Here is a 53,887-nt window from a genome sequence, read left to right on the forward strand (position 1 = left end):
AACTCGAGCTCAAGGGCATCCCCGATGCGCCGCTGCGCGCGTTTCTCGAGCATCACGGCTTCAAGTCGCTGCTCGCGCGGCTGAGCTCGGCGGCGACCGTCGCCGACGCGCCGGTCGAGAGCCCCGAGCCGGTGCCGCTGCCCGAGGATCCGCCCTGCGACCACGACAATTACGAGACGGTGGTGGACGAGACCGCGCTCGATCGCTGGATCACCGTGGCGAAGCACCAGGGCTGGGTGGCGATCGACACCGAGACCACCGGCGTCGACGCGACCCGCGCCGAGCTGGTCGGGGTGAGCATGGCGCTTCATCCCAACCTCGCCTGCTACATCCCGATGGCGCATGGCGGCACCGACATGTTCGCCGAGAAGCCAGTCCAACTCGACCGCGACCTGGTGATCGCCAAGCTCAAGCCGTTGCTCGAAGATCCGGCGGTGCTCAAGATCGGGCACAACATCAAATACGACCTGATCGTATTGTCCCGGGTCGGGATCGACGTCGCGCCCTATGACGACACGATCGTGATGAGCTTCGACCTCGATGCGGGCCTGCATGGCCATGGCATGGACGAGCTGGCCGCGACTCACCTGTCGCACTCGTGCATCGCCTACAAGGACGTGGTCGGCGCGGGGAAGAAGCAGCTCAGCTTCAACGAGGTCGATCTCAAGGCCGCGACGCGCTATGCCGCCGAGGATGCCGACGTCACGCTGCGGCTGTGGCGCCGCTTCAAGCCGCGGCTGCCGTTCGAGGGCTCGACGCGCGTCTACGAGATGGTCGACCGGCCGCTCGCCCGGGTGATCGCCAGCATGGAGCTGGCCGGGGTCAAGGTCGATGCCGGGGTGCTGGCGAAGCTCTCCGACGACTTCTCCAAGCAGATCGCGGCGCTCGAGGAGGAGATCCACGGCCTAGCCGGATTCAAGTTCACCATCGGCAGCCCCAAGCAGCTCGGCGACGTGCTGTTCGATAAGATGGGCATCAAGGGCGGGCGCAAGGGCAAGTCGGGGGTCTATTCGACCGACGTCAACGAGCTCGAGCGGATCGCCGCGGACAAGGACTCCCCGGGTCGCGAAATGGTGGTCAAGGTGCTCGACTGGCGCCAGCTCACCAAGCTCAAATCCACCTATACCGACGCGCTGCAGGCGCAGATCAACCCCGCGACCGGGCGCGTGCACACCAGCTACTCGCTCACCGGCGCGCAGACCGGGCGGCTTTCATCGACCGACCCCAACCTCCAGAACATCCCGGTGCGGACCGAGGTCGGGCGGCAGATCCGCGACGCGTTCGTCGCCGAGCCGGGCAACGTCATCCTCTCGGCCGACTATTCGCAGATCGAGCTGCGGCTTGCGGCGCACATCGCTGACGTGCCGCAGCTGCGCGAGGCATTCGAGCGCGGCGACGACATCCACAATTTGACCGCGACCGAGCTGTTCGGCGAGGTGAACCGGGATACCCGTGGCCGGGCGAAGACGATCAACTTCGCGATCCTCTACGGCATCTCGCGCTGGGGCCTCGCCGGCCGGCTCGATGTGACGCCCGACGAGGCGCAGGCGATGATCGACCGCTATTTCGAGCGCTTCCCCGGCATCAGCCGCTACATCGCCGACACGCTCAACGACGCCAAGGCGCGCGGCTATACCGAGACACTGTTCGGCCGGAAGACGCATTTCCCGCGCCTCAAGTCGCCCAACCCCAACGAACGCGGCGGCAGCGAGCGCGCCGCGATCAACGCGCCGATCCAGGGCACCAGCGCCGACATCATCAAGCGCGCGATGGCGCGGATGGGCCCGGCGCTGCGGGACGCGGGCCTGCATGACGTCAGGATGCTGATGCAGGTGCACGACGAACTGGTGTTCGAGCTCCCCGAGCGCGATGTGGAAGCGGCGACGCCGATCATCCGTCATGTGATGGAGACGGCGGCCGAACCAGCAGTTAAGCTCACCGTGCCGCTCGGCGTCGAGATCGGCACCGGGCCGAGCTGGGGCGCGGCGCATTGACACTGGATATTGCGTTCGTTTGGGGCGAAACCGGCTGGGACATGGGGATCGGAGAGGCTTCTCGACGCCGCCTGCAGTGCGCGGTTGAGGTCGGCGCGTGACCGCCGACGCGCGTCCGGCGCCTTCCGACGACATCGCAGCACTCGCCAAGGGCGGGCGGACCAACTTCTTCGGATTCGTCCTGCGGCTCGCCGCGCGGCTGCCCTTCCTGTTCATCGCCGGGCGCCTCTACGGGCCGGAGATCGTCGGGCGGTTCGCGCTTGCGATCGTGGTGGTCGAGCTCGCGGCGCTGCTCGCGACGCTCGGCCTCAAGCGCGGGCTCGCGCAGGCGCTGGCCTCGACCGACCGGCCGCATGCGCATGTCGTGTGGGACGGCATGGTCGTCGCCTTCGTCGTGTCGATGATCGCGAGCGCGGTGCTCTTCACCTTCCCCCAGATCATGTACGCCAACAGCCAGGTCACCGGGCTGGAGGGTCTGCTGCCCGTGATCGTCTTCGCGATCGCCTGGTCCGACGTCAGCCTCGCCGCACTCGCCTATCGCGGCAATGTGAAGGCGGCGGTGACCGCGCGCGCGATCGTCGAGCCGTGGACGATCAGCATCGGCGCTTGGGTGCTCTACTATGCCTCGTCGCGCGACGGGTTGATCATCGCCTATGTGCTGTCGATGGCCGCGGCGCTGATCGCCAGCCTGATCCCCTTCATCCGCAGCTACGGCCTGCCGCACGGCTGGTCGCCGCGAGTGACGCCATTGCTTCAGCTCGCGCGGCGCAACGTGCCGCTCGCCGGCGCCGACGCGATCGAATGGGGCACGCGCAACATCGATCGCTTCATCCTCGGCCTGCTGTTCCCGCCGGCGATCGTCGGCATCTATTACATGGCGCAGCAGGTCGCCTCGATCCCGCAGAAGCTCAAGACCAGCTTCGATCCGATCCTTGGGCCGGTGATCGCGCGCAATCTCGCCGCCGGAAACCGGGCCGCGATCGCGTATCAGGTCAAGCAGGTCGCGTTCTGGATCATCACCGCGCAGGCCGCATTGCTGCTGATGGGTGGCATCCCGGCCGAGGGCGTGATGGGCGTGGTCGGCCCGCAGTTCGTCGCGGGCGCGGGTGCCTTGTGCTTCCTGCTCGCCGCCGAGGTGCTCGCCTCGCCCGGCGCGGTCTCGGAGGCCGGCCTCGTCTATATGGCGCGGCACCGCAATCTGATGGTGTCGATGCTGCTGCTCGGCTTCCAAGCGGCGCTGAGCTTCGCACTGGTATTCCTGATGCGCGATTTCGGCTGGGACGTGAACTATCAGGCGGCCGGCCCGGCGGTGGCGTTAGCGGTGACGCTAGCGCTGGGCTCCACGATCAAATGCTGGATGCTGGCGCGGATGACCAAGGCATCGGTGTTCAGCCTGCGCCCCGGCTTCGTCGCGGCGATCATGGTGGCGGGAACCGTCGGCTGGGCGTTCACCCAGTTGCCGCATCATCTCGAATGGGTCGAGCTGTCGGTGGGCGTACCGGCGATCTTCCTCACCTATTTCGCCGTGATCGGCAAATGGGCGTTCGGCGAAGAGGACCGCAAGCTGTTCAAGAAGCTGCCCAAGGAGGGCAGCGCGGTCGCCTGAACCTCAGTGCCGGAAGTGGCGCATTCCCGTGAACACCATCGCCAGCCCTGCCTCGTCGGCCGCCGCAATGACCTCCTCGTCGCGGATCGAGCCGCCAGGCTGGATCACCGCCGTCGCCCCCGCCTCCACCGCCGCGAGCAGGCCGTCGGCGAAGGGGAAGAAGGCGTCCGAGGCGACTGCGCTGCCGATCGTGCGCGGCTCGGCCCAGCCGGCCTTGTCGGCGGCGTCCTTCGCCTTCCATGCGGCGATGCGCGCGGATTCGAGGCGGTTCATCTGCCCCGCGCCGACACCCGCGGTGCTGCCGTCCCTGGCATAGACGATCGCGTTCGACTTGACGTGCTTGGCGACGGTCCAGGCGAACAGGCAGTCGGCGAGCTCTTGGCTCGTCGGCGCGCGCTTGGTCACGACCTTGAGGTCGGCCTCAGCCACCCGGCCATTGTCGCGCGACTGGACCAGCGCGCCGCCCGCGATCGTCTTGAGCATCAGCCCCGGGCGCGCCGGATCGGGGAGCGCGTCGCACACCAGCAGGCGCAGGTTCTTCTTGGCGGCGAAGATCGCCTTCGCCTCGTCGCTCGCGCCGGGGGCGACGACGACTTCGGTGAAGATCTCGCTGATCGCCTTCGCCGTTTCCGCGTCGAGCGGACGGTTGAGCGCGATGATCCCGCCGAACGCCGACACCGAGTCGCAGGCGAGCGCGGCCTTGTAGGCGTCGACCAGCGTGTCGGCGGTGGCGACGCCGCAGGGGTTGGCGTGCTTGACGATCACCACCGTCGGCGGGCCGTCGCGGAATTCGCTGACCAGCTCGAGCGCGGCGTCGGCGTCGTTATAGTTGTTGTAGCTGAGCTCCTTGCCCTGGAGCTGCTCGGCCTGCGCGATACCCGAAGCGGCCGGCCCGGCGGGCAGATAGAGCGCCGCCGCCTGGTGGGGGTTCTCGCCATAGCGCAGTTCCTCGCCACGCTTGAACACGAGCGGCAACGTGGCCGGGAAGCGCTCGCTCTGATCGGCGAAGGCAAACCACGACGCGATCGCTGCGTCATATTGCGCGGTCAGCGCATAGGCCTTGGCGGCGAAGCGGCGGCGGTCTTCCAGATCGGTCTCGCCCTTGGCGACCACGTCATAGTCGGCGGGATCGGTGACGATCGCGACATAGGCGTGGTTCTTGGCGGCCGAGCGCACCATCGACGGGCCGCCGATATCGATATTCTCAATGATCTCGTCGCGGTCCGCGCCCTTCGCGACGGTCTGGGCGAAGGGATAGAGGTTCACCACGACCAGGTCGATCATCCCGATCGCATGCTCGCCAGCCGAAGCCACGTGCTGCGCATCGTCGCGCACCGCGAGCAGCCCGCCATGGACCACCGGGTGCAGCGTCTTGACGCGGCCGTCCATCATCTCGGGGAAACCGGTGAGGTCGGAGATGTCGCGCACTGCGAGCCCGGCATCGCGCAGCGCCTTGGCGGTGCCGCCGGTCGAGACCAGCTCGACGCCCCTGGTGGCAAGCGCCTGGCCGAGTTCGACGATGCCGGTCTTGTCGGAGACCGAGAGAAGGGCGCGCTTGATGGGGATGCTGGTCATGGGCGGCGCTTTAGTCTGCGGAGCTTGCGCTGCAAGCCCCGAGTTGCGGCACCGGCCCGCTCCCCCACCCGGCCACCCAACGATAGTACCCTATGGGTGGCCGGGTGGGGGAGCGGGCCGGTGCCGCAACCGGTTCAGCTTTGCTGAACCAGAAAACTAACGCGCGCGGTGGAACAGCCAGGAGATGCTGGCGCCGCCCGGGGGGGACTCGCCGGTCAGCACAAGCTGCTGGGTTTCGCGCGGAATGCCGCGCCCGTCGACCCACACGCTTTCCTCGATCCCGAGCGCCGCGCCGCCCGCGCGGAACTGCCACGCCGCGCCCGAGGGCGTGCGGAGCAGCGCGCCCGCGCCGTCGGCGGTCGGCGAGATCTGCACCCCCGGATGAAGGTGGAAGCGGATCACGAAGGGGATCGGACCCGGCTTGCCCCGGCGGCCGGCGGGGATCAGGCTGTCCTCGCCGCGCACGTCACGCCCGTCGGCGCCGAGCGCGATGCGGCGGCGATGGATGACGCCGTGGCGCCGGACATAGCCGTCGTGGCTCGCCTCGATCCGGCTGGCCGTGTCGGTTTCCTGACGGCTGAGCTCCATCTCCGCAACGCCACGGCCGAGCGTGCCGTCGGGATGGATCGCGGTCGAGTTGCTGTCGCGGACCACCAATGTCGAGTGCGCGGCGGTGGTGCGCAATCCCTCGGCGAGCCCGGCGGGAAGGCGCAGGTCCGCACCGCGTGCGCCGCCACAGCTCACGACGATGCGGTCGGGACCGTCGGAGAATTCAAAGGCGAGGGTAGAAGCGCAGCCGCCTTCCATCACGCGCGCGATCGGCGGCGGGGCGGCGTCGACGATCAGCACGGTGCGCTGCTGGGTGAGGCGCTGATAGCCCCATTCATGCGCCTGACGCAGCGGTCGGACGCGCACGCTGGTCGCCGCGACGATCTCGTCGATCCGGTCGCCACCAAGCGGCAAGCCACCCTGCCAGCTCGCGAGCCCGCGGTCGCCATGGCAGACGCCAAGCAATGCCGTGACCATCCTAGTAAGCGCACGGCTCTGCGTTTCAGGCGGATCGAGGCGGCGTGCCGCATAGGTCTCGCGCAGCAGCGTCAGCAGCATGATCGCGTCGAGCAATGCGAGCGGCGAGCGGCCGGTGATGCCGCCGTCCTCACTCACCGATCCCGCCAGCGCCCGGGCCAGACCCGCTTCGCCAAAGGCGCGGCGCGGATCGCCGCCGGGGATCATCAGCCCAGCCGCGAGCACGCCGCACCACGCCGCGATACGCGGTGCGCCGAGCGGGACGCGGTCGGCGGTGCGGTCAAGATGCCGCGCACCCCGCGCGAGCGTGTGCAGCACCTTCGAGCGATAGACGAGATCGGTGCTGGAGAGGATCAGCGGCGCGTGTGCGGTCCAGAACAGGATGCGGCGGCCCCACAGATCCGCACGCCAGGCGGGATCGGTGACCTTGTCGGCATGGACGCCGAGCCATTTGCGCATCAGCGCCTCGGCCACCGGCGCGGCCTGTTGCCGGGTCGCGACCGTCGAGAGATCGCGCAGCCAGGCGAAGCTGTGGAAATAGTCGCCGAACGGTTTGGACCAGCCGGGCTTGGCCGGATCGAGCGTCACGACGACGTGGTTCTCGCCGCGGAAGGAGAGCTTGCCGTCGAGCAGCGCGTTGCCGCGCGCCGGATCGCCGAGAAAGGGATCGTCGGCGACCGCGATCAGCTTGAGCGGGTAGCGGCCCTTGAGCCGCAGGCCGTGGATCGGGGTGCGCCAGGTGAGACGATGGAAATGCTCGGACAGGCGATCGGCGAGCGAGAGGCCCCGGTCGCCTCCGGTCCGGATCAGCCGCTTGCCTTGCTCGATCCCGTCGGCATTGGGCCCATCGACGGCGCGGTCGTCTTCCTGATCACTCACCCCGCGCGCAACGCCCGGATATTATCAGCATAGGCGGACGGGCCGCCCTTGAACGCCGCAGTGCCGGCGACCAGCGCGTCGGCGCCCGCGGCGATGACGCGCGCCGCATTGCCCTGATCGACTCCGCCATCGACCTCGAGATCGATGTGGCGGCCGCTGGTGTCGATCTTCGCACGCAATGCCGAAATCTTCGCAAGTTGGCTCTCGATGAATTTCTGGCCGCCGAAGCCTGGGTTGACGCTCATCACCAGGATCAGGTCGATCATGTCCATGACGTGATCGACCGCGTCGATCGGCGTCGCCGGATTGAGCACCACGCCGGCGCGCTTGCCGAGGCCCTTGATCGTCTGGATCGTGCGGTGGAGATGCGGACCGCTCTCGGGATGGACCGAGAGGCAATCGGCGCCGGCATCGGCGAACGCCTGGAGCATCGGATCGACCGGCGCGATCATCAGGTGGACGTCGAACGGCTTGGCGCTGTGCGGGCGCAGCGCCTTGATCACCGCCGGGCCGATGGTGAGGTTGGGCACGAAATGGCCGTCCATCACGTCGATATGGATCCAGTCCGCCCCCGCCTCGTCGATCGCGCGCACTTCCTCCCCCAATTTGGCGAAGTCGGCGGAGAGGATCGAGGGGGCGATGCGGACGGAAGTCATATCGGTCCTTTAACATCTCCCGAATCGCCCGCAACACGCATGAGGCGCACCATGAAAAAGCCGTCGAGGCCGCCTTGTTCCGCGAGCATGCCGGGAAGCGTGCGCAGCCAGCCGCGCGCGTGCGCGACGAGGCCCTCGGGCAGCTCGTCGGCGAGGACGCGGTCGATCGCGAATTCCGGATGCTCGGCAAGGAATCGCTCGATCTGGCGCTCGCCCTCCTCGGGCTCGAGCGAGCAGGTGGCGTAGACCAGCAGTCCGCCGGGGCGCACCCAGCGCGCGGCGCGGGGAAGCAGCTGCGCCTGAAGCTCGGCCATCTCGGCGATCACACGCGGGCGCACGCGGTGGAGCACGTCGGGATGGCGGCGGAAGATGCCGGTGGCGCTGCACGGCGCGTCGAGCAAGACCGCGTCGGCCTCGAAGCCCGGCTCCCAGGTCAGGAGATCGGCGGTGACGATGTTGGCCGAGAGACCGGTGCGGGCCAGATTCTCGGAAAGTCGCGCCAGACGACTTTCCGAGATGTCGACCGCGGTAACCTCCCAGCCGGAGGCGGCGAGCTGGAGCGTCTTGCCGCCCGGCGCGGCGCAGAGGTCGAGCACGCGGCCGGTACCGCCGCCGATCAGGCGTGCGGGCAGCGAGGCGGCGAGATCCTGCACCCACCAATGGCCCTCGGCATAGCCGGGTAGCTCGGGGACCGACGTGTCGCCAGTAATGCGGCGATGATTGGGAAGCAGGCTTTCGCCGCCGAGCTCCGTCACATCGCTTCGCAGCGTGAGATCGAGCAGCGGCGGCGCGGCGATGGCGGCGGCCGTGGCTTGCGCGACCCGCTCGCCCCAGTTGCCTGCGATGCGGGCATGGACCTGGGCGGGGAACGACGGATACTCCGGCAACGCGGCCCCGCTGCGGTTCAGCGTGCCGAACACGCCATGGACCAGCTTGCGCGGCCCCCCGTCGACCAACGGCAGCACGGTCGAGATCGCAGCATGGGGCGGGGTACCGAGGCGGAGCGACTGGGCGAGCGCGATGCGCAGGGCGAAGCGGGCCTTGGCATCGTCGGGCAGGCGTTGGCGGGTCGCGCTGTCGATCAGCGCGTCGAGATCGGCGAGCCAGCGCAGCACCTCGGCGGTAATGGCATGGGCCAAGCCACGGTCAGGTGGCGGCAGCCCCGCAGTGGACGCATCGAGCGCCTGCTCGATCGCGAGACCGCGGCGCAGCACCGCATCGAGCAGACGCAGCGCAGCCCGGCGTGCGGGGACGCCGGGCGGATCGGAAGGCGGACGCGCCAAGGCCTAGCCGCGCCGATTGGGATCGAGGGCGCTGCTGGAGCGGCGGGGCACCGGTTTGATGCCGAGCGCGGAAGGTCGGGTGGTTGACATAGCTGACAGATTCGAGGGGGTTTCCGGCGAGGTGTCAACCGCGGCCGGGGCACCCATTTCCTGCGCGAGGGCTTCCAGCGCAGCGATGCGGTTGCCGGTGTCGGGGTGAGTCGAGAACAGGCTGTCGCCGCCGCGGGCGAGGCCGGGGACGATGTAGAGCTGCGCGGCGGCGGGGACGCGTTCGGCGACCGGGTTGGGCACCGCCGCGGCGCCGCGGGCGAGCTTGGCCAGCGCCGAGGCGAGCGCGCGCGGGTTGCCCGAGATCTCCGCGCCGCCGCGATCGGCGCCGTACTCGCGCGTGCGGCTGATCGCCATCTGCACGATCATCGCGGCGAAGGGCGCGACGATCACCGCGAGGATCGTGGCGAAGATCGCGCTGCGATCATTCCCGCCGCGGAAGAACATGCCGAAATTGGCGAGCATCGAGATCGCGCCGGCGATCGTCGCGACCATCGTCATGATCAGCGTGTCGCGGTTGCGGACATGGGCGAGCTCGTGCGCCATCACGCCGGCGATCTCGTCACGATCGAGGAGATTGAGCAGCCCGGTGGTCGCCGCGACCGCCGCATTCTCGGGATTGCGGCCGGTGGCGAAGGCGTTGGGGTGGGGCGAATCGATGACGTACACTTTCGGCATCGGCAGACCCGCACGCTGCGCGAGATCCGCGACGAGCCCGTGGAATTCGGGCGCGGTGGCCGCATCGACCTGACGCGCGCCGTGCATCTTCAGCACGATCTTGTCGGCGTTCCAGTAGGTAAAGAGGTTCATCCCCACCGCGACCAGCAGCGCGATGATCATCCCGCCGCGCCCGCCGATGGTGAAACCCAATGCCATGAACAGCGCGGTCAGCGCCGCGAGCAACATGGCCGTCTTGAAACCGTTCACTTGGATATGCTCCATTTAGTAGCGGTACCAGCCCGCTCCCCCACCCGGCCACCCAACGGCAGTATCATATGGGTGGCCGGGTGGGGGAGCGGGCTGGTACCGGTCGGCGAAGCCGACTAACCACATCCCCAATGTGGGGGATCGAAGCCATCGCCGCAATCAGGACCGACTTATGGGCAAGCGCCCCGATCACGTGAAGCCGCCCGCCTATCTCTCGAAGAGCCCGCCGGTGCCCAAGCCCGAGCCGGGGAAGAAGGCGGAGACCGATCCGCTCGGCGAGGATCCAACGCGCTACGGCGATTGGGAGCGCAAGGGGATCGCGGTCGATTTTTGAGTTCGGCGATTCATATCTATCACGCCGTCATGCTGAACTTGTTTCAGCATCCATCGTGCCACCAGCGACCTGGTCGCGTGTGGAGAAATGGACCCTGAAACAAGTTCAGGGCGACGGTAGAGTATGGTGACGGAAAGGATCAGAGCGCGTCGCGGATCTTGAGCACGGTGTTCCAGTTGCGCGCGGTGTTGACCGGATCGAGCTTGGCCTTGCTCATCGCCGGGTGGAGGGTCGAGCGGCCCTGGCCGTCCGGGAAATCGATATAGAGTTCGCGCCCCACGGCATGCATGCGTTCGGGACCGTCGTGGCGTTCCGCGAGGCTCGCAACCGCCGCTTTATCGACCGGGGCGCGGTGGAAGGTGACGACGACGAAACTCGGGCGTTCGCTGGTGGCTTCGGGGAAAGGGTTGGCGGCGACGATCGCTGCCATCTCCTGGGGCGAGCGCACGAAGATCTCGGACTTGAGACCAGTCTCCTTCGCCAGCGCGTCGTGAAGCTTCTTCTCGAGCGCGGCGGCGTCCTTCTCGTCGGCGGTGAACACGACATTGCCCGAGGCGAGCAATGTCTTGACGTCAGTGAAGCCCATGCTCTCGACCACGGCCTTGAGCTCAGCCGATTTGAGCTGGCGCTTGCCGAGGTTGATGCCACGCAGCAGCGCCGCCCATCTCATGCGTGTTCCTCCCGGAGCGGCCGGCTGAGCAGCGCGTCCACGACCGCGCCGACCGGCGTGCCCTCGAGCAATGCGCAGACCGCTTCGGTCACCGGCATGTCCACCCCCGCCGCCTTCGCCGCCTCGCGCAGCACCGGCGCGGTGGCGGCACCCTCGGCGACGGTGCGGCGGTCGGCGAGCAGCTCGGCGGCGCTGCGGCCCTGACCAAGGCCGACGCCGAGCGAGAAATTGCGCGAATTGGTCGAGGAGCAGGTGAGCACGAGATCGCCGAGCCCCGACAGGCCCGCCAGCGTCTCGGGCCGGCCGCCGCGCGCGACCCCGAAGCGAGTCATCTCGGCAAAGCCGCGCGCGATCAGCGCGGCACGGGCGTTGAGCCCGAGCCCCGCGCCCTCGACCACGCCGCAGGCGATGGCGAGCACGTTCTTGACCGCGCCGCCGATCTCCGCGCCGGCGACGTCGGAGGAGCCATAGGTGCGGAAAGCAGGACCCGCGAGGCGCGCGGCAAGGCGATCGCGTAAATCATCGTCCTCGCAGGCGAGCGTGACCGCGGTGGGCAGCCCCTTGGCGACCTCGTGCGCAAAGGTGGGTCCCGAGAGTACCGCCACCGGCGCGTCGGGATGCAGCTCGCGGGCGACTTCGGCGACGAGCTTCTGGGTGCCGGCCTCGATCCCCTTGGCGCAGAGTACCAGCGGGCGGCCGGCGACGGGCAGATCGGCGAGCACCGAACGCAGGAACTGGGCCGGAACGACGACCAGCAGCACTTCGGCGTCAGCGAGATCGGCGAGATCGCCGGTGGCGCGGATCGACGGAGAGAGCGGGACGCCGGGGAGGAACAGCGTATTTTCATTCGCGGCGTTGACTGACGCAACGACGTCATCCTCACGCGCCCACAGTGTAACCGGCTCGCCGCCGCGTGCCGCGACTTGGGCGAGGGCGGTACCCCAGGCGCCGCCGCCAACTACGCCGATCCTCATCCCTTCACCCCCGCTCCCCGGACCTTCTCCGCATCCGGATCGAGCGGCCAGCGCGGGCGCGCGGGCAGGTCGAGCGGATCGATGAGGCCGAGCGCGAACCGCTCGGCCCCGGCCCAGGCGATCATGGCGGCATTGTCGGTGCAGAGCCAGAGCGGCGGGGCGATGAACGGCAAGCCATGCTCGGCAGCGAGCGTGGTGAGCGCGGTCCGGACGGCGGTGTTGGCCGCAACCCCGCCGGCGACGACGAGCGCGGTCGCCTGCGGCGCCTTGCCGAGCGCGATGCGCGTGCGATCGACCAGGCAGTCGACCACCGCCTGCTGGAACGAGGCGGCGAGATCGGCGGCCGGGAACTTGCCGACCTTGCGCGCAACGTCGCTTTTCAAGCCCGCGAAGGAGAAATGCGGCTCGCCCGAACCGACCAGCGGGCGGGGGAGCGGCACGGCGCGGGGGTCACCCTCCAGCGCGGCGCGTTCGACCGCGGGGCCGCCGGGAAAGCCGAGGCCGAGCAGCTTGGCGGTCTTGTCGAACGCCTCGCCCGCGGCATCGTCGATCGTGGTGGCGAGGCGGCGGTAGCGGCCGACGCCCTCGACCAGCAGCAGCTGGCAATGCCCGCCCGAGACGAGCAGCAGCAGATAGGGGAAGGCGAGGTCCGGCTCGGCAAGGCGCGGCGAGAGCGCGTGCCCCTCGAGATGGTTGACCGCGACCAGCGGCTTGTTCGCGGCATGCGCCAGCGCCTTGCCAGTGACAAGCCCAACCATGACGCCACCGATCAGCCCGGGGCCGGCGGTGGCGGCGATCGCGTCGACATCGGCGAGGCGCACCTTCGCCTCGTCGAGCGCCGCTTCGATCAGCGGCCCCAGCGCCTCGACATGCGCGCGTGCCGCGATCTCGGGCACCACGCCGCCGAACGGGCGATGCGCCTCATCCTGCCGCGCCAGCCGGTGGGACAGGATCGTGCGATCACTGGTCACCAGCGCAGCGGCGGTTTCGTCACAACTCGATTCGAGGCCGAGGATCAGCATCGCGCCGATCTAGGGAGTCGCGGTCAGCTTGTCGAAGGCTCAGGGATTTTGATCCTTTCTGGAAGCGAGGGCGAGCTTCTCGACGAGCGCGTCAGGGATTGGTTGGCTCGGCGAGAAGGTGACGCCGGTCTTGGTCGACTTGAGTCCGGCAGCGGCAATGTCGCCGGCATGCGACGCGATCGCGGAAGGCGATAGGTAAAGGCCGCATTGCTTACTGAAAGCGGCATAACCGGCGACGATGGATTGTCCGATCCTGAACCCGGGCATTTTATAGGCAATGACTTCCTCGGCGTCAGGCAGCGCGTGCGCAAGTTGTGTGCGCAATCGAACCAGCAGCGGGCGAAGGGCTTCAGGAGCCTCGGCGATATAGGCATCGTGGTCAGCAACCATGATCGGTGCTCAAGACTGGGCGAGCGATGCCGCCACCTTCGCCTCCGACTCGGCGTGTAGCGCCCAGAAGTCGCGCACCGGCTCGCCCTTGAGCAGGCCTTCGAGCACGGCGAGGTGCGAATGCCAGCCGCCGCCGAAATTGGCCATCGGGCCGGGGCCGGTAATGCCGCTATGGGTGAGGACGAGACGGGTCTTGTCGGCACCCTCGGCGAACAGCTCGAAACGGGCGGTGCCCTCCTTGCCCTCGTCCCAGCTGATCGCGAAGACGTGCGGCGGGTCGAACTCGACCACCGTCTCGCGCCCGACCGCGCCCTTCCACTTGGCGTATTCGGCCGGATAGGGGACGTCGTCGGCGGAGAGATTGTCATGGTCGAACACCAGCTCGACCGTTTCGCCGACGCCATGCGCATCGCTGCCGCCGGAGAACCATTGGTAGCGCAGTTCCGCCTGGGTGAGGTAGCGCCACACCGTCTCGGGCCCGGCGTCGAGGATGCGCACCATGCGCAGCGTGTCCGGGGCGAGGACTTCCATATCTGCCAGCGTGTCGGTCATCGGGGTCACTCCGTGATGCGGGCGAGGCCGTCGAGGATCATCGTCCAGCCGCGGCGCGTCTGGTCCTCATAGGCCGCCCATTGCGGATCCATTTCGTGGGTGAGCGTCAGCGTGCACCCGCTTGGGGTGGGCACGATTGCGATGCTGACGCGAGTCCATTCGCCTTCCTCGGCCGGATCGGCGGCGAACAGGAAGACGAGGCGGGTGGGGCGGTCGATCACCTCGAACTGCAGGCGATGGCCGGCATCGCCGCCGGGCCGCCGCTCGACGATCAGCGCGCGGCCGCCGACGCGGGCGTCGATCTCCACCGTCTGCATCTCGCCATCGGAGGTGGCGAAAAGGAAGCGGCGCGCCTGCGCGGGATCGAGCCAGGCATCGAACACGCGTTCCGGCGACGCGGCGAAGTCGCGGCGGATGGTGAGGATGACCGGCTCGCTCATTTGAGGTTGAGCTGCCACGAGATGCCGAACCGGTCGCTGACCCAGGCGAAGCGCGTGCTCCAGCCATAATTGTCGGGCGGCATCAGCACGCCGCCATCTTCGGACAGCGTGGCGAACAACCGCTCGAACTCGGCTTGGTCGGCGCACTCGACGAAGAAGGACCAGGAGGGGGTGAAGTCGAAGCCGTGGGTGACGAAGCTGTCGTGCACCATCACGCTCTGGCCGGCGATGGTCGCATAACCACGCAGCACGGTGCCCTCGGGGCCGGGGCCGTCGGGTCCGAACTTCTCGAGCGAATCGATGCGGCTGTCGGGTACGTGCTCGGCGTAGAAGGCGAGCGCGGCTTCCGCCTTGCTGCCCTGGAACATCAGGAACGGGGTCGCTTTGGCCATGGCTCAGGCTCCCTTCTCATCGACCAGCGGCACGAATCCGCCATAGATCATGCGTTTGGGGTCCATGAGGTTCATCTCCTCGGGCACCTGCTCCATCCGCGGATCGGCAGCGACGGCCTCGTTGCCCTTGTCGCGCGCTTCCTTCGACGGCCATTCGATGAAGGAGAAGATCACAGTCTCGTCTTCCTTGGCCTGCACCGCGCGATAGAAATCGGTGACCTCGCCCTTGGGCACGTCGTCGCCCCAATTCTCGATCACGCGCAGCGCGCCATGGTCGGCGAAGATCTTCGCGACACGTTCCGCCATTGCGCGGAAGCGTTCGCGGTTCGCGGTGGGCACCGCCAGCACGAAGCCGTCGATATAGGTCATTGCGTCTCTCCTTTGGGGGCTTCGCGAATGAGCGCCTCGAGCGCGTCGAGGCGGATGTTCCAGAAGCGCTCCCATTGGCGCAGCCACTGGTTGGCCTCGGCGAGCGGTTCGGCCTGGAGGCGACAGAGCTGGGTGCGGCCGGCCTTGCGGCGAGTGATCAGGCCGGCGCGTTCGAGCACCTGGACGTGCTTGGACGCCCCGGCGAAGCTCATCGCATAGGGCTGGGCGAGTTCGCCGATCGACTTCTCGCCGAGCGCTAGGCTGGCGAGCATGCCGCGGCGCGTGGGATCGGCGAGCGCGTGGAAGGTGGCGTCGAGTCGTTCAACCATTTGGTTGAGTTAGGACTCGCCGTGCTAATTGTCAACCGAACGGTTTAACTTTTCGCGAGCACCGAATCGGCGACGAAGGGGTTGGTGCGGCGTTCCTGCGCGAAGGTGCTGGGCTGGCCGTGACCGGGGACGAACACCGTGTCGCCGCCGAGCGGCCAGAGCTTGCCGGTGATCGCGTCGAGCAAATCCTGATGATTGCCCATCGGGAAGTCGGTGCGGCCGATCGAGCCCTGGAACAGCACGTCGCCGACGATCGCAAGCTTCGACGGCGGGTGGTGGAACACGACATGCCCCGGCGTGTGGCCGGGGCAGTGATAGACATCGAGTATGAGGTTGCCGACGGTCACCGTGTCACCGTCCACCAGCCAGCGGTCGGGCTCGAAGATGCGACCATCGATGCCGTAGTTGCGGCCGTCGTCCTCGAGGCGGCTGATCCAGAAGCGGTCGGCCTCGTGCGGACCCTCGATGGGGACGCCGAGTTCCTTCGCCAGCGTGCCGGCCTGGCCGCAATGGTCGATATGGCCGTGGGTGATCAGCAATTTCTCGATTCTGACGCCATGCTGCTGTGCCGCCGCCTTGAGCCGGTCGAGATCGCCGCCGGGATCGGTGAAAGCGCCACGCATCGTCTGCGTGCACCAGAGCAGCGTGCTGTTCTGCTGGAGCGGCGTCACCGGCACGATCGCGGCGCGCAGCGGGGGATTGGGAGCATTGTTCATCGGCTGCGGAGATAGGCGGCCGGGAAACGAGCGGCAACAGAGGGTTGCAGGGCGGCGCGCGCGGTTGCATGCGGGCGCAATGCTTGGCCCGGCTCCCTTCGTGCTGCTCGACGATGCCCGGCCGGGCGGCGTCGACGCGCGGCTCTACCGCGACCCGGTGCGGATCGTGGCGGCGCATGCGCCCGGCGAGATACGGCCCGCGCTCGCAGCGCTCGACGCGGCGCGCGGCGCGGGGCTGCACGCGGCGGGCTACCTCGCCTATGAGGCGGGGCATGCGCTGGAACCCAAGCTCGGCACGCCCGCCATGTCGGGACCGTTGCTGTGGTTCGGGCTGTTCGAGCGCTACGAGACGGTCGCGGCGGCGGACGTGCCGGCGCTGCTGCCCGATCCGGCGAGCGCATGGATCGGGCGGCCGCGGCCCCGGATCGGCCGCGCTGACTATGACGCCGCCTTCGCCCGGGTGCATGACTGGATCGAGGCGGGCGACATCTATCAGGCGAACCTCACCTTCCGCGCGAGCGCGCGCGTGCTCGGCGATCCGCTCGCCGCCTATGCCGCGATCCGGACGCGCGCGGCGGCGGGCTATGGCGGAATCGTGTGGACCGGGGACGACTGGCTGCTGTCCTTCTCGCCCGAGTTGTTCATCGCGCTGCGTGACGGCGAGCTGATCGCGCGGCCGATGAAGGGGACGACGCCGCGCGGCGCGACGCCGGAGGCGGACGAAGTGGCCAAGGCGACGCTGGCGAGCGACCCCAAGCAGCGCGCCGAGAACCTCATGATCGTCGACCTGATGCGCAACGACCTGACGCGCATCGCGCAGCCGGGCAGCGTGCATGTGCCCGAGCTGTTCAAGGTCGAGACCTATCCGACGCTGCACACGATGGTCTCGACCGTGTCGGCCCGGCTCGCGGAGGATACGAGCATCGGCGAGGTTCTCGCGGCGACCTTTCCCTGCGGATCGGTGACCGGTGCGCCCAAGATCCGCGCGATGGAAGTGATCGGCGTGGTCGAGCCCGACGCCCGCGGGCCCTATACCGGCTCGATCGGGCGGATCGACGCTGCCAGGGAATCGAAGAGCGGGGACGCCGCGTTCAACGTCGCGATCCGCACGCTGCACTTGCCCGCCGGCGGCGATGTCGCGAGCATCGGCCTTGGATCAGGGGTCGTCGCGGACTCGCGCGCGGGCGAAGAATGGGACGAGTGCCTGGCCAAGGGCGCGTTCCTGACGAGGGGGCAGGGGCAAGTGGACCTCATCGAGACCATGGCGTTCGATCCGGCGCGCGGCATCGCGCTGCTCGAACGGCACCTCGCGCGGATGAAGGCGAGCGCGGAGGCGCTGGGCTTCGCGTTCGACCGGCACGCCGCGCGCAACGAGCTGCAGGCGGCGACCTTCCGGCTGCGCAGGCCCGCACGGGTCCGGCTGCTGCTGTCGGCGCGGGGCAATGTCGCGATCGGCACCGCGCCGATGCCCGCCGTGCCCGAGGGGCCGGTTCGCGTGACGATCCGGCCACGCGAAGTCGCGCCGCGCGACTTCCGGCTCGCGCACAAGACCAGCGACCGGCGCATCTATCCGCGCGGCGACGGCGCGTTCGAGACGCTCTACACCGATGCCGAGGGCTATCTCACCGAAGGCAGTTTCACCTCGCTGTTCGTCGAGCGCGACGGCAAGCTGCTGACGCCGCCGCTGACCCGCGGCATCCTGCCCGGCGTGCTGCGCGCCGAGCTGATCGAGAGCGGGCACGCGGTCGAGGCCGACCTCACCCCGGCCGATCTCGCGCATGGTTGCCTGATCGGCAATGCGCTGCGCGGACTGGTTGCGGCGGTTACGGTTGCGGAGGAGCGACAAGCGGACTTATAGGGCGCGCGTTCCCTCCAGACAGGCCACCGCCCATGCAGACCTCCGCCGCGCTCAACCGTATCCAGCCCTCCGCCACGCTCGCGATGACGAGCCGCGTGTTCGAGCTGAAACGGGCCGGCATCGACGTGATCGGCCTGGGCGCGGGCGAGCCCGATTTCGACACGCCCGACTTCGTCAAGGAAGCGGCGATCGAGGCGATCCGCAAGGGCGTGACGAAGTACACCAACGTCGACGGCACCCCAGAGCTCAAGGCCGCGATCGTCGGCAAGTTCGCGCGCGACAACGGCCTCACCTATGCCGAGAACCAGATCAGCGTGAACTCGGGCGGTAAGCACACGCTGTTCAATGCCTTCTGCGCGACGATCGACGCGGGCGACGAAGTGATCATCCCGGCGCCCTATTGGGTGAGCTATCCCGACGTGGTCGAGTTCGCCGGGGGCAAGCCGGTGTTCGTCGCCGCGGGCGCCGAGGCGAACTACAAGATCAAGCCCGAGCAGCTCGAGGCGGCGATCACCGCAAAGACCAAATGGGTGGTGCTCAACTCGCCGTCCAACCCGACCGGCGCGGCCTATAGCGCGGCCGAGCTCAAGGCGCTGGGCGAGGTGCTCGAGCGGCACCCGCATGTGCTGATCTATGCCGACGACATGTATGAGCACATCCTCTACGACGGCTTCGAGTTCGCGACGATCGCGCAGGTCTGCCCGTCGCTCTACGATCGCACGCTGACCGCCAACGGCGTGTCCAAGGCCTATGCCATGACCGGCTGGCGCATCGGCTATGCCGGCGGCCCGCAATGGCTGATCAAGGCGATGGGCAAGCTCCAGTCGCAATCGACCAGCAACCCGTGCAGCATCAGCCAGGCGGCGTCGGTGGCGGCGCTCAACGGCGACCAATCGTTCCTCAAGGAGCGCGCAGCAGCGTTCCAGAAGCGCCGCGATCTGGTCGTGTCGATGCTCAACCAGATCAACGGCATGAACTGCCCGCGGCCCGAGGGCGCCTTCTACGTCTATCCCGAGTTCAGCGCGCTGATCGGCAAGACCACCCCCAAGGGCCTGGTGATCGACACCGACGAGACGATGGTCGGCTATCTGCTCGATGACGCCAAGGTCGCCGCGGTGCATGGCGGCGCGTTCGGCTTCTCGCCCGCGCTGCGTATCAGCTACGCGACCAGCGAGGACGTGCTGACCGAAGCGTGTGGGCGCATCCAGGAAGCCTGCGCCGCGCTGCGTTAGGTTCAGGCGCCGCTGGTGCCGCAACCTGAACAACTAATTACGCTACGGCCAGCGGTTGTTCATCTGAAACAAGTAGAACTTCTCTTGGATTCGCGGGCGGCGATCCCATCTCCGCCTCCACCAAGACAAGGATCTCAACATGCGTGCGATGCTCAAGTCGCAGTTCCTGCGGCGTTTCCTGGCCGGCTTCTCGCTTGGCGCGATCGCAATGGTCGCGTTCAACATCGAGCAGGTCGCCGCCAGCTCGTTCTTCTGATGCGCGCCGCCGCGCTCGGCATCGCGGGCCTCGCGAGCCTCGGCTTCATGTCCGTGGCCGGTCTCGTGCCGCCTTTGACCGCTGCGGCGGCCGAGAAGGCGGTTGCGATTCCCGCTTCCACCACCGATGTCGCGCCCGCGCCCGGCGATCAGGTCGCGGTGCTCGCGGGCGGCTGCTTCTGGGGCATGGAGGCGGTATTCGAGCAGGTGAAGGGCGTGCGCGCCGTCACCAGCGGCTATGCCGGCGGGGCGAAAACGACTGCCACCTACAGCCAGGTATCCACCGAACGCACCGGCCATGCCGAGGCGATCCGCATCGTCTATGACCCGCGCCAGGTGAGCTATGCGACGCTGCTGCGCATCTATTTTTCGGTGGCGCACGATCCCACGCAGCTCAACCGGCAGGGTCCGGACACCGGCCCGAGCTACCGTTCGGCGATCTTTCCGCAGAATCCGGGCCAGGCGCGGGTCGCGCGCGCCTATATCGAACAGCTCGGCAAGGCGGGTGCCTATGCCAAGCCGATCGTGACCAAGATCGAGCAGGGCCAGTTCCACCTCGCCGAGGCCGAGCATCAGGACTTTGCGCGGCGCAATCCCAACCACCCCTATATCGTGCGCTGGGACAAGCCCAAGGTCGCGGCGTTCCGCGCATCCTTCCCCTCGCTCGCACGCTGAACACGGCCAGCCGGGCATCGCGCACGACCGGCCGCCGACTCCCCGGCACGCCGTTCAGCCACGCGTCGGCAAGGCTTCCGCACAATCGGCCTGCTTCGAAAGGAGGCAGGTCATGCGTATTTCCCATGCCGTGATTCCCGCCGCGCTCGTTGCCGCGGCCCTCGCGCCAGCGGCACTGGCGCAATCGTCCAACACCAGCTCGAACAGCTCGTCCAATAACGGCGTGGTGCGCGAGCGAATCGTCGACAGCTATTGCGACCGCGGCGGTTGCGAGCGTTCCGTCGTGCGCCGCACCTATCGCGACGACGGACGCGACCGCCGCTGGCGCGCCGCGCGCGAGGGGCGCTACGAATCCCGGCGCTGGCGTGACGATGACGACGACGATTGAGGCGTCAGACGATCCCCAGCTCGGCGAGCTTTCCCGCCAGCTCGGGCGGAAGTGACGCCGTGTCGCCGGTGCCGAGATCGGCCGGCGCGTCCTTGCCCTCGAGATAGCGCCAGCCCTGGTGCGCCCGCTTGGGGCGCGGCTGCACCAGGATCAGCTCGGGCGCGAGGTGGATCGCAACCCGTCCGCCCTCGGCTTCACCGAACTTCAGGATCGGCGAGCGCCCGACGAGCTGGTGCTTGATGATCCAGAACAGCGAGCCGTCATCGCCGGTTTCGGGAGCGATCTCCGCGTGGCGCTTGGGCAGATAGCGCGTCGTCAGGAACGCGGTCGGGCCGTGCGCAGCGCGCAGCGCGAGCCGCTCGCGCAGATAATCGATGCTGTCGCAGCCATAGGCGACCTTGGTAAGATGAAGCGGCACGCTTCCCATCTGGGCGCAAGCCGCGCGCGGTTCAACCGGCAAGCCCGCTCGCGCTGGCGAGGCCGAGGAAGACGAGGAAGCCCATCGAGTCGGTGATCATCGTCACGAACACTGATGATGCGACCGCGGGATCGGCGCGCAGGCGCTGCAGCGTCAGCGGCACGAGCACGCCCGCACAGCCGGCGAGGACGATGTTGGCGAGCATCGCGGTGGCGATCACGCCGCCGAGCGCCGCGTTCTGGAAGACCAGGCCGACGCCGCTCCCCAGCACCGCGGCGATGGTGAGGCCGTTGAGCAACGCGACCTGGATCTCGCGCCGGATCGCGCGCCAGGTGTTGGACTGGGTGAGCTGGTTGGTCGCGAGCGCGCGCACCGTCACCGCCATCGTCTGGGTCCCGGCATTGCCGCCGACGCCGGCGACGATCGGCATCAGCGCGGCGAGTGTCACCATCTTGGCGATCGTCCCCTCGAACAGCCCGATGATCGTCGCCGCGACCATCGCCGTGCCAAGATTGGCGATCAGCCAGCGCACGCGCACCTTGTACGAATCGACCACGGGCTCGTTGATGTCGCCTTCGCCCGCACCCGACAGCAGCAGCGCGTCCTCGCCCGCTTCCTCGGAGATGATGTGGACGACGTCGTCGACGGTGATCATGCCGACGAGGCGGCCATTGTCATCGACCACCGCGGCCGAGATCAGCGCGTATTTCTGGAAGATCAGCGCGACCTCTTCCTGGTCCATCGCCACCGGGATCAGCGTCTGCTCGCGCTTCATGACGTCACCCATCGCCACCGCGCGCGGGGTACGCAGGATCCAGGAGAGCGCGCAGGTGCCGACCGGCTTGTGCGCGGGATCGACGACGAAAATCTCCCAGAAATCGGTCGCCAGCTCCTCCTCGCCGCGCAGGTAATCGAGCACGTCGCCGACGCTCCAATGCTCGGGCACCGCGATCAGCTCGCGCTGCATCAGGCGGCCGGCGGATTCCTCGGGATAGGAGAGCGCTTCCTCGATCGCGGCGCGATCATCGGGGTCGAGAGCACGCAGCACCGCGCGCTGGTCCTCTTCCTCCATGTCCTCGATGATCGCGACGGCGTCGTCGGTATCGAGCTCGGCGGCGATGTCGGCGACCTCGTGCGGGTCGAGCGCGTCGATCAGCTCGTCGCGCACCCAATCGTTCATCTCGGCGAGCACGTCGCCGTCGATCAGGCCGGAGATGGCGGCGGCGAGCGCGTGGCGCTGGTCGGCCGGGGTCAGCTCGACGAGATCGGCGATGTCGGCAGGGTGGAGCGGCTCGACCTTCTCGCGCGCGGCCTCGACCTCGCCGCTGTCGACCAGGTCGAGTACGGTGCGGACGAATTCCGGGCTCAGATGATCGTGCGAGTCGCGCGCGGTTTCGGTGGTGTCGGTCTCGTCGGTCATCGAGCCTTCCCCTGTCCGGCGCCCCGCTTCCCTCTAACGCGCTCGAATCGCGCTGCCAATGCGGGCGGGTGCCGCTTTTTCAAACCTGCGTTACCCGATTTGCAACCGGGCGCACACATGCCTAGGTGGCGCGCGACATCGAATTGTTTTTGGAGTTGCAGTTCAAATGGCCGACCTCCCCACCCGTCTCGTGATGACCCTCGACGCCGGCGACGTGCATATCAAGCTGCGTCCCGACCTCGCGCCCAAGCATGTCGAGCGGATCGCCAAGCTCGCCGACAGTGGTTTCTATGACGGCGTCGTGTTCCATCGCGTGATCGACGGGTTCATGGCGCAGGGCGGCGACCCCACCGGCACCGGCATGAGCGGATCGAAGGAGCCCAACCTTCCCGCCGAGTTCAGCCGCGAGCCGCATGTCCGCGGCGTGTGCTCGATGGCGCGCACCAACGATCCCAACAGCGCCAATTCGCAGTTCTTCATCTGCCTCGACGACGCGACCTTCCTCGACGGCCAGTACACCGTGTGGGGCGAGGTGATCGAGGGCATGGAGCATGTCGACGCGCTCCCCAAGGGCGAGCCGCCGCGCAACCCCGGCAAGATCGTCAAGGCGCGCAGCGAAGCCTGACGGTTCACGACGGGTTCAAGGCGGAACCGACAGGGGATGGATATGTTTGGCAAACCCATGACTATCCGTCCCTTGGCGGTTCTCGCCGCGGTCGCCCTTCCGCTCGTCCTGCCCGCCGCTGCCCAGCAGCCGGGCACGCTCGCGCAGGTGCAGCAGCATCTCCAGGCGGCGCAGACCATGACCGCGGCGTTCGCGCAGACCGACCGCGCGGGCAAGACGCTCAATGGCACGCTCACGCTCAAGAAGCCCGGCAAGGTCCGCTTCCAGTATCAGAAGGGCGTGCCGCTGCTGATCGTCGGCGACGGCAACGCGCTGTGGTTCATCGACTATTCGGTGCGCCAGGTATCGCGCTGGCCGGTCAGGGATTCGCCGCTCGGCGTCCTGCTCGATCCCAGCCGCGACGTCTCGCGCTACGCCAAGGTTGTTCCGACCGGCAATCCGCAAGTGGTGAGCATCGAGGCGCACGATCCCAAGCGGCCCGAATTCGGGCGGCTGACGATGGTCTTCGCGCGCAATGCGTCGGCGCCCGGGGGGCTCATGCTCCAGGGCTGGGTGGCGCTCGATTCCCAGAACAACCGCACGACGGTGCGCTTGTCGAACCAGCGCTTCAACGTGCCGGTGAGCGACGGAGCGTTCCGCTGGAACGATCCGCGGAGGAGCGGCGGCCGCCGCTGACACGCGTATTCATCCTGGCGACAGCTTTCGGCCGCTAACACCGATCGTGCGGACGGGGCTTTCGGGATTTTTCCCCCTGTTGCCCGAGCTGGTCCTGTCCCGCCTGCGTGACGAACGCCAGGTCGGCCCTCGCTCCATGCCCCCGGAGCGGGGGCCTTTCCGTTCGTGCCCCCGCCATTGTCCGCATTCTCCTGAGCTGTCATGGATCCTTCCAGAGGAGATGCAGGTGATCGAACGGGTCTGGCGCGGTCGCGTTTCGGATGATCATGCCGAGGCCTATCGGGATTTCCTGCGCGACCGGTTCCTCCCCGCCGCCCATCGGATTCCAGGCTATCTCGGCGCGCGCGTATCACGCCGGCGCGTCGGTGACCGATGGGAGTTCATGACGATCACCCAGTTCGAGTCGCTGGATTCGATCCGCGCCTTTGCAGGGGATGATCTTGAACGCGCGCATGTGGCGCCCGAGGCGCGTGCGCTGTTGGCGGAGTGGGACGAGCTTGTCGCGCATTTCGAGCCGGTCTTCGAAGACCGGCCGGAGCGATCCTCGGATTGAACGCGAACGCATAGCCACTGGTGCGCGCGCATCGCTGACTCTACATCGCGAGCGATGAAGATCGCGTCCTGGAACATCAACTCCGTCCGCTTCCGCATGGAGATCGTCGAGAAATTCCTCCGCGAGGAGGCGCCCGATATCTTGTGCCTGCAGGAAACCAAGGTGATCGACGGGGATTTCCCCCACGCCCCGCTGCGCGCGCTGGGCTATGATCACATCATCATCCACGGCCAGCGCATGCATCACGGCGTCGCGATCGTCAGCCGCGTGCCGGTGACCGAGGACGACCGGCTCGACTGGCAGGCCAATGGCGAGGCACGGCATGTCGGGGTGCGCCTGGCGAACGGCGTGCGGCTCGAGAATGTCTATGTGCCGGCCGGCGGCGACATTCCCGACCGCAACGTGAACCCCAAATTCGGGCAGAAGCTCGATTTCGTCGAGCGAATGACGCGCTGGTCCGAAGGGCTCGGCGATCTGCCGGTGATCCTGACCGGCGACTTCAACATCGCCCCGCTCGAATGCGACGTGTGGAGCCACAAGCAGCTGCTCGACGTGGTCAGTCACACGCCGATCGAGGTCGCGGCGCTCGCACGGCTGCAGGCGGCGAACGACTGGGTCGATCTCGGCCGCACGTTCATCCCCGCGCCGGAGCGTTGCTTTACCTGGTGGAGCTATCGCGCCAAGGACTGGGCGGCATCCGACCGCGGGCGGCGGCTCGACCATATGTGGGCGAGCAAGGATGTGGCCGCCAAGGCGACCGCGCACCGCGTGTGCGAACCGTGCCGCGGCTGGCTCAAGCCGTCGGATCACGTACCGATCATCACCGAGTTCGACTTTTGAGCGATCCACGCGCCGCCGCTCGCGCGATCGACGCGCTGCGCCGGGGATGGCCGATCGCGATCCGTGGCGCGGCGGGCACACTGTCCCTGCTCGCGATCGAGACCGCGGATGCCGCGCGGCTTGCCGAATTCGACCCCGCCGGAACCGCGCCGGTGCTGCTTTCGGCCGGACGCGCCGCGACGCTCAAGCTCGCCAACCAGCGCGATGCCGCGACGCCCGACGCGCCGGTGCTCGTCGAACGCGCACCGTGGCTCGATTTCGACGGCGCGGTGGCGCTCGCCGATCCGCAGCTCGACCTTGCCACGCCGTTCAAGGGGCCGTTCCGTGCGGTCCCGGTGCCGACTCCCGATGCTGCGGCGGCGGCGCTGCGGCTGGCGCGGATCGCGGGTCTGCTCCCCGCTTTCTTCGCGCGCCAGGACGAGGCCGGGGAGGCAATCACCCCTGCGGATATCGACGCGCATGAGGATCCCGCGCGGCTGCGCATCGTCACCCGCGCGCGCCTGCCGGTGGCTGGGGCAGAGAACGCCGAGATCGTCGCCTTCCGCACCCCGGAGTCGCCCGACGAGCATGTCGCGCTTCTGATCGGCCAGCCGACCGGCGCGCCACCGCTGGTGCGCCTGCATAGCGAGTGCCTGACCGGCGATGTGCTCGGCAGCCTCAAATGCGATTGCGGGCCGCAGCTGCACGCCGCGATCCACGCCATTGCCGAGAGCGGCTGGGGCATCCTGCTCTATCTGCGGCAGGAGGGGCGCGGGATCGGGCTGATCAATAAACTGCGCGCCTATGCGCTGCAGGATCAAGGGTTCGACACGGTCGACGCCAACACCCGGCTGGGGTTCGCGGTCGATGCGCGCGACTTCGGCGTCGCGGGGCGGATGCTCAAACTGCTGGGTCAGGATCGCATCCGGCTGCTGACCAACAACCCCGAGAAGGTCGCGGGGCTCGAAGCCGCGGGAATCGCGGTTGCCGAACGCGTGCCGCACAAACTGCCGCCCAACCCGCACAATGAACGCTATCTCGCGACCAAACGCGACCGCACTGGACACCAGCTCTAGTGCGCTACTACCTCGACGCCGAGTTCAACGGGTTCGGCGGACCGTTGATCGCGCTCGCGCTGGCGCCCGAGGATGGCAGCGCTCCCTTCTACGCCGCGCTGCCTTGCCCCGATCCGACCCCTTGGGTGGCGGCGCACGTCCTACCCGTACTGGGCACCGAGCCGATCGCGCGCGCGGCGTTTGGCCAGGCCATGACTGCCTATCTCGCCGGCGACCCCGATCCGGTGCTGATCGCCGACTGGCCCGAGGATATCGCCCACGCTGCGATGGCGCTGATCGCGCGGCCGGGATACCGGCATCCAATCGCACGCATCACCTTCGAGCTGTGCGACGCACCGGGCTTCGACGCCGCGGTAACGAGCGCTGTACCGCACAATGCGCTCGAGGATGCCATCGCGCTGCGCGAATTCATGCTCACGCGCGGCTGCTAGGCGAGCAGCCGGGCAACCTCGCCGAAATCATGGGCGATGTCGTGGACGCCGATCGCACGCAGCCGCTCGTCATGCCCGACGCCGCAATGGCTGCCCGCGCAAAGCCCGATGACATGCGCGCCCGAGGCGACCGCGCCGGTGGCGCCGACCGGCGAATCCTCGAGGATCGCGCAGCGCGCGATGTCGACGCCGAGCGCATCCGCGGCATGGAGATAGACGTCCGGCGCAGGCTTGCCGCGCTGCACATGCTCGCGGCCACTGAAGATCTTGTCGCCAAACGCGTCGCGGATGCCGAGATGGTCGAGATGCGTGGTGATCCACTCAGTCGAACTCGACGAGGCGATTGCGCGGGGCAATGACTCGGGCAGCGCGTGGATGAACGCGATCGCGCCGGCAACCGCGGCGATCCCCTCGGCAAGCGCGCGGGCGTTCTCGGCCTCGCGCGCGGGATAATAATCCTCGGGCAGCGGACGCTCGATCCAGCGCTCGATCGCCTCGATAAAGTCGGTACCCGCCAGCCCCATGAAGTTCGCCATCGAGTCTTCGGGCGTGGTGGGATGGCCGATCGAGGTCAGATATTCGGCGATGTGGCGGTTGCCGTCATATTCGCTTTCGAGCAGCACGCCGTCGAAATCGAAGATCAGCGCATCGAAGCGGATCGCGAGGCTCATGCGCGCGCTCCGAACAGCGCAGTCCCGACACGGACATGCGTCGCGCCGATCGTCACCGCGGTCTCGAAATCGTCCGACATGCCCATGCTGAGACCGGCGAGGCCATTGTCGCGCGCGAGTTTGGCCAGCAATGCGAAATAGGGTGCTGCCTCGACCCTGAGCGGCGGGACGGCCATCAGGCCGGCGAGCGGAAGGGCCGCGGCGCGCGCTTCGGCGAGCAACGCCGGCAGATCGGCGGCCGCGCATCCGCCCTTTTGCGGCTCATTGCCGATATTGACCTGGATGAAGCAGGGCGGGCGGCGATCGGCCTTGTCCATCGCCCTGGCCAGCGCCGCGACCAGCGACGGGCGATCGACCGAGTGGATCGCGTCGAACAGCGCCACCGCATCCTCGGCCTTGTTCGACTGAAGCTGGCCGACGAGGTGGAGTTCGACTCCGACCGTTTCCTCACGCAGCGCGGGCCATTTCGCTGCCGCCTCCTGCACACGATTCTCGCCGAACGCGCGCTGGCCCGCCGCGATCAGGGGCCGGATCGCGTCCGCCTCGTGCGTCTTCGAGATGGCGATGAGTGTGATATCGCCGGAATCGCGAGCGGCGATCTTCGCAGCGCGGGCGATTCGTTGGTGGATGGCGGAGAGGCGCGAGTCGGCGGTGTCGAATGACATGCGCGCGGCTATAGGAGGGGCGATGCGCCGCCGCCACCCCTCCCGCACCCGCGAACTGCCGCGCCGCTGGCTGATGACCGATCCGCGCATGGGCGACGCGCTGTGGGATGCACTGGCGGCGCTGCCGCGCGGGTCGGGCGTGATCCTGCGGCACTATGCGTTGGGCAGCGAGGCGCGCCGGGCGCTGTTTGCGAGGGTCCGGGACATCGCCCGGCGCCGGGGCTTCATTCTCGTGGTTGGGGGACGCGAAATGCCCGGAGGCCGTGGCACTGCAAGTCATGGCCGGCACCGTGGCGCGCGCACCGCCCCCGCACATTCGCGCCGTGAAGCGATCACCGCGATCCGCGCCGGGGCGGAGCTGCTGTTCGTGTCTCCAGTCCACCCGACTCGCTCGCACCCGGGCGCCCGCGCCTTGGGGGCGGTGCGGCTCGGACTGATGATTCGCGACCTCGGCGTGCCGGTGATCGCGCTCGGCGGCATGGACGAACGGCGCTGGCGTGCGCTCAGGCCGCTAGACGTTCATGGATGGGCGGGAATCGACGCGTGGATGCGTCAGAAACGGATCGCGGTGCCGACATAGACCGCCTGGCTGTCGCGCCGGTTGTCGGTCAGCTGCGGCAGGCGGTTCTCTTCGGACTTGTAGCGCACGCCCGCGGTGAGATCGAGGTTGCGGGTCAGCGAATAGGAGCCGCCGACATCGATCGAATAGTTGGGATCGGCGGCGATCAGGCGCGGCGTTCCCTCGAGCGGACGCTCGGTCGCGGCCTTGATCCGGCCCGAGGCGCGCTTGCCGGTATAGGTGACGCCCAGATCGAGCGCCTCGCGGCTGCCCGGCTGGCCGGCCAGGTCGAGCTTCGAGAGATCGCCCGAGATGGCGAAGCGCTTCCAGCCCACCGACACGCCAAGATTATAGGCGATCGGCTGCAGCGTGACCGAGGCGGGCGCCGCGGCGCCGAGATCGGCGACCGCCGCGATCGGCCGCGGGTTGCGCGCGCGCACCGCGACGGTGACGCTGCGGCTGGCCGACCTTGCTGAATCGGCCGGGGTGAAGCGGAAGCCGCTGCCCGACAGCCCGGCGCGGGCAAGCGCCGCGGCGAGCTTGGGATCGGCCGCAGCGGGGGTGAAGGTGCCGATGCTGGCGATCGAAACCGCGCGTTTCTGCGCGATTCGCTGCTGCTGGGGTGTGGTCTGGGCAAGAAGCGCGGGCGCGACGACGAGGCCGGCTGCGCCCAGCGCGCCGATCCCGATGCCAGTCGTGAGTCGCCGAACGCTCATTTCAACCCCTACCGTGCCTAGCCGCCTACCATGATTCGGCCGCAATGTTCCACCGGCGGAATCGCTTTTTACTCCGACTGTTGCACAAGGCGCACAGCGCCAACGCTTGCGGCGGACGCATGACCATCTATAGATGCTCGCGATCCATAGAGTTTCCCATAGGAAGATGCCGATGAACCGCCTGTTGCGCACCGCGATCCTGGGCAGCGTTGCCCTGAGCATGACGGCGTCGCTCGCCGCGTGCGGCCGCGGCGGGGACCGTCCGCGCGCGGATCTCGCCGCGTCGAAGGTGACGACGATCGGCGTCAACGCCTATCTGTGGCGCGCGTCGCTCGACACCATCTCGTTCATGCCGATCGTGCAGACCGATTCGAACGGCGGCGTGATCGTCACCGACTGGTATGTGAACCCGAACCTGCAGACCGAGCGGATGAAGGTGACGATCGCCATCCTCGACCAGGATCTGCGCGCCGACGCACTCCGCGTCGCCGCGGTGCGGCAGGTCAACCGGAACGGCCAGTGGGTGGATTCCCCGGTCGAAGCGGCGACCGTGCAGAAGCTCGAGGACATCATCCTCACGCGCGCACGCGACCTGCGCCGCGCCGCGATCGTCGGGGATTGAAAGCGGGCGGGACGGCCCGCTGCTACGGAAATGAAGGAACAAACGTGTCGCGGTTCAACGCGCTGAAAGCCGATTCCGCGTGGCAGAAGCTGTGGGAAGAACGCCGCACCTTCGCCGCGGACGATCATTCGCCCAAGCCCAAGTCCTATGTGCTCGAGATGTTCCCTTATCCCTCGGGGCGCATCCATATGGGGCATGTCCGCAACTATACGATGGGCGACGTGCTGACGCGCTATCGGCGGATGCGCGGCATGGAGGTGCTCCACCCGATGGGCTGGGACGCGTTCGGCATGCCGGCCGAGAATGCCGCGATGGAGAAGAAGGTCCACCCCGGCGCCTGGACGCGCGAGAATATCGCGACGATGCGCGCGCAGCTGAAGCGCCTCGGCCTAGCGATCGACTGGAGCCGCGAGCTGGCGACGTGCGAGCCCGATTATTACGGGCACGAGCAGGCACTGTTCCTCGATCTGTTTGAAAACGGCCTGGTCTATCGCAAGGAATCGACGGTCAACTGGGACCCGGTCGACATGACCGTGCTCGCCAACGAGCAGGTGATCGACGGCCGCGGCTGGCGCTCGGGCGCGCTGGTCGAGAAGAAGAAGCTGAACCAGTGGTTCCTCAGGATCACCGACTTCGCCGACGAGCTGCTGACGGGCTTGGACGGCCTCGACAAATGGCCGGACAAGGTGCGGCTGATGCAGGAGAACTGGATCGGCAAGTCCGAGGGCCTGCAGTTCCGGTTCAAGCTTTCCGACGGCGAGGAGGTGGAGGTGTTCACCACCCGCCCCGACACGATCTTCGGATCGAGCTTCGTGGCGATCGCTGCGGATCATCCGATCGCAAAGGCGCTGGCCGAGAAGGAGCCGGCGGTCGCGGCGTTCGTCGCCCAGTGCAAGCTCGGCGGCACCACCGCGGCCGAGCTGGAGACACAGGAGAAGCTCGGCTTCGACACCGGCATCCGTGCGATCCATCCCTTTGATCCCGCTTGGGAATTGCCGGTCTATATCGCGAATTTCGTGCTGATGGACTATGGCACCGGCGCGGTGTTCGGCGTGCCGGCGCACGACCAGCGCGACTTCGAATTCGCGACCAAATACGGGCTGCCGATCCGCCGCGTCGTCTCCGACGGCGACAAGACCGCGCCCGAATTCGGCGATTCAGAGGCGTATAGCGGCCCCGGCACGCTGGTGAACTCGCACTTCCTCGACGGGATGGACGTGCCCGACGCCAAGCGCGAGGTGATCACCTGCGCGGAGGCTGGCGGCTGGGGCACGGGCACCACCGTCTGGCGGCTGCGCGACTGGGGCGTCTCACGCCAGCGCTATTGGGGCACGCCGATCCCGATCATCCATTGCGAGAGCTGCGGCGTGGTCCCCGCGCCACGCGAGTCGCTGCCGATCGTGCTGCCAGAGGACGTCTCGTTCGACATCCCCGGCAACCCGCTCGACCGGCATCCGAGCTGGCGCCAGGTCGACTGCCCGAGCTGCGGCAAGCCGGCGCGGCGCGAGACCGATACGCTCGACACCTTCGTCGATTCGAGCTGGTATTTCATCCGCTTCGCCAGCCAGCCCGGCGACAAGCCGTTCGACCGCGCGATCGCCGAGCAGTGGCTGCCGGTGAACCAATATATCGGCGGGGTCGAGCATGCGATCCTGCACCTGCTCTACGCCCGTTTCTGGACCCGCGCGCTCAAGCACATCGGCATGATCGACGTCGCCGAGCCGTTCGCCGGGCTGTTCACCCAGGGCATGGTGACTCATGAGACCTATAAGGCCGCGGACGGCCGCTGGCTGTCGCCGGGCGAAGTGGCGCGCAAGGGCGAGATCTGGGTCGAGGCATCGAATGACGCGCCGGTGACCACCGGTCGCATCGAGAAGATGTCCAAGTCCAAGAAGAACACCGTCGATCCCGAGCCGATCGTTGACCAATATGGCGCCGACGCGGTGCGCTGGTTCGTGCTGTCGGACTCGCCGCCCGAGCGCGACCTCGAGTGGACCGAGAACGGGATCGAAGGCGCATGGCGCTTCGTCCAGCGGCTGTGGCGCCTGTTCGACGGGCTCGGGACCTGGGAGGGCGAGGACAAGCCGCTCGACCGCAAGCTGCACCAGACCATCGCCGGGGTCGCCGCCGACATCGAATCGCTACAGTTCAACAAGGCGGTGGCCAAGCTCTATGAGCTGGTAAACGCGATCGAAAAGGCCCCGCCCAGCGCGTCGCGCGCCGAGGCGATCCGCACGATCATCCTGCTCGCCGCGCCGATGACCCCGCACCTCGCCGAGGAAGCCTGGGCGGCGATGGGCAATGACGGCCTGATCGCCGACGCCGAATGGCCGCAGGTCGACCCGGCACTGCTGATCGAGGACGAGGTGACGATCGCGCTCCAGGTCAACGGCAAGCTGCGCGACACGGTGAAGGCGGCGAAGGGCGAAGCGAAGGACGCGCTGGAGGCGATGGCCTTGGCAAATCCCAATGTGCAGCGCATTCTGGACGGCGCGTCCCCCCGAAAGGTGATCGTGGTGCCCGACCGTCTGGTGAACATCGTCGCATGAGGCTCGCTGCGGCCCTGCTCGCGCTTGCCGCGCTTGCGCCCGCACTCGGCGGCTGCGGCCTGCGCCCGCTCTATGGCGGCGGCGTGGGCGGGCCGGTGCAGACGATGCTCTCGGGGATCGAGGTCGCGCCGATCGAGGGCGAATCGGGCTGGCTCGTCTCCAATGCGGTGCGCGACCGGATCGAAGCGACGCGCAGCGGCACGCCGGCCTATCGCCTCGAGATCAAGCTCGACGACCGCATCGAGGGCCTGGGCGTGCGCCGCGACGACGTGGTGACGCGCGAACGCCGCACCTTGCGTGCGCGCTATCAGCTGATCGAACTCGCCACCGGGCAGACCGTGCTCGACGCGACCGCAGGTTCGGACGCCGGGATCGACGTCGCCGGCTCCGAATATGCGACGATCGCCGCGGAGAAGAGTGCGCTCGAACGGCTTTCGGGCATCGTCGCCGACCAGATCGTCGCGCGCCTCGCCCGCTACGCGCGCTCGACCGAAACCAAGGGCCAATGAAGGCGAGCGAAGCGCAGATCCGCGCACGGCTGGACAAGCCGGGCCCGGATATCCGCTTGTACCTGCTCTATGGCCCCGATGAAGCCGGCGCCAACGACCTTGCCGCGCGGCTCGGCCGGGCGATGGGAGCCGAGGCCGAACGGATCGATATCGAGGGATCATCGCTCAAGGGAAATGCCGGGCGGATCGCCGAGGAAGCGGCATCGCTCTCGCTGTTCGGCGGAGCGCGCTACATCCGCGTCAACGGGATCGACGACGATTCGACCGAGGCGGTGCGGCTGCTTCTCGACGCGGAAGTCGCGGGCAACCCGGTCGTCGCCGTGGGCGGCGGCCTCAAGGGCACCGGGCGGCTGCTCAAGCTGGTGCTCGCGGCGCCCGCGGCGATGGCGCACGCCTGCTATATCCCCGATGCGCGCAGCGCCGCGCAGCTTGCCGCGGGAATCGCGCGCGAGAACGGCCTGCGGCTGGTCAACGGCGCGGCCGAGCGGCTCGCGGCGCTGTCGGGCGGCGACCGCGCGGTGCTGGCGCGCGAGATCGAGAAGCTCTCAATCTATCTCGACGCCGCGCCGGACCGGCCGCGCGAGGCCGGGATCGCGGCGCTCGAGGAAATCGGCGCCGACCTCGGCGAGGCCGAGATGCACAACGCGATCGAGGCCGTGGTCGAGGGACGCGCGGCCGAGATCGGGGTCGAGCTCGCCCGGCTCGAACACGCCGGGGTCTCGGCGATCCCGCTGCTGCGCCAGCTGGTACGACGGCTGATGAGCCTCGCCGAGATGCGCGCCGATATCGACCGCGGCGCCTCTCCCGACGAAGTGGTCAAGAAATACCGCGTGTTCTTCAAGGAAGAGATGAGCACCAAGATCGCGCTGCGCCGCTGGACCAGCCCAATGCTGGCCCGCGCCGTCGAGCGCGTGCGCGAGGCCGAGCGTGGCATGACCCGCGCGGGCGGCAATGCGGGGCAGGTAATCGCCGACGAGGCGTTGGCGACGCTGGCGCGGGCGGCGGCGCGGGCGCGGTGATCGTAATGCGGATCGCGGCGGCAATCCTGATGCTCGCTCCGCCCGCTTTCGCGCAATCCACGCCACAAGCCGGCGACACCTATGAGATCACTCGAAGCTATCAGACCACATCGGAGACGAGCGAGGGCGGTTCCAGCAGCTCGCGCGGCCACACGGCCATCGTCGAGCGCGTGGTCGCGACGCATGGCGACGGCATCGAACTGGAATATGACCTGCCGCCGAGCGCCACCGCCGAGGATCGAGCACGCGAATGGCAGTTCCCGGTGAGAGTCCTGAAACCGGCGAGTGGCCCCGTCCAACTGCGCAATCGGCTGGAAATCGAAGCGCGGATCGCGGTTTGGCTGAAAGCCACCGGTCTGACCCGCGCTGATTGCGGCCGTTGGATCTTCACCTGGAACGCGTTCCGCATCGAATGCGATCCGGAAGCGGCGCTGACCACGATCGAGAGCTATGATCTGCGGTCGATCGCACTGCACGAAGGCGCGTCGTATCAGGAGCCGGGAACGCTCGGGCCAGGAACGCTGACCCGAACGGCAAGCGGGCCGGATGGCGCCACCTTTACCGCGACGCTTCAGATCGACCCCGATGCCGTACGGCGCAGCCGCGCCGAATCCGACCGGGTAGTCGGCGAGATCACCAGAACGCCAGTGACACTGGACGCCGCGTTGCAAAAGCGTGCGCAGGAGCAGGTTTCGGGGACAGTTTCCGTGACGCTCGAGACCGATACGACCGGTGGGCTTCGGCGGCGCACCACCATCACCACGCTGGAAACCAAACGCGTCAATGGCGAGACGGAGCGCGAGACACGGACCGAGATCACCGAACGGCGGAAGATCGCGGTCCTCAGCGGCGGGTAGCGCTAAGCTGCCTTGCTACACCAAGCCGGACCGGTTCTCGACGGACATTAGACTGATGCGTCAGCCAAGAAATGCAATCAAGTCACTGACTTTATTATATTTTCTCGCCCGTCAGCCGCTGGCAGACCATGTCGAGCTGGTCGAGCGTCGAATAGGCCAACGTCACCGTCCCGCCCTTCTCACCATAGCTGATGCGGACGTTGAGGCCGAGCACATCGCCGAGCTGGCGTTCCAGCGCGGCAATGTCCGCATTGGGACCGAGATCGGCGGTGGCACTCGCCCTCCCCGCCGCCCGCGGCTTCGCCTCGCGCGCGAGCTTCTCGGTCTCGCGCACCGACAGGTCGCGGTCGATCACGATGCGGGCGAGCTTCTCGGGATCGGGTGCGCCGATCAGCGCGCGGGCATGGCCCATCGTCAGCTCGCCCTCGACGACATGCTGGCGCACGCTCTGCGGCAGATCGAGCAGGCGCAGCAAATTGGCGATGTGGCTGCGCGACTTGTGGACGATCCGCGCGAGCACCTCCTGGGTGTGCCCGAACTGGCCGATCAGCTTGGCATAGGCTTCGGCCTCCTCGATCGCGTTGAGGTCCTCCCGCTGGATATTCTCGATGATCGCGATCTCGAGCGTCTCGGCCTCGTCGAGGTCGCGGACGATCACCGGCACCTCGTGCAGCCGTGCGCGCTGCGCCGCACGCCAGCGGCGCTCGCCGGCGACGATCTGATATTCCTTGCCATGCGGGCGCACGACGATCGGCTGGATCAGCCCGCGCGCGGCGATCGACTTGGCGAGCTCGTCGAGCGCGTCCTCGTCGAAATGCCGGCGCGGCTGCTCGGGGTGCGGTTTCAGCGAGCTGACGGGAAGCATGCGCACGCCAACCGAGGGCTCGGCGCCGGGGCGGATCGGCTCCTCGCGCTCGACATCGCCGAGCAGTGCGCTGAGGCCGCGGCCGAGGCCGGGCTTGGGCTTGCGCAGCGGGGTTACGGAGCCGGTGGATGGGGTTTCGTCGGTCATGCGGCCTTCCTCAGCCTGGGCAGGCGATCGATCACTTCTCGGGCGAGCGCGATATAGGCCTCGGACCCGGCGCAGCGATAATCGTAGATCAGCGCGGGCAGGCCATGGCTCGGCGCTTCGGAGAGGCGGACGTTGCGCGGGATCACCGTATCGAACACGACGCGCCCGAGCACCGCGCGTACGTCGTCGGAGACCTGGTCGGTCAGGCGGTTGCGCCGATCGTACATGGTGAGCACGACGCCGAGGATCGACAGGCCGGGATTGAAGCGGCTGCGGATGCGTTCGACGGTGCTGAGCAGCTGGCTCAACCCCTCGAGCGCGAAGAACTCGCACTGCAGCGGCACGAGCAGTGCGTCCGACGCCACCATCGCGTTGATCGTCAGCAGGCCGAGTGACGGCGGGCAGTCCATCAGGACGACGTCCCAGCGCTGCTCGCTGCGGTCGATCGCGGTGTCGAGGCGATGCGTGCGCGCGTCGAACTCGATCAGCTCGATTTCCGCACCTGACAGGTCGACCGTCGCCGGGACGATGTCGAGGCCGGGCACTCGCGTGGCGACCACAGTCTCCTCCAGCGTAGCGTCGCCGACGAGCAGGTCGTAGGTCGAGCGCTCGCGATCTGCCCGATTGATGCCAAGTCCGGTCGAGCAATTGCCCTGCGGGTCGAGATCGAGGAGCAGCACACGCTGCCCGGTCGCGGCGAGCGCAGTGCCGACATTGATCGCGCTCGTGGTCTTGCCGACCCCGCCCTTCTGGTTCGCGATGGCAATGCAGATCATCTCGGGCGGACCTCCCTGGCGACGACGATGAGTGAATCGGGAGCCGTGATGCTCGGTTCCACGTGGAACGAACCATGCCATTTGCGGCGTGCCTCTTCCACCTCCGATTGCGCGTTTCGTCCCTTTGGCAGCACCCAGACTGTGGAAGACGTGGATCGATGCGCGGCGACGCGGAACAGCGCGTCGAGCGACGCGACGGCGCGCGCCGAGATCACCGCGGCGGGTCCGGCTGTGCGCTCGATCTTGGCAGTGTGGATCGAGACATTGGGAAGCTCCAGTTCGGCCGTGACGCGCGCGAGGAAATCGGTGCGGAGCTTGCGCGGCTCGACCAGCTCCACCGGCTCCTCGCGCAGCAGGGCAATGACCATCCCCGGTAACCCCGCGCCGCTGCCGATATCGAGCCATAGCCCCTCATCCGGCGCCGCGCCCAGCAGCTGCGCCGAATCGACGATATGGCGCGCCCAGATCTGCTCCAGTGTCGACGACGCGATCAGATTCTGCCGCGCCGCCTCCTCACCGAGAAGCGAGACGAAGGCTGCCAGTCGTGTTTCACGTGAAACACCATAGCGATCACGCATCCACGTCCTGGCTTCATCCTCGGTCACGCGGCGCGCCGGACATGGAGCATGATCGCGGTGAGCGCGGCGGGGGTGATCCCGCGCACGCGCGACGCGTCGCCGATCGTCGCCGGGCGTGCCGCGGAGAGTCGCTCGACCATCTCGTTGGAGAGGCCGGGGATCGCGGCATAGTCGAGCGACAGGGCGATCGGCGTGCCGTCTGCACGCGACATCGCCGCCTGCTCCGCCGCCTGGCGCTCGAGATAGGGCGCGTAGCGGGCATCCTCGACTAACTCAGCGAGCAGGTCGGGCTCGGCGTCGCCTAGGTCGATGCCAAGATGCGCGGTGCTGACACCGGGGAAACGCAGCCACTCGAAGGAGCTGCGGCGGGCACCGTCTTGCGACACGGGGGCGCCGGCCTGGCCCAGCTCATGCGCGGTGCGCGGCGTCGCGAAGGCAGCATCGAGCTCAGCGCGGGCGGTCCGGCGGCGGTCGAGATGGGCGCGGCGCTCCTCGCCGATACAGCCCGCGGCCTCGCCGATCGCGCCGAGCCGGGTCTCGGCATTGTCGGCGCGCAACCGTAGCCGGTATTCGGCGCGCGCGGTGAGCATGCGATAGGGTTCTGTGACGCCTTGCAGCGTCAGGTCATCGATCATCACGCCGATATAGCTGAGCTCGCGGGGAAGAAGCATCGGCGCATGATCTAGCGACAGCGCCGCGGCATTCACCCCCGCGACCAGCCCCTGCGCCGCCGCCTCTTCATAGCCGGTGGTGCCGTTGATCTGGCCGGCGCAGAACAATCCCGCCACGTCGCGGCTTTCCAACGTCACCGAAAGCGCGCGCGGATCGACATGATCATATTCGACCGCATAGCCGGGGGTAACGATCACAGCGCGTTCGAGACCCGGGATGGACGCGATCATCGCCTCCTGGATATCGCTCGGCAATGAGGTTGACAGGCCGTTGGGATAGACCAGATTTGTGTCGAGTCCCTCGGGCTCGAGGAAAATCTGGTGCCCGTCGCGGTCGCCGAAGCGGAAGATCTTGTCCTCGATCGAAGGGCAGTAACGCGGCCCGCCGGCCTCGATCGCACCGCTGAACAGCGGCGAGCGGTCGAGCCCGCCGCGGATGATCTCGTGCGTATCGAGCGTGGTGCGGGTGATCGCGCAGGCGAGCTGGGGCAAGCGCGGCGCCCGCGTGAGCGGCGACATTCGCCATGGCTCGGAGTCCGAGGGCTGCTCCTCGAGCCGGCCCCAGTCGATACTGCGTCCGTCGAGGCGCGGCGGCGTTCCGGTCTTGAGCCGGGTGACGGGGAGTCCGAGGTCGTGGAGCTGCAAGCCGAGCGCTGTCGCCGCGCGCTCACCGATCCGCCCACCCGTCTCGCGCTCCTCCCCCCGGAAGATGCGGCCGCCGAGGAAGGTGCCGCTGGCCAGCACGACCGCATCGCACACGAGCAGCTCGCCGCCGTCGAGCTGGATGCCGGCTACCCTGCCCTGCTCGATAACGAGGCCCACCGCCTCACCCGCGACAATCTCTAGACCGCTTTGTGCCGTGAGCATCTCTTGGATCGAGGTCGCATAGAGCTTGCGATCCGCCTGAACACGCGGACCCTGCACTGCGGGGCCCTTGGAGCGGTTGAGCAGGCGGTAATGGATCGCGGCGCGATCGGACGCACGTGCGATCAGCCCGTCGAGCGCATCGACTTCGCGCACGAGATGGCCCTTGCCGAGGCCACCGATTGCCGGGTTGCACGACATCACGCCAAGAGTGGCCGGATCGAAGGTGACCAATGCGGTGCGCGCACCGCAACGCGCAGCCGCTGCCGCCGCTTCGGTGCCAGCGTGCCCGCCGCCGATCACGATCACATCCCATGTCCGCATGGCGGTCAAATAGCGAGGCGACCCCTCGGGGTCAAAAGCGTTCCACGTGGAACATCATTTGCCGATGCAGAAGCGGCTGAATAGCGTGTCGAGCATCGATTCCACATCTGCCGCACCGGTGATTCGGTCGAATGCCCGCAGCGCGCGCCGCAAGTCTTCCGCGATCAGCAGCGCATCGTCGCCGGCAGCAGCGCTCCGCACGCCATCGACGGCAATCGCGACGAGATCACGCTGCCGGCGATTGAGCGGGACCGCATCGCTCGCCGGGAGCATATCGCGAGCGATCGAATCGATCGCTTGCCAGAGCATGGCCATGCCCTCCCCGCTCTTCGCTGAGACGGAAAGGCGACCGGCAGGAGGCTCGCCGCGATCCGCCGCATCGGCACGCCCGTGAAGCGTGAGGTGCGGGCGTGTGACGATCTCGGGTGGCGGCGGCTGATCATCGAGCCACAGCACCAAGTCCGCCTCTGCCAGCGATTGCTGGGCGCGATCGATGCCGATCTGCTCAACGATATCCGCCGGCGCATCGTGAAGGCCGGCGGTGTCGGTCAGCAGATAGGCGATGCCGTCGCGCAAGACCGGCGCCTCGATCCGGTCGCGCGTGGTCCCCGCCAGCGGCGAGACGATCGCGGCCTCCCGCTGGACGAGCGCGTTGAGCAAGGTGGATTTGCCGACATTGGGCGATCCGGCGAGGACGACACGGATGCCATCGTGCAGACGCTCGACCGCCGGCTGGGCCAGGACGAGCTCGATCTCTTCGACCAGCGCCCCGGCATTACGGCGCACCCGCTCAAGCGACTCCTCTTCGGCCGCCACGTCGGCTTCGTCGGCATGATCGAGCGAGGCCTCGACCGCCGCGGAGAGTTGCAGGGTACGCGCCGCCCACTCCTCGATCCGGCGGCGGATGCCTCCCTCGGCAGCGCGCAGCGCGGCGCGGCGTTGCGCCTCGGTCTCCGCGGCGAGCAGGTCGGCGAGGCCCTCCGCCTCGGTCAAATCGATCCGGCCATTGGCGAGCGCGCGGCGTGTGAACTCGCCCGGCTCGGCGCCGCGCAGTCCGGGCATCGCGTCGAGCGCGGCCTCGACCGCGCGGACCACGGCGCGACCGCCATGGAGATGCAGCTCGGCCAGATCCTCGCCAGTCGCGGTGTGCGGGCCGGGGAAGATCAGCACCAGCGCCCGGTCAAGATGAGAGTTCCCATCACGCAACGTACGCAGCGATGCCTGCCGCGGCGCCGGCAACGCTCCCGCCAAACGCTTCACCGCGGGAAAGGCATCGGGCCCCGAAATTCGAACAACCGCAATCGCGGCCGGCGGCTGGCCGCTCGACAAGGCGAAGATCGTGTGGGCAAAGCTCGTGTCGGTCACTCGGCGCCGCTGCGTTTGCCCATATCGAACATGCCGCGCCAGAAATTCATCCCGGCCTCGCCCATCGGCATCCAGCCCTTCATCATCGTCTCGATCATCTCGGGATTGACCATCCCCTTGTCCATCGAATCGAGCAGCATCTTGATGTAATGATCGTGGACCGGCGTGAAATCGGGCAGCCCCATCGTGCGGCGCGCTTCCTCCGGGGTGCAATCGATCTCGACATTGATCTTCATCGGCTGTTCTCCACTTGAGCCGCCAAGCCCTATTGAGCCCGAACCCCGCCCTGCCCTACGCTGCGACCATGTATGCGCGCGACCATGCCCTGATCGCAACGCCCATCGGTTCGATCCGGATCGAAGGCGGCGAGACCAGTGTTCTCCGCATCCAGCTCGGCGCCGACGGAGACACGCGACACGGTACGGCTTCGGCCGTGCGCGCCGTGGCGGATCAGCTCGAGGCCTATTTCGCTGGCGAACTCAAGGACTTCACCGTTGCGCTTCCGCCCGTGAAATCGCCGCGCGGTGAAGCATTGCGCGATGGCCTGATCGCCGTCGCCTACGGCCAATCGATGAGCTATGGCGAGCTCGCGCGCCGGCTAGACTCAGGACCGCGCGCGATCGGCCAGCTCTGCGCGCGCAACGCCTTCCCGATCATCGTCCCGTGCCACCGCATTCTGGCGGCCGGCGGTGCGCTCGGCGCCTATACGGCGGGCGAAGGCCCCGCGACCAAGCAATGGCTGCTCGATCACGAGCAGCGCCACCTTTGACGGAGAGCGATATGGCGACGATCACGATCGAGAGTCTCGACGGCAGCGGCAGCTTCCAGGCCTATCGCGCCGACCCCGACGGCAGCCCGCGCGGCGCGATCGTCGTGATCCAGGAAGTATTCGGCATCAATCCCGGCATTCGGCGGAAGTGCGATGCGCTAGCAGCAAAAGGCTATACTGCCTTCGCCCCCGACCTGTTCTGGCGGATCGAACCGGGCATCGAGCTCGATCCCGATATTCCCGAACAGCTGCAGCGCGGACTCGACCTGTTCGGTCAGTTCGACCAGGACAAGGGCATCGCGGATATCGAAGCGACGATCCGCGCCGCCCGCGCCGCAACCGGCGGCAAGGTCGGTGTGGTCGGCTACTGCCTGGGCGGCCGCCTCGCCTATATGACCGCAGCGCGGACCGATTCCGATGCAAGTGTCGGCTATTATGCTGTCGGGATCGACGGCCTGCTCAGCGAGAAGCATGGCATCGCCAATCCACTGATGCTGCACATCGCCGGCGACGACGGCTTCGTCTCGAAAGAGGTTCAGGCGAAGATGCACGAAGGGCTGGACGATCACCCCAGGGTAACGCTGCACGACTATCCCGGCGAGGATCACGGCTTTGCGACCGAGATGGGCAAGCGGCGATCGGAGGAAGCGGCCCAGCTCGCCGACAGCCGGACCGAGGCGTTCTTCGCCACGCATATCGGCTGACTCGAAAAAGGCGGCGCCCGGTCCGGACGCCGCCCGTTTCTTTTCCAGATCAAATGCTTAGCTGAACAGCCGCAGGATCCCGACCTGGTGATCGACGACACCGTCATAGATCATCTTGGCGGCAACATAGAGGATCACCAGCAGGCCGACCCACGCGATCCAGCGATAGCGTTCGATGTACTTGGCGATGATGTTCGCCGCGATGCCCATCAGCGCGACCGCGATGACCAGGCCGACCATCAGGATGCCCGGATGATCGCGCGCCGCACCGGCGACCGCAAGGACATTGTCGAGGCTCATCGAGACATCGGCGACGGCAACCGCCCAGGCTGCGCCGGCAAAGCTCTTGGCGGACTTGAGGCCTGAACGCTCGTCGCCCTCGATCTCGGGCGATCCCGCGCTCTCTCCGGCATGGCCGATCTCGCGGTACATCTTCCATGCCACCCACAGCAGCAGCACGCCACCGGCGAAGACGAGGCCGATCACCTGGAGCAGCTGAGTCACCACCAATGCGAAGGCGATACGCAGCACCAGCGCGGCGATGATGCCGATCAGGATCACCTTCTTGCGCTGGTCGGGAGTCAGCCCCGCGGCGAGCGCGCCAATCACGATCGCATTGTCGCCGGCCAGCACGATATCGATCAGGATCACCTGACCGAAGGCGAACCAGGCCGAAGCGCTGCCCGAAAACAGCCCCGCAAAATCGTGGACGATGTGCCCCCACAGTTCGGACATTGCTTCCCCTTTTCGTTGCCTTCCGCCAAAGCGGGTTGGGCGATGCGGGTCAAGTGCGACGAGGAAAACACGGGCGAGAAAGGATTGTTGCGAACCTATAGACAACAATCCGCCGTCACCCCGGCCTTGTGCCGGGATCCACGATATATCAAGCGAGGAGCAAGAGGCTCCCGCGCATCGCGTGCGGTGCGGTGGACCCCGGCACGAGGTGACGAACTCGGCGTTATTGATTCATCGAATCGAAGAAGTCCTCGTTCGACTTCGAATCCTTCATCTTGTCGAGCAGGAACTCCATCGCATCGACGGTGCCCATCTGCATGAGGATACGGCGCAGCACCCACATCTTGCTGAGCGTGCCCTTCTCGACCAGCAGCTCTTCCTTGCGGGTGCCCGACTTACCAACGTCCATCGCCGGGAAGATGCGCTTGTCCGCAACCTTGCGGTCGAGCACGATCTCGGAGTTGCCGGTGCCCTTGAACTCCTCGAAGATCACCTCGTCCATGCGGCTGCCGGTGTCGATCAGCGCGGTGGCGATGATCGAGAGCGAGCCGCCTTCCTCGATATTGCGCGCGGCGCCGAAGAAGCGCTTCGGACGCTGGAGGGCGTTGGCGTCGACGCCGCCGGTGAGCACCTTGCCCGAGCTCGGCACCACGGTGTTGTAGGCGCGGCCGAGGCGGGTGATCGAATCGAGCAGGATGACGACATCCTTCTTGTGCTCGACCAGGCGCTTGGCCTTCTCGATCACCATCTCGGCGACCTGGACGTGGCGCGTCGCGGGCTCGTCGAAGGTCGAGCTGACCACCTCGCCCTTCACCGAGCGCTGCATGTCGGTGACCTCCTCCGGCCGCTCGTCGATGAGCAGGACGAGCAGAAACACCTCGGGATGGTTGTCGGTGATCGCCTTGGCGATGTTCTGCAGCATCACCGTCTTGCCGACGCGCGGCGGCGCGACGATCAGCGTGCGCTGGCCCTTGCCCTGCGGCGAGACGATGTCGATCACCCGCGCCGACTTGTCCTTCTGGGTCGGGTCGGCGGGATCGAGGGTGAGCTTCTGCTCGGGATAGAGCGGCGTTAGGTTATCGAAATTGACCCGGTGGCGCACCGCCTCGGGATCGTCGAAATTGACCGAGACCAGCCGAGTCAGTGCGAAATAGCGCTCGCCGTCCTTGGGTCCGCGGATCTCGCCTTCGACCGTATCGCCGGTGCGCAGGCCGAATTTCCGCACCTGATTGGGCGAGACATAGATGTCGTCGGGGCCGGCGAGATAATTGGCCTGCGGGCTGCGCAGGAAGCCGAAACCGTCGGGCAGCACTTCGATCGTGCCTTCGCCCATGATCTGCTCGCCATTCTCGGCCTGGGCCTTGAGGATGGCGAACATCAGGTCCTGCTTGCGGAGCGTCGAGGCGCTTTCGACACCGAGCTCCTCGGCCATGCTGACCAGTTCGGCGGGCGGGGTTTTCTTCAAATCTTTCAGATGCATGGGGGAGTCCGTGTGGCGATCGCTGGAATGGTTTTCGGGCGTTGGGACGCGCGGGCGATGGCTTGAGGAAAAAGGAAGGACGCCGGGCCGCCGCCAGGACGGCGACGCGACAGGCGCGGCTTAGGTTTCGAGCCGATTCAAGTCAAGCGGTCAGAAGGGGCGGACCACCGCAAGAATAACGATCAGCGCGACGAAGATCGCGGGAAGTTCGTTGAGCATGCGCAACCGCCGCGGGCTGAGATTGCCCTTACCCTCAGCGAGCCGCTTCGAATAGCTCACCGCCCAGCCGTGATAACCCGAGAGCAGGATCACCAGCAGCAGCTTGGCATGAAGCCAGCCGAGATTCGGCGCACCCTCGAACAAGCCGAGATTGGCCGCGAGCGCGATGCCGAGGATCCACACCACCGCCATCGACGGCACCAGGATCACGCGGCGCAGCTTCGCTTCGCGATCAGCCCAGGCTTTGGCCTGAATGGGATCGCCGAGCGCTTCCTGATGATGGACCAGGTAGCGCGGCAGGATGAACAGCCCAGCCATCCAGAAGATGACGAAGATGATGTGCGCCGCTTTGACCCACAGCCAGGCCGCGCCCAGAAATCCTGTCACTTGGCTGTCCCCCGCACGATTCCGACCAGCTGCTCGACATGGGCGATCGGCGTGTCCGGCAGGATGCCGTGCCCCAGGTTAAAGATATGGGGGCGATCGGCGAAGGCATCAAGGATGCGCCGCCCGGCCGCCTCGAGCTCCGCACCGCCAGCGATCAGCGCCAGCGGATCGAGATTGCCCTGCACCGGCATGCCGGCGGGCAGCATCGCGTTCGCCCAGGTGGGATCGACCGTCTCGTCGAGCCCGAGCGCATCCACGCCGGTCTCGCGCGCATAGGCGATGAGCTTGCCGCCCGCGCCCTTGGGGAAGCCGATGATCTTCACCTGCGGGCAGCGCGCGCGCAGCCCGGCGACGATCGCGGCGTTGGGGGCGATCACCCAGCGCTCGAACTGCGCGGGTGACAAGGAGCCGGCCCAGCTGTCGAACAACTGCACCGCATCGACCCCGGCTTCGACCTGCTTGGCGAGATAGTCGACCGACATCGCCACGATCGCGTCGATGATCGCCTGGAATGCGGCCGGATCGGCATAGGCCATGCGGCGCGTTTCGGACTGATCGCGGCTGCCCTGCCCGGCGACCATGTAGGTGGCGTTGGTCCAGGGGCTGCCTGCGAAGCCCAGGAAGGTGGTTTCAGGCGGCAAGGCTGCTGCGACACGCCGAACGGTCCCGTACACCGGATTCAGCCGCTCAGGGGTCGCTGTGAGGCTTTCCAGCGCATGATCGACCAGCCTGGGCGCCAGCCGCGGACCCTCACCCGTTTCGAACCACAGATCCTGTCCCAGTGCATGCGGGACGACGAGGATGTCGGAGAACAGGATCGCGCCATCGAAGCCGAAGCGGCGGATCGGCTGGAGCGTGACCTCGGCCGCGGCGTCGCTGTCGTTGACCAGCTCGAGGAACCCGCCCTTCTCGGCTCGCAGCGCGCGATATTCGGGGAGATAGCGCCCTGCCTGACGCATGAGCCACATCGGCGGGGCATCGACGCGCTTCCCTGAAAGCACATCGAGCAACGGCTTGGATTTCGAAAGGCCGGTCATTCCATCTTTCAAAGGAAGAAAAGAATCTAAATAGGATGTAGTTGTGCGTTGGTGCGTGGATCGCGGGGCTTAGGCGTTCGTGCCGGTTCTGCCAACAGATTGACGCCGCGAACGCCCGCGATTCCCTGCAGAGTCGCGCGGCTTGTCCACATACCTCACAGGCTGTGCGCGCATCCGCGCCCATGTGCAACGCATTGTGGACGACGCGGCCGGAGCGGGGAGTGATCGGCCCGCTTGGCGCGCCCTTTGCGTTGCGCTAGCGATTTTGCGCATGTTTTCCACAGATCCGTCCAGCCCGGTGCGCAACCGGTGAAGCTCCACCTCCATCTCCTCTCGGATTCGACCGGCGAGACGCTGGAGAATATCGCCAAGGCGGCGCTCGCGCAGTTCGACGATGTCGAGGTGCTGCGCCATTTCTGGCCGATGGTGCGCAGCGAGACGCACCTCGAGCGCATCCTGAACGAGATCGCGCAGAATCCCGGACTGGTCTTGTTCACGCTGGTCAATCCCGAGATCCGCCGCACGCTCGAAGCGCGCTGCCGCGCGATCGGGCTGCCCGCGGTGGCGCCGCTCGATCCGGTCAACCACGCGCTGTCGAGCATGCTGGGGCAGGAGATGAAGGCACGGCCGGGGCGGCAGCACACGCTCGATGCCGCCTATTTCGCGCGCGTCGATGCGATCCAGTTCACCATCGCGCATGACGACGGGGTTAATTGGGAAAATTGGGAAGAGGCGGACCTCGTTCTCGCCGGGGTCTCGCGCACCTCGAAGACGCCGACCTCGATCTATCTCGCCAACCGTGGCTACAAGGTCGCGAACATCCCGATCGTGCCCGAATCCCCGCCGCCCGGCACGCTGTTCGCGCTCAAGCATCCGATGGTCGTCGGGCTGACCACCAGCCCAGAGCGGCTGATCCAGGTGCGGCGCAACCGGCTGCTCTCGCTCAACCAGCAGGATGAGACCTCCTATGTCGAGCAGGAGGCGGTGCAGCGCGAGGTTGCTTATGCGCGGCGCATGTTCGCGGACAATGGCTGGCCGGTGATCGACGTGACGCGTCGCTCGATCGAGGAGACCGCGGCGGCGATTATCACTTTGTGCAACGAACGGGCGAGCGGGACAGGAGCGCAAGACGCATGATCGTGCTCGCCTCCACCAGCGCGTCGCGCCGCGCGATGTTGACCGCCGCGGGGGTGCCGCACGAGGCGCTCGCCGCGCATGTCGACGAGGATGCCGCAAAGGCCGGGCTCGCCGGCGCCGCGCCGCGCGACCTCGCCGATGCGCTGGCTGAGCTCAAGGCGCTCAAGGTGAGCCAGCGTGTGCCCGGCACCTTGGTGCTAGGTTGCGACTCGGTGGTGGCGATCGAGGACGGCAGCTTGCTCGACAAGCCGGCCGACCGCACCGACGCCGAGAAGCATCTGCGCCTGCTCTCGGGCAAGCGCCACGATCTCTACAGCGCCGCGGTGATCGCCGAGAATGGCCGTCCGGTATGGCGCCATGTCGATCGCGCGCGATTGCTGGTGCGGCCGCTCTCTGACAGGTTCATTGCCGAATATCTCGATGCCGAATGGCCGGCGATCGCCGGCTGCGTCGGCTGCTACCGGGTCGAGGGCCCCGGCGTGCAGCTGTTCGCGCGGATGGAGGGGAGCCATTATACGATCCTCGGCATGCCGCTGCTCAACATCCTCGACTATCTGCGCACAAGGGGCGTGCTGACGTCATGACGACACCCGATGCTCCCCCATATGCGGAAGTGATCGGTGATCCGATCGCCCAGTCCAAGTCGCCGGTGATTCACGGCTTCTGGCTGGAGAAGCTCGGGCTCGACGCCGCCTATCGCAAAACCCATGTCACCGCCGAGGGGCTGGGCGATTTCTTCGACTCGCGCCGCGACGATCCTGCCTGGCGCGGGTGCAACATCACCGTGCCGCACAAGGTCGCGGCGCTCGACCATGTCCCCGATCCCGGCGGCGTGCGCGCGACGATCGGCGCGATCAACACCGTGTTCCGCGGGGCGGACGGCGCGCTGATCGGCACCAACACCGATGCCGCCGGCTTCTACGCCCCGATCGCCGAGTTCGACCTTGAGGGCGCGCCGGTCGCGGTGGTCGGTGCGGGCGGCGCGGCGCGGGCGGTTCTGTTCGCGCTGGCGCGTGCGGGGGTCGAGCGGGTGACGATCCTCAACCGCTCGCCATTGAAGGCGATGGGGCTGCTGTCGCTGTTCGGGCTCAAGGGCGATGCGGTGCCGCTCGACGCGCCGATCCCACCGGTGGCGCTGCTGGTGAATGCGAGCTCGCTCGGCATGGCCGGCCAGCCGTCGCTCGACCTCGATTTGGCAAATTTGCCAGACGACGCGGTGGTCTATGACGCGGTCTATGCTCCGCTAGAGACCGGGCTGCTCACCGCGGCGCGCGCGCGCGAGCTCGAGACGGTCGACGGGCTCGAAATGCTGATCGGCCAGGCCGCGCTCGCCTTCGAGCTGTTCTTCGGCAAGCCCGCGCCGCGCGAGCACGACACCGAGCTGCGCACGCGCCTGACTCGATGATCATCCTCGGCCTCACCGGATCGATCGGCATGGGCAAGTCGACCGTCGCGGCGATGTTCGCCGGCGAAGGCGTGCCGGTGTTCGACGCCGATGCCGAGGTCCACAAGCTGCAAGGGCCGGGCGGGCGGCTGGTCGCCGCGATCGAGACGGCGTTTCCCGACACGACCGGAGCCGAGGGCGTCAACCGCACCGCATTGGGCGAAGCGGTGTTCGGCAATCCGCAAGCGTTCAAGCGGCTGGAGGCAATCGTCCACCCCGCGGTGGCGGCGGAACGGCAGCGCTTTCTTGAGGCGAATCGCGAGCGGCCGCTGGTGGTGCTCGACATCCCGTTGCTGTTCGAGGCTGGCGGCTGGCGCGAGGTCGACAAGATCGCCGTGGTCTCCGCGCCGGCGCAGGTGCAGCGCGCGCGCGTCCTCGCCCGGCCGGGCATGACGGTCGCGCGCTTCGAGTCGATCCTGGCCAGGCAAATGCCCGATGCGGAGAAGCGCGAGCGTGCCGATTTCGTGATTCCGACGGGCGGTTCGCTAGCCGAGACGCGTGAAGCGGTACGCACTGTGATCGCTTGCCTAGCGGGCGCGGAAGGCCGATAATCGCGCGATGCGGGAAATCGTTTTCGATACCGAAACGACCGGGCTCAGCTTCAATGCAGGGCACCGGCTGGTGGAGATCGGCTGTGTCGAGCTGGTCAATCGCGTGCCGACCGGGCGCAGCTTCCATCGCTACCTCAACCCCGATCGCGACATGCCGGCCGAGGCGTTCGCGGTGCACGGCCTGTCCGCGGCGTTCCTCGCCGACAAGCCGCGCTTCTCCGAGGTCTGCGACGAGCTGATCGCGTTTCTCGGCGATTGCCCGCTGATCGCGCACAACGCGATGTTCGACTTCGGCTTCATCAACGGCGAGCTCGGCGCATGCCAGCGGCCGCTGCTCCAGGTCGAGCGCATCGTCGACACGCTGACGCTGGCGCGCGCGCGGCATCCGGGCGCCAAGCACACGCTCGACGCGCTGTGCGTGCGCTACGGCATCGACCTTAGCGCGCGCGAGCTGCACGGCGCGCTGCTCGACGCGCAGCTGCTCGCGCAAGTGTTCATTGAGCTCACCGGCGGGCGCCAGATCACGCTTGGCCTCGCGGTCGAGGCCGCCGCGCGCGAGCGGGTCGAGATCGCGGCGGTACGGAGCAATGCCCGTCCGGCGCGCGTTTTCGCACCGAGCGATGAAGAACTGGCCCGCCATTCGGCGTTCATGGCCGGGTTCGAGGAGCCTTTATGGGGCACGCCGGCGTCCGGTTGACGGTCGCCAGGCGCGTTCCTAGGTGCTCCTCATATTGACGGAGGAAGTTATGGATATCCGGGTTTCGGGTCATCGGGTCGATACGGGCAATGCCATCCGGCAGCACGTGGAAGACCGGCTCCAGGGTATCGCCGACAAATATTTCTCCCGCGCAATTTCGGCCCAGGCGACCTTCGGCAAGGGGCCGCACGACTATGGCTTCACCTGCGACATCGTGGCGCATGTGATGCAGGGCCTGGTGCTCAAGGGTTCGCACGCCGCACAAGAAGCGCATCTCGCCTTCGACGGTGCCGCCGACAAGATCGAGAAGCAGCTGCGCCGCTACGTCCGGCGGCTCAAGGACCGCAACAACGGCCATGCCCAGGCGGCGCTCGAGGCGGCCTATGACGCCGGCTACACCGTCTTCCAGATCGGCGACGAGGAGGAAGAGGTCGCGGACGCGCCGCCGGTTATCGCCGAGACCCGGGTCGACGTGCCCGACGCCAGCGTGTCCGACGCGGTGATGATGCTCGACCTGCGCAACACCAACGCGCTGCTGTTCAAGAACACCGGCACCGGCAACTACAATATGGTGTATCGCCGCGCGGACGGCACGATCGGCTGGGTCGAGCCCAACCGGGCCGCCTGATCGACGCGCGATGAACGATCTGAGCGATCTGTTGAAACCCGAAGCGGTGCGTTCGGGAACCGCGGCGGGCAGCAAGAAGAAACTCTTCGCCCTGCTCGGCGAGGTCGCGGACGCGGCCTATTCGCTCGACGCCACCGCGGTCACCGAGCGGCTGAGCGAGCGCGAAAAGCTCGGCTCGACCGGGTTCGGCGGGGGCATCGCGATTCCGCACGGCAAGATGCCGGGCCTCACCGGGGTGTGCGGGCTGTTCGTGCGGCTCGACAAGCCGCTCGACTTCGCCTCGGTCGACGATCTGCCGGTCGACCTGGTGTTCGCTTTGCTCTCGCCGCCCGACGCGGGGGGCGAGCATCTGAAGGCGCTCGCGCGGGTCTCGCGGCGGCTGCGTGACCGCGCCTTCATCGCCAAGCTGCGCGGTGCCGCGTCTGCCGACGCGCTCTACGCATTGCTCGCAGGGACCGAGACGCGTGACGCCGCCGCCTGAGCCGGCGCCCATGCCGGCAGTCGGGGCGGAGGCGCATTACCGCGCGCTCGAAGCGCTCTATGCCGCGGCGCCGATCAACCGCTTCTTCGACTCGCGGCTCGAGATTCCGGCGAGCGGGCAGGCGCGGATCCACTTCACGATCGACGAACGGCACTTCCATGCCGGCGGCGCTGCGCACGGCACCAGCTATTTCAAGATGCTGGACGATGCCGCCTTCTATGCCTGCAACAGCCTGGTGACCGACCGCTTCCTGCTCACCACTGCGTTCAACCTGCTCTTCACCAAGCCGCTCGGGCCCGGGCCGGTGACCGCCGAAGGGCGCTGGGTGAGCGGGCAGCGCCGCGTGTTCGTCGCGGAGGCGCGGCTGATCGACGCGAGCGGCGAGGAGGCGGCGCGCGGCACCGGTACCTTCATGAAATCGCGCATCCCGCTCGCCGGGCTTCCCGGCTACCGCGGCTGATGGCGCGGCTGGCGAGCGGGCTGGTGGTCAGCGCGCTCATCCGGCGGGTCAATGCCGCGGGCGGCAGCGCGATGGTGCTGGCCAGGGGCGAGGCGGAGGCGGGCGCGATCCTAGTGCTCGCGCTCGACCGCGGCGGCGATCCGCGCTTCTTCGAACGCGGGATCGGCCCCGACGGACTGCCTGCGCTGGTGCGCAGCGGGCCCGCTGACATGGCCGATGAGGCAGCAGTTTCAAGCTATTGGCAACGCCGCCGCGAGCGTGATCGCGATCTGTGGGTGATCGAACTGGATATCGCGGGGGCGGAACGGTTCGCCGCTGAAACGATGTTGAGCGGTTGACGCAGCGCAGCATCGGCGTCAAAGACGCGCGCACATATCAAGAGCGTTGTGCCGTAGGCGTGTGAAGCCGCCGGTTACGCAGTCGGGGGGACAGCCCGACCGGTCCTCCGAACAAGAGGAAAAGGGACCGGATCGCGCGCCAACCGCATAGTATCGAAGTTGAATGTCCTTTTCTGCACGGGCCGCGCTCATCGCGGCTGTGACTCTTACCTTTGCCGCAGGCATTGGCGCGACCGCCCCGGGTGTGGCCCGGGAAGCCGAGAAGACGCCGCTTGCGGGGATCAACGATCCCGTCGTCCAGCAAGTTCCCACCATGGGCGAAGCGCTTGCCGATCTCGAGACCGAGACGCCGGCCACTCCCGCTCCCAGCGAACCCACGATCGATGACGGCGCGGCCGATGCCGACTATGCGACGCTCGCCGCCGCGGTCGCCGCGCAGTCGCTCGGGACCGACGATGCCGAGCTCAACTGCCTCGCAATCGGCGTCTATTACGAATCCAAGGGCGAGCCGCTCGAAGGCCAGCTCGCGGTGGCCGAGGTGATCCTCAACCGCGCCGAATCGGGTCGTTTCCCGCGCACCGTGTGCGGCGTGCTCACCCAGCGCGGCCAGTTCTCCTTCGTGCGCGGCGGCAAGCTGCCGCAGCCGCCCGAAAGCGCGCGCGCGTGGAAGACCGCGCTTGCGGTGGCGAAGGTCGCGAGGGGCGACATGTGGGACAGCCGCGTGTCGAAGGCGCTCTATTTCCACGCCCGCCACGTCTCGCCCGGCTGGCGCCGTGCGCGCGTCGGCAGCGTCGGCAACCACATCTTCTACCGCTAACGCTTCCGTTCGTTCGTCAAATGTTCTAGGTTGCGGAGATGGTTTCAGCTGTCCCTGCTGCCGAATCGGACCTTGCGCCGCTGGTCACCGCCGAGGTGACTCGCGGCGTTTGCCGCATGCTGCTGCGCCATGACTGCGTGGCGATGGCGGAGGTGCCGCTGGGCGACGGCCGCCGCGCCGACCTCATGGCGCTCAATGCGCGGGGCGAGATCATCATCGTCGAGGTCAAGGTGTCGCGCGCCGACCTGCTCGGCGACGGCAAATGGACCGACTATCTCGCGCATTGCGACCGCTTCTTCTGGGCGGTGCCGGCGGGGTTCGACCTGTCGCCGCTCGACACGCCGGGATTCCTGCCCGAGCGCGCCGGCGTGATCGTCGCCGACCGCTACGACGCAGCGATCGCGCGCGAGGCGCAGACCGTGCCGCTGGCGAGCGCGACGCGGCGCAAATGCACGCTCGCCTTCGCCCGCCGCGCCGCGCGCCGGGTGATCACGCTCACTGATCCCGACGCCGACGGGCTCGGCTGGGGCTAGAAGCTGGGCCCGGAGACCGCGCGCTTCTCGATCTTCGGCGCATCCTTGAGCATTTGTGCGATCACCGGCGAGCGCATGTCGCGCGCCGCATAATCGCGCGCGTTCATGCCCGCCAGGCGATCGCGCTGATCGGGATCCGCCTTCTCGTTGAGCAAGGTGCGGACCAGCTCGGCGTCGCGCCGCTGGACCGCGCGGATCAGCGGGGTCTCGCCGCCATTATTGGCGAGGTTGACGTTCGCCTGCCTGGCCAGCAACCGCGCCACGCCCTCGGGCCAGTTCGCCTCGACCGCCAGCATCAGCGGCGAATTGCCCGCGCCGTCCTGCAGATTGGGGTTGCCGCCGCGCGCGAGGATGAAGTTGAGGTAGGTCATGTCGCGGCGCCTGGCGACGATGTGGATCGCCGCCTCGCCCTTCTCGTCGCGGACGTTGACGATCGTCTGGCCCGGCGCGTTGAGGAACTCGGTGACCTTGTTGCCGTCCTGTTCGCGCACGGCTTTGAGGAAATTGTAGCTGTCGGAATATTGCTGAGCGGCAGCCGGCAGCGCCAACGCAAGCAGCGCCGCGGCGAGTACGGGCCGGGACGAACGGAAAGACATGATCGGACAATGCCCCTGATGGATCGGAAACCTTGCAACGCGGCAAGTATCAGATCATGGCGGGTAGCGCCATGAACAGGTTGCTCGTCCCCGCACTCGCCCTCGCTTTTGCCGTCGCTGGTTGCGGCGAGGCCACGCCTGCCAAGAAATCGCTCGCCGACGCGCCGCTTGCCGGCGCTTCGATCGGCGGCCCGTTCACGCTGGTGAATGGCGACGGCAAGCCGGTCAAGGACACTGACTTCGCCGGCAAATACCGCATCATGTATTTCGGCTACACCTTCTGCCCCGACGTCTGCCCGGTCGACGTGCAGAATATCGGCGGCGCGATGAAGCTGCTCGACAAGCAGAAGCCCGAGCTGTCGGCGCAGATCGTGCCGGTCTTCGTCACGATCGATCCCGCGCGCGACACGCCCAAAGTGGTCAAGGAATTCACCCAGGCCTTCTATCCCCGCATGGTCGGCCTCACCGGCACGCCGGCGCAGGTCGACGCCGCAGCCAAGGCCTATCGCG

The 53,887-nt window shown here is 67.7% G+C and carries 64 protein-coding genes (2 of these 64 running past the window's edge); 33 read left to right on the top strand and 31 right to left on the bottom strand.

Annotated features, from left to right (window positions below; genetic code table 11):
* Positions 1–1,994, top strand: the 3' portion of a protein-coding gene (gene polA / locus OK349_RS11585) for a DNA polymerase I (protein ID WP_265117955.1). Its footprint begins 772 nt before the window's first position; the window shows 1,994 of its 2,766 coding nt (coding positions 773–2,766); its start codon lies beyond the left edge, outside the window; it ends in the stop codon at positions 1,992–1,994.
* Positions 1,995–2,091: 97 nt separating this feature from the next.
* Positions 2,092–3,600 (top strand): lipopolysaccharide biosynthesis protein, encoded by a 1,509-nt coding sequence (locus OK349_RS11590; RefSeq protein ID WP_265117956.1) that lies wholly within the window; start codon positions 2,092–2,094, stop codon positions 3,598–3,600.
* A gap of 3 nt (positions 3,601–3,603) precedes the next feature.
* Here the strand turns inward: OK349_RS11590 and purH are convergent, their stop codons facing one another.
* The 5 genes from purH to htpX form a co-directional block, all read right to left on the bottom strand.
* A complete protein-coding gene (gene purH, locus OK349_RS11595; protein ID WP_265117957.1) occupies positions 3,604–5,175 on the bottom strand; it encodes a bifunctional phosphoribosylaminoimidazolecarboxamide formyltransferase/IMP cyclohydrolase in 1,572 nt (523 codons plus the stop codon).
* Positions 5,176–5,331: 156 nt separating this feature from the next.
* Positions 5,332–7,080, bottom strand: coding sequence for a heparinase II/III family protein (locus tag OK349_RS11600; protein WP_265117958.1), 1,749 nt, complete (start codon positions 7,078–7,080; stop codon positions 5,332–5,334).
* Positions 7,077–7,736 (bottom strand): ribulose-phosphate 3-epimerase, encoded by a 660-nt coding sequence (rpe, locus tag OK349_RS11605; protein WP_265117959.1) that lies wholly within the window; start codon positions 7,734–7,736, stop codon positions 7,077–7,079. The genes OK349_RS11600 and rpe overlap by 4 nt, the downstream gene beginning before the upstream one ends.
* Positions 7,733–9,019, bottom strand: coding sequence for an RsmB/NOP family class I SAM-dependent RNA methyltransferase (locus OK349_RS11610; RefSeq protein WP_265117960.1), 1,287 nt, complete (start codon positions 9,017–9,019; stop codon positions 7,733–7,735). Before OK349_RS11610 ends, rpe begins: the two co-directional genes overlap by 4 nt.
* Positions 9,020–9,022: 3 nt before the next feature.
* Positions 9,023–9,994, bottom strand: coding sequence for a zinc metalloprotease HtpX (gene htpX, locus OK349_RS11615; protein WP_265117961.1), 972 nt, complete (start codon positions 9,992–9,994; stop codon positions 9,023–9,025).
* A gap of 172 nt (positions 9,995–10,166) precedes the next feature.
* Between htpX and OK349_RS11620 the strand changes: the two genes are divergently transcribed.
* Positions 10,167–10,328, top strand: a complete 162-nt coding sequence (locus OK349_RS11620) for a DUF1674 domain-containing protein (RefSeq protein WP_265117962.1) — start codon at positions 10,167–10,169, stop codon at positions 10,326–10,328.
* A 139-nt stretch (positions 10,329–10,467) separates the two neighbouring features.
* Here the strand turns inward: OK349_RS11620 and OK349_RS11625 are convergent, their stop codons facing one another.
* Genes OK349_RS11625 through OK349_RS11670 form a run of 10 tightly spaced genes read right to left on the bottom strand, consistent with a single transcriptional unit; the run spans position 10,468 to position 16,182 of the window.
* Complete coding sequence (locus OK349_RS11625) at positions 10,468–10,998, bottom strand: DUF1697 domain-containing protein (protein WP_265117963.1); 531 nt, start codon at positions 10,996–10,998, stop codon at positions 10,468–10,470.
* Positions 10,995–11,972 (bottom strand): NAD(P)H-dependent glycerol-3-phosphate dehydrogenase, encoded by a 978-nt coding sequence (locus OK349_RS11630; RefSeq protein WP_265117964.1) that lies wholly within the window; start codon positions 11,970–11,972, stop codon positions 10,995–10,997. The genes OK349_RS11625 and OK349_RS11630 overlap by 4 nt, the downstream gene beginning before the upstream one ends.
* Positions 11,969–12,994: a tRNA (adenosine(37)-N6)-threonylcarbamoyltransferase complex transferase subunit TsaD gene (tsaD, locus tag OK349_RS11635; RefSeq protein ID WP_265117965.1), complete on the bottom strand. Its 1,026-nt coding sequence runs from the start codon at positions 12,992–12,994 to the stop codon at positions 11,969–11,971. The genes OK349_RS11630 and tsaD overlap by 4 nt, the downstream gene beginning before the upstream one ends.
* 39 nt (positions 12,995–13,033) lie before the next feature.
* Positions 13,034–13,384 (bottom strand): iron chaperone, encoded by a 351-nt coding sequence (locus OK349_RS11640; RefSeq protein WP_265117966.1) that lies wholly within the window; start codon positions 13,382–13,384, stop codon positions 13,034–13,036.
* A gap of 9 nt (positions 13,385–13,393) precedes the next feature.
* A complete protein-coding gene (locus OK349_RS11645) occupies positions 13,394–13,936 on the bottom strand; it encodes an SRPBCC family protein (RefSeq protein ID WP_265117967.1) in 543 nt (180 codons plus the stop codon).
* A gap of 5 nt (positions 13,937–13,941) precedes the next feature.
* Positions 13,942–14,376 carry an SRPBCC family protein gene (locus OK349_RS11650; protein WP_265117968.1) on the bottom strand — a complete coding sequence of 145 codons (435 nt, stop codon included), beginning with the start codon at positions 14,374–14,376 and terminating at the stop codon, positions 13,942–13,944.
* Positions 14,373–14,768: a VOC family protein gene (locus OK349_RS11655; RefSeq protein ID WP_265117969.1), complete on the bottom strand. Its 396-nt coding sequence runs from the start codon at positions 14,766–14,768 to the stop codon at positions 14,373–14,375. Before OK349_RS11655 ends, OK349_RS11650 begins: the two co-directional genes overlap by 4 nt.
* 3 nt (positions 14,769–14,771) lie before the next feature.
* The gene (locus OK349_RS11660; RefSeq protein WP_265117970.1) at positions 14,772–15,137 is read right to left on the bottom strand and encodes a DUF1428 domain-containing protein; all 366 of its coding nucleotides are present in this window, start codon (positions 15,135–15,137) and stop codon (positions 14,772–14,774) included.
* Positions 15,134–15,466, bottom strand: a complete 333-nt coding sequence (locus OK349_RS11665; protein WP_265117971.1) for an ArsR/SmtB family transcription factor — start codon at positions 15,464–15,466, stop codon at positions 15,134–15,136. Before OK349_RS11665 ends, OK349_RS11660 begins: the two co-directional genes overlap by 4 nt.
* A 44-nt stretch (positions 15,467–15,510) precedes the next feature.
* Entirely contained in the window at positions 15,511–16,182 is a 672-nt protein-coding gene (locus OK349_RS11670; protein WP_265117972.1) for an MBL fold metallo-hydrolase, read from the bottom strand.
* Positions 16,183–16,261: 79 nt separating this feature from the next.
* On the opposite strand from OK349_RS11670, the gene pabB reads away from it, so the two are divergent.
* The 4 genes from pabB (at position 16,262) to OK349_RS19540 (ending at position 20,590) form a co-directional block, all read left to right on the top strand.
* Positions 16,262–18,040: an aminodeoxychorismate synthase component I gene (gene pabB / locus OK349_RS11675; protein ID WP_265117973.1), complete on the top strand. Its 1,779-nt coding sequence runs from the start codon at positions 16,262–16,264 to the stop codon at positions 18,038–18,040.
* A 32-nt stretch (positions 18,041–18,072) separates the two neighbouring features.
* On the top strand, positions 18,073–19,272 hold the full coding sequence (locus OK349_RS11680; protein ID WP_265117974.1) for a pyridoxal phosphate-dependent aminotransferase: 1,200 nt from the start codon (positions 18,073–18,075) through the stop codon (positions 19,270–19,272).
* 255 nt (positions 19,273–19,527) lie between these two features.
* The gene (msrA, locus tag OK349_RS11685) at positions 19,528–20,202 is read left to right on the top strand and encodes a peptide-methionine (S)-S-oxide reductase MsrA (RefSeq protein ID WP_372340553.1); all 675 of its coding nucleotides are present in this window, start codon (positions 19,528–19,530) and stop codon (positions 20,200–20,202) included.
* 112 nt (positions 20,203–20,314) lie between these two features.
* Positions 20,315–20,590, top strand: coding sequence for a hypothetical protein (locus OK349_RS19540; protein WP_372340554.1), 276 nt, complete (start codon positions 20,315–20,317; stop codon positions 20,588–20,590).
* Positions 20,591–20,594: 4 nt separating this feature from the next.
* Here OK349_RS19540 and OK349_RS11695 read toward each other — a convergent pair whose 3' ends face one another.
* Together OK349_RS11695 and mgtE are read right to left on the bottom strand one after the other, a co-directional pair.
* Positions 20,595–21,017 carry a DUF1489 family protein gene (locus OK349_RS11695; RefSeq protein WP_265117976.1) on the bottom strand — a complete coding sequence of 141 codons (423 nt, stop codon included), beginning with the start codon at positions 21,015–21,017 and terminating at the stop codon, positions 20,595–20,597.
* Positions 21,018–21,039: 22 nt separating this feature from the next.
* Positions 21,040–22,428 (bottom strand): magnesium transporter, encoded by a 1,389-nt coding sequence (gene mgtE / locus OK349_RS11700; protein ID WP_265117977.1) that lies wholly within the window; start codon positions 22,426–22,428, stop codon positions 21,040–21,042.
* Positions 22,429–22,594: 166 nt separating this feature from the next.
* Here mgtE and OK349_RS11705 point away from each other — a divergent pair, with 166 nt between their 5' ends.
* From OK349_RS11705 to OK349_RS11730, 6 genes are all read left to right on the top strand, one after another.
* Complete coding sequence (locus OK349_RS11705) at positions 22,595–23,053, top strand: peptidylprolyl isomerase (RefSeq protein WP_265117978.1); 459 nt, start codon at positions 22,595–22,597, stop codon at positions 23,051–23,053.
* Between the two features lie 57 nt (positions 23,054–23,110).
* Positions 23,111–23,728: a LolA family protein gene (locus OK349_RS11710; RefSeq protein ID WP_265117979.1), complete on the top strand. Its 618-nt coding sequence runs from the start codon at positions 23,111–23,113 to the stop codon at positions 23,726–23,728.
* Between the two features lie 220 nt (positions 23,729–23,948).
* A complete protein-coding gene (locus OK349_RS11715) occupies positions 23,949–24,281 on the top strand; it encodes an antibiotic biosynthesis monooxygenase family protein (protein WP_265117980.1) in 333 nt (110 codons plus the stop codon).
* Between the two features lie 54 nt (positions 24,282–24,335).
* Complete coding sequence (locus tag OK349_RS11720) at positions 24,336–25,121, top strand: exodeoxyribonuclease III (protein ID WP_265117981.1); 786 nt, start codon at positions 24,336–24,338, stop codon at positions 25,119–25,121.
* Entirely contained in the window at positions 25,118–26,176 is a 1,059-nt protein-coding gene (gene ribA, locus OK349_RS11725) for a GTP cyclohydrolase II (RefSeq protein ID WP_265117982.1), read from the top strand. The genes OK349_RS11720 and ribA overlap by 4 nt, the downstream gene beginning before the upstream one ends.
* The gene (locus tag OK349_RS11730) at positions 26,176–26,607 is read left to right on the top strand and encodes a hypothetical protein (RefSeq protein ID WP_265117983.1); all 432 of its coding nucleotides are present in this window, start codon (positions 26,176–26,178) and stop codon (positions 26,605–26,607) included. The genes ribA and OK349_RS11730 overlap by 1 nt, the downstream gene beginning before the upstream one ends.
* Here OK349_RS11730 and OK349_RS11735 read toward each other — a convergent pair.
* Together OK349_RS11735 and OK349_RS11740 are read right to left on the bottom strand one after the other, a co-directional pair.
* The gene (locus OK349_RS11735; protein ID WP_265117984.1) at positions 26,604–27,278 is read right to left on the bottom strand and encodes an HAD family hydrolase; all 675 of its coding nucleotides are present in this window, start codon (positions 27,276–27,278) and stop codon (positions 26,604–26,606) included. The genes OK349_RS11730 and OK349_RS11735 overlap by 4 nt on opposite strands.
* Positions 27,275–27,943: a YggS family pyridoxal phosphate-dependent enzyme gene (locus OK349_RS11740; protein ID WP_265117985.1), complete on the bottom strand. Its 669-nt coding sequence runs from the start codon at positions 27,941–27,943 to the stop codon at positions 27,275–27,277. Before OK349_RS11740 ends, OK349_RS11735 begins: the two co-directional genes overlap by 4 nt.
* A gap of 22 nt (positions 27,944–27,965) precedes the next feature.
* On the opposite strand from OK349_RS11740, the gene OK349_RS11745 reads away from it, so the two are divergent.
* Positions 27,966–28,523, top strand: a complete 558-nt coding sequence (locus OK349_RS11745; RefSeq protein WP_265117986.1) for a thiamine phosphate synthase — start codon at positions 27,966–27,968, stop codon at positions 28,521–28,523.
* On the opposite strand, the gene OK349_RS11750 is transcribed toward OK349_RS11745, so the two are convergent.
* Positions 28,496–29,218: a hypothetical protein gene (locus tag OK349_RS11750; protein ID WP_265117987.1), complete on the bottom strand. Its 723-nt coding sequence runs from the start codon at positions 29,216–29,218 to the stop codon at positions 28,496–28,498. The two genes, OK349_RS11745 and OK349_RS11750, sit on opposite strands and share 28 nt — an antisense overlap.
* Positions 29,219–29,390: 172 nt before the next feature.
* Here OK349_RS11750 and OK349_RS11755 point away from each other — a divergent pair, with 172 nt between their 5' ends.
* The 5 genes from OK349_RS11755 to OK349_RS11775 are packed head-to-tail and all read left to right on the top strand — an operon-like array spanning position 29,391 to position 34,774.
* Positions 29,391–29,840, top strand: a complete 450-nt coding sequence (locus OK349_RS11755; protein ID WP_265117988.1) for a DUF3576 domain-containing protein — start codon at positions 29,391–29,393, stop codon at positions 29,838–29,840.
* Positions 29,841–29,884: 44 nt separating this feature from the next.
* Positions 29,885–32,389, top strand: coding sequence for a leucine--tRNA ligase (gene leuS, locus OK349_RS11760; protein ID WP_265117989.1), 2,505 nt, complete (start codon positions 29,885–29,887; stop codon positions 32,387–32,389).
* Positions 32,386–32,898 (top strand): LPS assembly lipoprotein LptE, encoded by a 513-nt coding sequence (lptE, locus tag OK349_RS11765; RefSeq protein WP_265117990.1) that lies wholly within the window; start codon positions 32,386–32,388, stop codon positions 32,896–32,898. The genes leuS and lptE overlap by 4 nt, the downstream gene beginning before the upstream one ends.
* Positions 32,895–33,917 (top strand): DNA polymerase III subunit delta, encoded by a 1,023-nt coding sequence (holA, locus tag OK349_RS11770; RefSeq protein WP_265117991.1) that lies wholly within the window; start codon positions 32,895–32,897, stop codon positions 33,915–33,917. The genes lptE and holA overlap by 4 nt, the downstream gene beginning before the upstream one ends.
* Positions 33,918–33,922: 5 nt before the next feature.
* Positions 33,923–34,774, top strand: a complete 852-nt coding sequence (locus OK349_RS11775; protein ID WP_265117992.1) for a hypothetical protein — start codon at positions 33,923–33,925, stop codon at positions 34,772–34,774.
* Between the two features lie 94 nt (positions 34,775–34,868).
* Here the strand turns inward: OK349_RS11775 and OK349_RS11780 are convergent, their stop codons facing one another.
* From OK349_RS11780 to OK349_RS11805, 6 genes are read right to left on the bottom strand one after another with little or no spacing between them, the layout of a single operon-like run.
* A complete protein-coding gene (locus OK349_RS11780) occupies positions 34,869–35,786 on the bottom strand; it encodes a ParB/RepB/Spo0J family partition protein (protein WP_265117993.1) in 918 nt (305 codons plus the stop codon).
* Positions 35,783–36,562, bottom strand: a complete 780-nt coding sequence (locus OK349_RS11785) for a ParA family protein (protein ID WP_265117994.1) — start codon at positions 36,560–36,562, stop codon at positions 35,783–35,785. The genes OK349_RS11780 and OK349_RS11785 overlap by 4 nt, the downstream gene beginning before the upstream one ends.
* Positions 36,559–37,167, bottom strand: coding sequence for a 16S rRNA (guanine(527)-N(7))-methyltransferase RsmG (gene rsmG, locus OK349_RS11790; protein ID WP_265117995.1), 609 nt, complete (start codon positions 37,165–37,167; stop codon positions 36,559–36,561). Before rsmG ends, OK349_RS11785 begins: the two co-directional genes overlap by 4 nt.
* Entirely contained in the window at positions 37,164–38,999 is a 1,836-nt protein-coding gene (mnmG, locus tag OK349_RS11795; protein WP_265117996.1) for a tRNA uridine-5-carboxymethylaminomethyl(34) synthesis enzyme MnmG, read from the bottom strand. The genes rsmG and mnmG overlap by 4 nt, the downstream gene beginning before the upstream one ends.
* A gap of 54 nt (positions 39,000–39,053) precedes the next feature.
* On the bottom strand, positions 39,054–40,364 hold the full coding sequence (gene mnmE / locus OK349_RS11800; RefSeq protein ID WP_265117997.1) for a tRNA uridine-5-carboxymethylaminomethyl(34) synthesis GTPase MnmE: 1,311 nt from the start codon (positions 40,362–40,364) through the stop codon (positions 39,054–39,056).
* Complete coding sequence (locus OK349_RS11805) at positions 40,361–40,600, bottom strand: DUF6489 family protein (protein ID WP_265117998.1); 240 nt, start codon at positions 40,598–40,600, stop codon at positions 40,361–40,363. Before OK349_RS11805 ends, mnmE begins: the two co-directional genes overlap by 4 nt.
* A 68-nt stretch (positions 40,601–40,668) precedes the next feature.
* Here OK349_RS11805 and OK349_RS11810 point away from each other — a divergent pair, with 68 nt between their 5' ends.
* Both OK349_RS11810 and OK349_RS11815 read left to right on the top strand, forming a co-directional pair.
* On the top strand, positions 40,669–41,133 hold the full coding sequence (locus OK349_RS11810; RefSeq protein WP_265117999.1) for a methylated-DNA--[protein]-cysteine S-methyltransferase: 465 nt from the start codon (positions 40,669–40,671) through the stop codon (positions 41,131–41,133).
* An 11-nt stretch (positions 41,134–41,144) separates the two neighbouring features.
* A complete protein-coding gene (locus OK349_RS11815; protein ID WP_265118000.1) occupies positions 41,145–41,837 on the top strand; it encodes a dienelactone hydrolase family protein in 693 nt (230 codons plus the stop codon).
* A gap of 57 nt (positions 41,838–41,894) precedes the next feature.
* On the opposite strand, the gene OK349_RS11820 is transcribed toward OK349_RS11815, so the two are convergent.
* The 4 genes from OK349_RS11820 to hemE all read right to left on the bottom strand — a co-directional run bounded on the left by OK349_RS11820 (position 41,895) and on the right by hemE (position 45,695).
* Positions 41,895–42,572, bottom strand: coding sequence for a YjbE family putative metal transport protein (locus OK349_RS11820; protein WP_265118001.1), 678 nt, complete (start codon positions 42,570–42,572; stop codon positions 41,895–41,897).
* A gap of 223 nt (positions 42,573–42,795) precedes the next feature.
* Complete coding sequence (gene rho / locus OK349_RS11825; protein ID WP_265118002.1) at positions 42,796–44,052, bottom strand: transcription termination factor Rho; 1,257 nt, start codon at positions 44,050–44,052, stop codon at positions 42,796–42,798.
* Positions 44,053–44,202: 150 nt separating this feature from the next.
* Positions 44,203–44,658: a CopD family protein gene (locus tag OK349_RS11830; RefSeq protein ID WP_265118003.1), complete on the bottom strand. Its 456-nt coding sequence runs from the start codon at positions 44,656–44,658 to the stop codon at positions 44,203–44,205.
* A complete protein-coding gene (gene hemE, locus OK349_RS11835) occupies positions 44,655–45,695 on the bottom strand; it encodes a uroporphyrinogen decarboxylase (protein ID WP_265118004.1) in 1,041 nt (346 codons plus the stop codon). Before hemE ends, OK349_RS11830 begins: the two co-directional genes overlap by 4 nt.
* Positions 45,696–46,004: 309 nt before the next feature.
* On the opposite strand from hemE, the gene OK349_RS11840 reads away from it, so the two are divergent.
* The 11 genes from OK349_RS11840 to OK349_RS11890 all read left to right on the top strand — a co-directional run bounded on the left by OK349_RS11840 (position 46,005) and on the right by OK349_RS11890 (position 52,781).
* Positions 46,005–46,832: a pyruvate, water dikinase regulatory protein gene (locus OK349_RS11840; RefSeq protein WP_265118005.1), complete on the top strand. Its 828-nt coding sequence runs from the start codon at positions 46,005–46,007 to the stop codon at positions 46,830–46,832.
* Positions 46,829–47,416, top strand: coding sequence for a Maf family protein (locus OK349_RS11845; RefSeq protein ID WP_265118006.1), 588 nt, complete (start codon positions 46,829–46,831; stop codon positions 47,414–47,416). The genes OK349_RS11840 and OK349_RS11845 overlap by 4 nt, the downstream gene beginning before the upstream one ends.
* Positions 47,413–48,237, top strand: a complete 825-nt coding sequence (locus OK349_RS11850; RefSeq protein WP_265118007.1) for a shikimate dehydrogenase family protein — start codon at positions 47,413–47,415, stop codon at positions 48,235–48,237. Before OK349_RS11845 ends, OK349_RS11850 begins: the two co-directional genes overlap by 4 nt.
* Entirely contained in the window at positions 48,234–48,827 is a 594-nt protein-coding gene (coaE, locus tag OK349_RS11855; protein WP_265118008.1) for a dephospho-CoA kinase, read from the top strand. The genes OK349_RS11850 and coaE overlap by 4 nt, the downstream gene beginning before the upstream one ends.
* Positions 48,828–48,834: 7 nt before the next feature.
* Positions 48,835–49,524, top strand: a complete 690-nt coding sequence (gene dnaQ, locus OK349_RS11860; RefSeq protein ID WP_265118009.1) for a DNA polymerase III subunit epsilon — start codon at positions 48,835–48,837, stop codon at positions 49,522–49,524.
* A gap of 49 nt (positions 49,525–49,573) precedes the next feature.
* On the top strand, positions 49,574–50,152 hold the full coding sequence (gene hpf, locus OK349_RS11865; protein ID WP_265118010.1) for a ribosome hibernation-promoting factor, HPF/YfiA family: 579 nt from the start codon (positions 49,574–49,576) through the stop codon (positions 50,150–50,152).
* A 10-nt stretch (positions 50,153–50,162) separates the two neighbouring features.
* Positions 50,163–50,633, top strand: a complete 471-nt coding sequence (locus OK349_RS11870; RefSeq protein WP_265118011.1) for a PTS sugar transporter subunit IIA — start codon at positions 50,163–50,165, stop codon at positions 50,631–50,633.
* A gap of 10 nt (positions 50,634–50,643) precedes the next feature.
* On the top strand, positions 50,644–51,093 hold the full coding sequence (locus OK349_RS11875) for a PaaI family thioesterase (RefSeq protein WP_265118012.1): 450 nt from the start codon (positions 50,644–50,646) through the stop codon (positions 51,091–51,093).
* Positions 51,090–51,431, top strand: a complete 342-nt coding sequence (locus tag OK349_RS11880) for a DUF1491 family protein (protein ID WP_265118597.1) — start codon at positions 51,090–51,092, stop codon at positions 51,429–51,431. Before OK349_RS11875 ends, OK349_RS11880 begins: the two co-directional genes overlap by 4 nt.
* Positions 51,432–51,675: 244 nt before the next feature.
* Positions 51,676–52,248 (top strand): cell wall hydrolase, encoded by a 573-nt coding sequence (locus OK349_RS11885; protein WP_306310663.1) that lies wholly within the window; start codon positions 51,676–51,678, stop codon positions 52,246–52,248.
* Positions 52,249–52,286: 38 nt separating this feature from the next.
* Complete coding sequence (locus OK349_RS11890) at positions 52,287–52,781, top strand: MmcB family DNA repair protein (RefSeq protein ID WP_265118014.1); 495 nt, start codon at positions 52,287–52,289, stop codon at positions 52,779–52,781.
* On the opposite strand, the gene OK349_RS11895 is transcribed toward OK349_RS11890, so the two are convergent.
* The gene (locus OK349_RS11895; RefSeq protein ID WP_265118015.1) at positions 52,778–53,377 is read right to left on the bottom strand and encodes an ankyrin repeat domain-containing protein; all 600 of its coding nucleotides are present in this window, start codon (positions 53,375–53,377) and stop codon (positions 52,778–52,780) included. The two genes, OK349_RS11890 and OK349_RS11895, sit on opposite strands and share 4 nt — an antisense overlap.
* Positions 53,378–53,448: 71 nt before the next feature.
* On the opposite strand from OK349_RS11895, the gene OK349_RS11900 reads away from it, so the two are divergent.
* A protein-coding gene (locus OK349_RS11900) for an SCO family protein (RefSeq protein ID WP_265118016.1) crosses the window boundary here: on the top strand, positions 53,449–53,887 show its 5' portion. It continues 155 nt past the right edge of the window; 439 of the gene's 594 nt are visible here — the first part of the coding sequence; its start codon is at positions 53,449–53,451; the stop codon falls past the right edge of the window.

The sequence above is a fragment of the Sphingomonas sp. BT-65 genome, assembly GCF_026107375.2.
In the GTDB taxonomy this organism is placed as follows: Bacteria; Pseudomonadota; Alphaproteobacteria; order Sphingomonadales; family Sphingomonadaceae; genus Sphingomonas.

Bases quoted from the DNA above. Each gene is read 5' to 3' on its own strand.
- coaE (WP_265118008.1), top strand. From the start codon at position 48,234: ATGATCATCCTCGGCCTCACCGGATCGATCGGCATGGGCAAGTCGACC.
- OK349_RS11820 (WP_265118001.1), bottom strand. From the start codon at position 42,572: ATGTCCGAACTGTGGGGGCACATCGTCCACGATTTTGCGGGGCTGTTT.
- lptE (WP_265117990.1), top strand. From the start codon at position 32,386: ATGAGGCTCGCTGCGGCCCTGCTCGCGCTTGCCGCGCTTGCGCCCGCA.
- OK349_RS11870 (WP_265118011.1), top strand. From the start codon at position 50,163: ATGAACGATCTGAGCGATCTGTTGAAACCCGAAGCGGTGCGTTCGGGA.
- OK349_RS11850 (WP_265118007.1), top strand. From the start codon at position 47,413: ATGACGACACCCGATGCTCCCCCATATGCGGAAGTGATCGGTGATCCG.
- msrA (WP_372340553.1), top strand. From the start codon at position 19,528: ATGCGCGCCGCCGCGCTCGGCATCGCGGGCCTCGCGAGCCTCGGCTTC.
- rpe (WP_265117959.1), bottom strand. From the start codon at position 7,736: ATGACTTCCGTCCGCATCGCCCCCTCGATCCTCTCCGCCGACTTCGCC.
- purH (WP_265117957.1), bottom strand. From the start codon at position 5,175: ATGACCAGCATCCCCATCAAGCGCGCCCTTCTCTCGGTCTCCGACAAG.
- OK349_RS11845 (WP_265118006.1), top strand. From the start codon at position 46,829: ATGATCGTGCTCGCCTCCACCAGCGCGTCGCGCCGCGCGATGTTGACC.
- OK349_RS11805 (WP_265117998.1), bottom strand. From the start codon at position 40,600: ATGAAGATCAATGTCGAGATCGATTGCACCCCGGAGGAAGCGCGCCGC.
- OK349_RS11875 (WP_265118012.1), top strand. From the start codon at position 50,644: ATGCCGGCAGTCGGGGCGGAGGCGCATTACCGCGCGCTCGAAGCGCTC.
- OK349_RS19540 (WP_372340554.1), top strand. From the start codon at position 20,315: ATGCGTATTTCCCATGCCGTGATTCCCGCCGCGCTCGTTGCCGCGGCC.
- OK349_RS11620 (WP_265117962.1), top strand. From the start codon at position 10,167: ATGGGCAAGCGCCCCGATCACGTGAAGCCGCCCGCCTATCTCTCGAAG.
- OK349_RS11720 (WP_265117981.1), top strand. From the start codon at position 24,336: ATGAAGATCGCGTCCTGGAACATCAACTCCGTCCGCTTCCGCATGGAG.
- OK349_RS11785 (WP_265117994.1), bottom strand. From the start codon at position 36,562: ATGATCTGCATTGCCATCGCGAACCAGAAGGGCGGGGTCGGCAAGACC.
- OK349_RS11655 (WP_265117969.1), bottom strand. From the start codon at position 14,768: ATGGCCAAAGCGACCCCGTTCCTGATGTTCCAGGGCAGCAAGGCGGAA.
- rho (WP_265118002.1), bottom strand. From the start codon at position 44,052: ATGCATCTGAAAGATTTGAAGAAAACCCCGCCCGCCGAACTGGTCAGC.
- OK349_RS11890 (WP_265118014.1), top strand. From the start codon at position 52,287: ATGGTTTCAGCTGTCCCTGCTGCCGAATCGGACCTTGCGCCGCTGGTC.
- OK349_RS11665 (WP_265117971.1), bottom strand. From the start codon at position 15,466: ATGGTTGAACGACTCGACGCCACCTTCCACGCGCTCGCCGATCCCACG.
- hpf (WP_265118010.1), top strand. From the start codon at position 49,574: ATGGATATCCGGGTTTCGGGTCATCGGGTCGATACGGGCAATGCCATC.
- OK349_RS11640 (WP_265117966.1), bottom strand. From the start codon at position 13,384: ATGGTTGCTGACCACGATGCCTATATCGCCGAGGCTCCTGAAGCCCTT.
- OK349_RS11670 (WP_265117972.1), bottom strand. From the start codon at position 16,182: ATGAACAATGCTCCCAATCCCCCGCTGCGCGCCGCGATCGTGCCGGTG.
- OK349_RS11680 (WP_265117974.1), top strand. From the start codon at position 18,073: ATGCAGACCTCCGCCGCGCTCAACCGTATCCAGCCCTCCGCCACGCTC.
- dnaQ (WP_265118009.1), top strand. From the start codon at position 48,835: ATGCGGGAAATCGTTTTCGATACCGAAACGACCGGGCTCAGCTTCAAT.
- OK349_RS11630 (WP_265117964.1), bottom strand. From the start codon at position 11,972: ATGAGGATCGGCGTAGTTGGCGGCGGCGCCTGGGGTACCGCCCTCGCC.
- OK349_RS11745 (WP_265117986.1), top strand. From the start codon at position 27,966: ATGCGCCGCCGCCACCCCTCCCGCACCCGCGAACTGCCGCGCCGCTGG.
- tsaD (WP_265117965.1), bottom strand. From the start codon at position 12,994: ATGCTGATCCTCGGCCTCGAATCGAGTTGTGACGAAACCGCCGCTGCG.
- OK349_RS11895 (WP_265118015.1), bottom strand. From the start codon at position 53,377: ATGTCTTTCCGTTCGTCCCGGCCCGTACTCGCCGCGGCGCTGCTTGCG.
- OK349_RS11625 (WP_265117963.1), bottom strand. From the start codon at position 10,998: ATGAGATGGGCGGCGCTGCTGCGTGGCATCAACCTCGGCAAGCGCCAG.
- OK349_RS11715 (WP_265117980.1), top strand. From the start codon at position 23,949: ATGCAGGTGATCGAACGGGTCTGGCGCGGTCGCGTTTCGGATGATCAT.
- OK349_RS11735 (WP_265117984.1), bottom strand. From the start codon at position 27,278: ATGAGCCTCGCGATCCGCTTCGATGCGCTGATCTTCGATTTCGACGGC.
- hemE (WP_265118004.1), bottom strand. From the start codon at position 45,695: ATGACCGGCCTTTCGAAATCCAAGCCGTTGCTCGATGTGCTTTCAGGG.
- OK349_RS11650 (WP_265117968.1), bottom strand. From the start codon at position 14,376: ATGAGCGAGCCGGTCATCCTCACCATCCGCCGCGACTTCGCCGCGTCG.
- mnmG (WP_265117996.1), bottom strand. From the start codon at position 38,999: ATGCGGACATGGGATGTGATCGTGATCGGCGGCGGGCACGCTGGCACC.
- OK349_RS11780 (WP_265117993.1), bottom strand. From the start codon at position 35,786: ATGACCGACGAAACCCCATCCACCGGCTCCGTAACCCCGCTGCGCAAG.
- holA (WP_265117991.1), top strand. From the start codon at position 32,895: ATGAAGGCGAGCGAAGCGCAGATCCGCGCACGGCTGGACAAGCCGGGC.
- OK349_RS11755 (WP_265117988.1), top strand. From the start codon at position 29,391: ATGAACCGCCTGTTGCGCACCGCGATCCTGGGCAGCGTTGCCCTGAGC.
- OK349_RS11645 (WP_265117967.1), bottom strand. From the start codon at position 13,936: ATGACCGACACGCTGGCAGATATGGAAGTCCTCGCCCCGGACACGCTG.
- pabB (WP_265117973.1), top strand. From the start codon at position 16,262: ATGCTTGGCCCGGCTCCCTTCGTGCTGCTCGACGATGCCCGGCCGGGC.
- OK349_RS11750 (WP_265117987.1), bottom strand. From the start codon at position 29,218: ATGAGCGTTCGGCGACTCACGACTGGCATCGGGATCGGCGCGCTGGGC.
- OK349_RS11710 (WP_265117979.1), top strand. From the start codon at position 23,111: ATGACTATCCGTCCCTTGGCGGTTCTCGCCGCGGTCGCCCTTCCGCTC.
- OK349_RS11740 (WP_265117985.1), bottom strand. From the start codon at position 27,943: ATGTCATTCGACACCGCCGACTCGCGCCTCTCCGCCATCCACCAACGA.
- OK349_RS11705 (WP_265117978.1), top strand. From the start codon at position 22,595: ATGGCCGACCTCCCCACCCGTCTCGTGATGACCCTCGACGCCGGCGAC.
- OK349_RS11695 (WP_265117976.1), bottom strand. From the start codon at position 21,017: ATGGGAAGCGTGCCGCTTCATCTTACCAAGGTCGCCTATGGCTGCGAC.
- OK349_RS11810 (WP_265117999.1), top strand. From the start codon at position 40,669: ATGTATGCGCGCGACCATGCCCTGATCGCAACGCCCATCGGTTCGATC.
- OK349_RS11815 (WP_265118000.1), top strand. From the start codon at position 41,145: ATGGCGACGATCACGATCGAGAGTCTCGACGGCAGCGGCAGCTTCCAG.
- OK349_RS11660 (WP_265117970.1), bottom strand. From the start codon at position 15,137: ATGACCTATATCGACGGCTTCGTGCTGGCGGTGCCCACCGCGAACCGC.
- mgtE (WP_265117977.1), bottom strand. From the start codon at position 22,428: ATGACCGACGAGACCGACACCACCGAAACCGCGCGCGACTCGCACGAT.
- OK349_RS11775 (WP_265117992.1), top strand. From the start codon at position 33,923: ATGCGGATCGCGGCGGCAATCCTGATGCTCGCTCCGCCCGCTTTCGCG.